At 73.5% G+C, this 55499-nt stretch carries 50 protein-coding genes, 3 tRNA genes and 3 pseudogenes (2 of these 56 running past the window's edge); 17 read left to right on the top strand and 39 right to left on the bottom strand.

From position 1 onward, the window contains the following. Nucleotides 1-196: the 5' portion of a hypothetical protein gene (locus tag KSNIM_RS36715; RefSeq protein WP_263107515.1), read on the bottom strand. Its footprint begins 89 nt before the window's first position; the window shows 196 of its 285 coding nt (coding positions 1-196); its start codon is at nucleotides 194-196; the stop codon falls past the left edge of the window. 442 nt (nucleotides 197-638) lie between these two features. Between KSNIM_RS36715 and KSNIM_RS36710 the strand changes: the two genes are divergently transcribed. Next, complete coding sequence (locus KSNIM_RS36710) at nucleotides 639-989, top strand: hypothetical protein (protein ID WP_263107514.1); 351 nt, start codon at nucleotides 639-641, stop codon at nucleotides 987-989. A 426-nt stretch (nucleotides 990-1415) separates the two neighbouring features. Beyond that, on the top strand, nucleotides 1416-1850 hold the full coding sequence (locus KSNIM_RS36705; RefSeq protein WP_263107513.1) for a hypothetical protein: 435 nt from the start codon (nucleotides 1416-1418) through the stop codon (nucleotides 1848-1850). 418 nt (nucleotides 1851-2268) lie between these two features. Here the strand turns inward: KSNIM_RS36705 and KSNIM_RS36700 are convergent, their stop codons facing one another. The 5 genes from KSNIM_RS36700 to KSNIM_RS36680 form a co-directional block, all read right to left on the bottom strand. After that, complete coding sequence (locus tag KSNIM_RS36700) at nucleotides 2269-3189, bottom strand: phosphatidylinositol-specific phospholipase C (RefSeq protein WP_263107512.1); 921 nt, start codon at nucleotides 3187-3189, stop codon at nucleotides 2269-2271. A 659-nt stretch (nucleotides 3190-3848) separates the two neighbouring features. Next, nucleotides 3849-4349, bottom strand: a complete 501-nt coding sequence (locus KSNIM_RS36695; RefSeq protein ID WP_263107511.1) for a DUF3291 domain-containing protein — start codon at nucleotides 4347-4349, stop codon at nucleotides 3849-3851. Nucleotides 4350-4381: 32 nt separating this feature from the next. Further along, complete coding sequence (locus tag KSNIM_RS36690) at nucleotides 4382-5104, bottom strand: helix-turn-helix transcriptional regulator (protein ID WP_263107510.1); 723 nt, start codon at nucleotides 5102-5104, stop codon at nucleotides 4382-4384. A 71-nt stretch (nucleotides 5105-5175) separates the two neighbouring features. Continuing rightward, nucleotides 5176-5769 (bottom strand): TetR/AcrR family transcriptional regulator, encoded by a 594-nt coding sequence (locus KSNIM_RS36685; RefSeq protein WP_263107509.1) that lies wholly within the window; start codon nucleotides 5767-5769, stop codon nucleotides 5176-5178. Further along, complete coding sequence (locus KSNIM_RS36680) at nucleotides 5766-7298, bottom strand: MFS transporter (protein WP_263107508.1); 1533 nt, start codon at nucleotides 7296-7298, stop codon at nucleotides 5766-5768. Before KSNIM_RS36680 ends, KSNIM_RS36685 begins: the two co-directional genes overlap by 4 nt. Nucleotides 7299-7657: 359 nt before the next feature. Here KSNIM_RS36680 and KSNIM_RS36675 point away from each other — a divergent pair, with 359 nt between their 5' ends. Further along, nucleotides 7658-8038 (top strand): hypothetical protein, encoded by a 381-nt coding sequence (locus KSNIM_RS36675; protein WP_263107507.1) that lies wholly within the window; start codon nucleotides 7658-7660, stop codon nucleotides 8036-8038. Between the two features lie 259 nt (nucleotides 8039-8297). Here KSNIM_RS36675 and KSNIM_RS36670 read toward each other — a convergent pair whose 3' ends face one another. After that, nucleotides 8298-8939, bottom strand: a complete 642-nt coding sequence (locus KSNIM_RS36670) for a DedA family protein (protein ID WP_263107506.1) — start codon at nucleotides 8937-8939, stop codon at nucleotides 8298-8300. A 551-nt stretch (nucleotides 8940-9490) separates the two neighbouring features. Here KSNIM_RS36670 and KSNIM_RS36665 point away from each other — a divergent pair. Next, nucleotides 9491-9628 (top strand): hypothetical protein, encoded by a 138-nt coding sequence (locus KSNIM_RS36665; protein WP_263107505.1) that lies wholly within the window; start codon nucleotides 9491-9493, stop codon nucleotides 9626-9628. Nucleotides 9629-10753: 1125 nt separating this feature from the next. Then, nucleotides 10754-11413: an HU family DNA-binding protein gene (locus KSNIM_RS36660; protein ID WP_263107504.1), complete on the top strand. Its 660-nt coding sequence runs from the start codon at nucleotides 10754-10756 to the stop codon at nucleotides 11411-11413. A gap of 1193 nt (nucleotides 11414-12606) precedes the next feature. Here KSNIM_RS36660 and KSNIM_RS36655 read toward each other — a convergent pair. Continuing rightward, complete coding sequence (locus KSNIM_RS36655; RefSeq protein ID WP_263107503.1) at nucleotides 12607-12837, bottom strand: hypothetical protein; 231 nt, start codon at nucleotides 12835-12837, stop codon at nucleotides 12607-12609. A 90-nt stretch (nucleotides 12838-12927) separates the two neighbouring features. On the opposite strand from KSNIM_RS36655, the gene KSNIM_RS36650 reads away from it, so the two are divergent. Further along, nucleotides 12928-13524: a hypothetical protein gene (locus KSNIM_RS36650; protein ID WP_263107502.1), complete on the top strand. Its 597-nt coding sequence runs from the start codon at nucleotides 12928-12930 to the stop codon at nucleotides 13522-13524. On the opposite strand, the gene KSNIM_RS36645 is transcribed toward KSNIM_RS36650, so the two are convergent. Continuing rightward, nucleotides 13505-14242, bottom strand: a complete 738-nt coding sequence (locus KSNIM_RS36645; RefSeq protein ID WP_263107501.1) for a TetR/AcrR family transcriptional regulator — start codon at nucleotides 14240-14242, stop codon at nucleotides 13505-13507. The genes KSNIM_RS36650 and KSNIM_RS36645 overlap by 20 nt on opposite strands. A 112-nt stretch (nucleotides 14243-14354) precedes the next feature. On the opposite strand from KSNIM_RS36645, the gene KSNIM_RS36640 reads away from it, so the two are divergent. After that, complete coding sequence (locus KSNIM_RS36640; RefSeq protein WP_263107500.1) at nucleotides 14355-15443, top strand: alpha/beta hydrolase; 1089 nt, start codon at nucleotides 14355-14357, stop codon at nucleotides 15441-15443. Between the two features lie 28 nt (nucleotides 15444-15471). Here the strand turns inward: KSNIM_RS36640 and KSNIM_RS36635 are convergent, their stop codons facing one another. Continuing rightward, nucleotides 15472-16275, bottom strand: a complete 804-nt coding sequence (locus tag KSNIM_RS36635) for a class I SAM-dependent methyltransferase (RefSeq protein WP_263107499.1) — start codon at nucleotides 16273-16275, stop codon at nucleotides 15472-15474. Nucleotides 16276-16488: 213 nt separating this feature from the next. On the opposite strand from KSNIM_RS36635, the gene KSNIM_RS36630 reads away from it, so the two are divergent. Next, nucleotides 16489-16836 carry a hypothetical protein gene (locus KSNIM_RS36630; protein ID WP_263107498.1) on the top strand — a complete coding sequence of 116 codons (348 nt, stop codon included), beginning with the start codon at nucleotides 16489-16491 and terminating at the stop codon, nucleotides 16834-16836. 192 nt (nucleotides 16837-17028) lie between these two features. After that, a complete protein-coding gene (gene paaI, locus KSNIM_RS36625; RefSeq protein WP_263107497.1) occupies nucleotides 17029-17466 on the top strand; it encodes a hydroxyphenylacetyl-CoA thioesterase PaaI in 438 nt (145 codons plus the stop codon). 45 nt (nucleotides 17467-17511) lie between these two features. Here the strand turns inward: paaI and KSNIM_RS36620 are convergent, their stop codons facing one another. The 15 genes from KSNIM_RS36620 to KSNIM_RS36550 form a co-directional block, all read right to left on the bottom strand. Further along, on the bottom strand, nucleotides 17512-18768 hold the full coding sequence (locus tag KSNIM_RS36620) for a phenylacetate--CoA ligase family protein (RefSeq protein ID WP_263107496.1): 1257 nt from the start codon (nucleotides 18766-18768) through the stop codon (nucleotides 17512-17514). Between the two features lie 234 nt (nucleotides 18769-19002). After that, the gene (locus KSNIM_RS36615) at nucleotides 19003-19872 is read right to left on the bottom strand and encodes an SDR family NAD(P)-dependent oxidoreductase (protein ID WP_263107495.1); all 870 of its coding nucleotides are present in this window, start codon (nucleotides 19870-19872) and stop codon (nucleotides 19003-19005) included. After that, the gene (locus KSNIM_RS36610) at nucleotides 19869-21173 is read right to left on the bottom strand and encodes an MFS transporter (RefSeq protein WP_263107494.1); all 1305 of its coding nucleotides are present in this window, start codon (nucleotides 21171-21173) and stop codon (nucleotides 19869-19871) included. Before KSNIM_RS36610 ends, KSNIM_RS36615 begins: the two co-directional genes overlap by 4 nt. Beyond that, complete coding sequence (locus tag KSNIM_RS36605) at nucleotides 21170-22387, bottom strand: phenylacetate--CoA ligase family protein (RefSeq protein WP_263107493.1); 1218 nt, start codon at nucleotides 22385-22387, stop codon at nucleotides 21170-21172. Before KSNIM_RS36605 ends, KSNIM_RS36610 begins: the two co-directional genes overlap by 4 nt. Nucleotides 22388-22392: 5 nt before the next feature. After that, nucleotides 22393-23469, bottom strand: a complete 1077-nt coding sequence (locus tag KSNIM_RS36600) for a RimK family alpha-L-glutamate ligase (protein ID WP_263107492.1) — start codon at nucleotides 23467-23469, stop codon at nucleotides 22393-22395. Between the two features lie 57 nt (nucleotides 23470-23526). Continuing rightward, complete coding sequence (locus KSNIM_RS36595; RefSeq protein WP_263107491.1) at nucleotides 23527-24921, bottom strand: KamA family radical SAM protein; 1395 nt, start codon at nucleotides 24919-24921, stop codon at nucleotides 23527-23529. 6 nt (nucleotides 24922-24927) lie between these two features. Further along, complete coding sequence (locus KSNIM_RS36590) at nucleotides 24928-26634, bottom strand: class I adenylate-forming enzyme family protein (RefSeq protein WP_263107490.1); 1707 nt, start codon at nucleotides 26632-26634, stop codon at nucleotides 24928-24930. A gap of 165 nt (nucleotides 26635-26799) precedes the next feature. After that, nucleotides 26800-28176: a flavin monoamine oxidase family protein gene (locus tag KSNIM_RS36585; protein WP_263107489.1), complete on the bottom strand. Its 1377-nt coding sequence runs from the start codon at nucleotides 28174-28176 to the stop codon at nucleotides 26800-26802. Beyond that, on the bottom strand, nucleotides 28173-28457 hold the full coding sequence (locus tag KSNIM_RS36580; RefSeq protein WP_263107488.1) for an acyl carrier protein: 285 nt from the start codon (nucleotides 28455-28457) through the stop codon (nucleotides 28173-28175). Before KSNIM_RS36580 ends, KSNIM_RS36585 begins: the two co-directional genes overlap by 4 nt. A gap of 398 nt (nucleotides 28458-28855) precedes the next feature. After that, complete coding sequence (locus KSNIM_RS36575) at nucleotides 28856-30496, bottom strand: amino acid adenylation domain-containing protein (protein ID WP_263107487.1); 1641 nt, start codon at nucleotides 30494-30496, stop codon at nucleotides 28856-28858. Between the two features lie 539 nt (nucleotides 30497-31035). Beyond that, a tRNA-Tyr gene (locus KSNIM_RS36570) sits at nucleotides 31036-31115 on the bottom strand. Nucleotides 31116-31142: 27 nt separating this feature from the next. After that, nucleotides 31143-31227 (bottom strand) — tRNA-Ser (locus tag KSNIM_RS36565). Between the two features lie 10 nt (nucleotides 31228-31237). Next, a tRNA-Gln gene (locus KSNIM_RS36560) sits at nucleotides 31238-31310 on the bottom strand. A gap of 385 nt (nucleotides 31311-31695) precedes the next feature. Beyond that, complete coding sequence (locus tag KSNIM_RS36555) at nucleotides 31696-32913, bottom strand: hypothetical protein (RefSeq protein ID WP_263107486.1); 1218 nt, start codon at nucleotides 32911-32913, stop codon at nucleotides 31696-31698. Between the two features lie 233 nt (nucleotides 32914-33146). Continuing rightward, nucleotides 33147-34415, bottom strand: coding sequence for an SUKH-4 family immunity protein (locus KSNIM_RS36550; protein WP_263107485.1), 1269 nt, complete (start codon nucleotides 34413-34415; stop codon nucleotides 33147-33149). Nucleotides 34416-35482: 1067 nt separating this feature from the next. On the opposite strand from KSNIM_RS36550, the gene KSNIM_RS36545 reads away from it, so the two are divergent. Continuing rightward, entirely contained in the window at nucleotides 35483-35692 is a 210-nt protein-coding gene (locus KSNIM_RS36545; protein ID WP_263107484.1) for a hypothetical protein, read from the top strand. Further along, entirely contained in the window at nucleotides 35689-36060 is a 372-nt protein-coding gene (locus KSNIM_RS36540; protein WP_263107483.1) for a fic family toxin-antitoxin system, toxin component, read from the top strand. Before KSNIM_RS36545 ends, KSNIM_RS36540 begins: the two co-directional genes overlap by 4 nt. Nucleotides 36061-36508: 448 nt before the next feature. On the opposite strand, the gene KSNIM_RS36535 is transcribed toward KSNIM_RS36540, so the two are convergent. Together KSNIM_RS36535 and KSNIM_RS36530 are read right to left on the bottom strand one after the other, a co-directional pair. Further along, the gene (locus KSNIM_RS36535) at nucleotides 36509-36727 is read right to left on the bottom strand and encodes a hypothetical protein (RefSeq protein WP_263107482.1); all 219 of its coding nucleotides are present in this window, start codon (nucleotides 36725-36727) and stop codon (nucleotides 36509-36511) included. Nucleotides 36728-37001: 274 nt separating this feature from the next. After that, the gene (locus tag KSNIM_RS36530; RefSeq protein ID WP_263107481.1) at nucleotides 37002-38039 is read right to left on the bottom strand and encodes a substrate-binding domain-containing protein; all 1038 of its coding nucleotides are present in this window, start codon (nucleotides 38037-38039) and stop codon (nucleotides 37002-37004) included. A gap of 252 nt (nucleotides 38040-38291) precedes the next feature. Here KSNIM_RS36530 and KSNIM_RS36525 point away from each other — a divergent pair, with 252 nt between their 5' ends. The 3 genes from KSNIM_RS36525 (at nucleotide 38292) to KSNIM_RS36515 (ending at nucleotide 42442) form a co-directional block, all read left to right on the top strand. Next, nucleotides 38292-39212, top strand: coding sequence for an Lrp/AsnC family transcriptional regulator (locus KSNIM_RS36525; protein ID WP_263107480.1), 921 nt, complete (start codon nucleotides 38292-38294; stop codon nucleotides 39210-39212). Between the two features lie 156 nt (nucleotides 39213-39368). Then, nucleotides 39369-40799, top strand: a complete 1431-nt coding sequence (locus KSNIM_RS36520) for an APC family permease (protein WP_263107479.1) — start codon at nucleotides 39369-39371, stop codon at nucleotides 40797-40799. Beyond that, nucleotides 40796-42442 (top strand): amidohydrolase, encoded by a 1647-nt coding sequence (locus KSNIM_RS36515; protein ID WP_263107478.1) that lies wholly within the window; start codon nucleotides 40796-40798, stop codon nucleotides 42440-42442. Before KSNIM_RS36520 ends, KSNIM_RS36515 begins: the two co-directional genes overlap by 4 nt. Nucleotides 42443-42820: 378 nt before the next feature. On the opposite strand, the gene KSNIM_RS36510 is transcribed toward KSNIM_RS36515, so the two are convergent. The 5 genes and pseudogenes from KSNIM_RS36510 to KSNIM_RS39550 form a co-directional block, all read right to left on the bottom strand. Then, nucleotides 42821-43858, bottom strand: a complete 1038-nt coding sequence (locus KSNIM_RS36510) for an ABC transporter permease (protein ID WP_263107477.1) — start codon at nucleotides 43856-43858, stop codon at nucleotides 42821-42823. Beyond that, nucleotides 43855-45426: a sugar ABC transporter ATP-binding protein gene (locus KSNIM_RS36505; RefSeq protein ID WP_263107476.1), complete on the bottom strand. Its 1572-nt coding sequence runs from the start codon at nucleotides 45424-45426 to the stop codon at nucleotides 43855-43857. The genes KSNIM_RS36510 and KSNIM_RS36505 overlap by 4 nt, the downstream gene beginning before the upstream one ends. Nucleotides 45427-45575: 149 nt before the next feature. Beyond that, nucleotides 45576-46622: a substrate-binding domain-containing protein gene (locus KSNIM_RS36500; protein WP_263107475.1), complete on the bottom strand. Its 1047-nt coding sequence runs from the start codon at nucleotides 46620-46622 to the stop codon at nucleotides 45576-45578. A gap of 307 nt (nucleotides 46623-46929) precedes the next feature. Continuing rightward, a complete protein-coding gene (locus tag KSNIM_RS36495) occupies nucleotides 46930-47139 on the bottom strand; it encodes a hypothetical protein (RefSeq protein ID WP_263107474.1) in 210 nt (69 codons plus the stop codon). Between the two features lie 160 nt (nucleotides 47140-47299). Further along, nucleotides 47300-47611: pseudogene (locus KSNIM_RS39550) on the bottom strand (hypothetical protein); the annotation flags it as partial. A 46-nt stretch (nucleotides 47612-47657) separates the two neighbouring features. On the opposite strand from KSNIM_RS39550, the gene KSNIM_RS36490 reads away from it, so the two are divergent. Continuing rightward, nucleotides 47658-48011, top strand: a complete 354-nt coding sequence (locus tag KSNIM_RS36490) for a VOC family protein (RefSeq protein ID WP_263107473.1) — start codon at nucleotides 47658-47660, stop codon at nucleotides 48009-48011. Nucleotides 48012-48221: 210 nt separating this feature from the next. On the opposite strand, the pseudogene KSNIM_RS39545 reads toward KSNIM_RS36490, so the two are convergent. Both KSNIM_RS39545 and KSNIM_RS36480 read right to left on the bottom strand, forming a co-directional pair. Beyond that, nucleotides 48222-48644, bottom strand: a pseudogene (locus KSNIM_RS39545) (NPCBM/NEW2 domain-containing protein); the annotation flags it as partial. A 33-nt stretch (nucleotides 48645-48677) separates the two neighbouring features. Beyond that, nucleotides 48678-50384, bottom strand: a pseudogene (locus KSNIM_RS36480) (NPCBM/NEW2 domain-containing protein); the annotation flags it as partial. Between the two features lie 628 nt (nucleotides 50385-51012). Here KSNIM_RS36480 and KSNIM_RS36475 point away from each other — a divergent pair. Then, complete coding sequence (locus KSNIM_RS36475) at nucleotides 51013-51642, top strand: hypothetical protein (RefSeq protein ID WP_263107472.1); 630 nt, start codon at nucleotides 51013-51015, stop codon at nucleotides 51640-51642. A gap of 39 nt (nucleotides 51643-51681) precedes the next feature. Here KSNIM_RS36475 and KSNIM_RS36470 read toward each other — a convergent pair whose 3' ends face one another. The 4 genes from KSNIM_RS36470 to KSNIM_RS36455 all read right to left on the bottom strand — a co-directional run bounded on the left by KSNIM_RS36470 (nucleotide 51682) and on the right by KSNIM_RS36455 (nucleotide 54428). Then, a complete protein-coding gene (locus KSNIM_RS36470) occupies nucleotides 51682-52104 on the bottom strand; it encodes a carboxymuconolactone decarboxylase family protein (RefSeq protein ID WP_263107471.1) in 423 nt (140 codons plus the stop codon). Between the two features lie 60 nt (nucleotides 52105-52164). Continuing rightward, on the bottom strand, nucleotides 52165-52728 hold the full coding sequence (locus KSNIM_RS36465; RefSeq protein WP_263107470.1) for a hypothetical protein: 564 nt from the start codon (nucleotides 52726-52728) through the stop codon (nucleotides 52165-52167). 367 nt (nucleotides 52729-53095) lie between these two features. Next, nucleotides 53096-53398, bottom strand: a complete 303-nt coding sequence (locus tag KSNIM_RS36460) for a hypothetical protein (RefSeq protein ID WP_263107469.1) — start codon at nucleotides 53396-53398, stop codon at nucleotides 53096-53098. A 193-nt stretch (nucleotides 53399-53591) separates the two neighbouring features. Beyond that, nucleotides 53592-54428: an EamA family transporter gene (locus KSNIM_RS36455; protein ID WP_263107468.1), complete on the bottom strand. Its 837-nt coding sequence runs from the start codon at nucleotides 54426-54428 to the stop codon at nucleotides 53592-53594. Between the two features lie 129 nt (nucleotides 54429-54557). On the opposite strand from KSNIM_RS36455, the gene KSNIM_RS36450 reads away from it, so the two are divergent. Then, nucleotides 54558-55142, top strand: a complete 585-nt coding sequence (locus tag KSNIM_RS36450) for a helix-turn-helix domain-containing protein (RefSeq protein ID WP_263107467.1) — start codon at nucleotides 54558-54560, stop codon at nucleotides 55140-55142. A 303-nt stretch (nucleotides 55143-55445) separates the two neighbouring features. On the opposite strand, the gene KSNIM_RS36445 is transcribed toward KSNIM_RS36450, so the two are convergent. Then, nucleotides 55446-55499: the 3' portion of a GNAT family N-acetyltransferase gene (locus KSNIM_RS36445; protein WP_263108243.1), read on the bottom strand. Its footprint extends 489 nt past the window's final position; the window shows 54 of its 543 coding nt (coding positions 490-543); its start codon lies beyond the right edge, outside the window — the gene reads right to left on this strand; it ends in the stop codon at nucleotides 55446-55448.

Genomic DNA, 55499 nt, shown 5'->3' with positions numbered 1-55499 from the left:
GGATCGGCCCGCAGACGTGCCACTCGTCGCCGCCTTCGGCGGCATGGTGGTCGACGTCGGCGCACCACCGGAGCACCAGGTCCTGCCCGTGGATGCCTTCGCCGGTGGCCTGGGTCAGGATCCGGTCGTCCTGCGCCGTCCCCCGCCGCCCCCACAGGTCCTCCGCGCCGTGGTAGGCGAGCACCGGCGCGTCCATCCGTGCGCATCCGTCGGCGACACCGTCGAACGGGAATCCGGCGGATTGTCGCCTTGATATGTGTGACAGATTGTCACGGTTCGGCGCACCGCGGACGGAACCGTCGGGAATCCTCGCGCCAGGACTCACCGAGCGTCGCTCGTCGGGCTTTGTGCCTCTCGGAAACGGGACGGTCGACCGACCTTGCCGCAGCGCGGGACGCTGCCCGGTCCGCCAGGCACCGACCGCGGGCGGGGCGAACGCGGGGCTCCCTCAGCCGTCCGCCCGCTGCTCCCGCTGCGTCCGCCGGCAACCTCCAACGCTGCAGGCGTTCCGGTCCGGCACGCCGCCGCCGAGCAGGCCGGGCCGGCCGAGGACACTTGCGCTACGGCGGACACTGCGGGATCGTCTGGCGGGGCGCAGCCCCGAGCTGTCACGCGCCGATTCCCGGGGGGGGAGCACCATGCGGGACCAGGTCGACCCGAGCAGACGGCTGCGGACGGTGCTCGAGGCACTGATCACCGCGGTTTCCGCCGTGGTCGTCGGCGGAGGCGGGTTCCTCGGCTTCGTGCTCGTCGTCGCCGGAGGAATGTCGGATCCTGCGCCGGACGCCACTCCGGACCAGTACGGCCCGTACTGGCCCGAGGTGCTGACGGGGTTGACGGTGATGGCCCTCTCGCTCGGCGCCGCGGTCTGGTTCTCGGCGCTGGCGGCCCGGGGCCGTCGACGCCTGGGTCTGATCGGTCTCGGGTCCGTCGCGCTGCTCTTCGTCCTCGGTCTGTTGATCTTCGGGGTGCTCGTCCGGTTCGGCTGACGGCCCGCCGCCCTGTCCGGGCGGGTCGCCACCGAGGGCGGGCCGACGCCCTTGGCCGCAGGACTGCACTGACCTGCGGCCGGGGATTTCGCGAATGAGGCAGGGAACGAGAGAACGGAGCCCGGACGCGAATGATGACGAGGCCCCGCCAGGTTGTGGGTAAATGCGCTCCCGAAGACGGATCACATCTTCATGACGATCGATCGATGATCGGACCTATCGGACTCGTTTGTGCACTTTTCTATCATCTGTGGCGCGTAGCGTACGACCGCTGAGCGGGGCGTGGCGTCATCGGCGACGAGCCGGCCTGTGAGGCCGCCGAGGTGCGGGGGTTCCTCGGGAGGAGTCCGTCCCATCTGTGCCCGCACCCGAGGCGCCCGGCGTCCCCGGTTCGGTGCGCGACTTCGAAGGTTGGCTGCGTATGCCGTGAGCACCGCTCGTCCGCGCATTTCTGACGACCCGTCCGGGGAATTCGCCCGACACGGAGCCGTCTGGTCCTTCGGCTTCGTCCTGATCCTGCTGAAAGCCGCACCGAACTGGCAGGAGTGGCCGCTGGCGCTGCGACGCTGGAGCGGCTGGATCACTCTGCTGAACTCGCGCGCCCTCACCGTCTACCTCTGGCACAACCTGGCGGTCACCGAGGAGATCGGCCTGATCGGCCTCACCTCGGGGGTGCCGCTGCTCGCCGAGAACGTGCCGTGGCTGCTCGACAGCGAATGGCTGGCGATGGCGCTCGCCTGGCCGCTGATCGGTCTGTGCATCGTGGCCTTCGGCTGGATCGAGGACCTCGCCGCCAAGCGCCGGCCCCGGCTGTTCCCCTGTCCGAGGCAGCCGCGGGTGCCCCAGCAAGGATGTCGATGACCATCAGCGGGGTGGCGCCGCGCACGAGAGTCCCGCGGGCAGGCCGACCCGGCCGCCGAGGAGCCGGTACAGGTGGACCAGGGAGAAGGCGGCGGCCCAGGCGGCGGCAGCCCAGGCGGCCGCCCGGTGGATCGTGAGGATGGGCCTGCGGTGCGAGGGGCGCCGGGGAGGCTCTGCGGGTTCATGCGGTTCACCTTGCCGGGTCGCGGACGTGGACACATCGTCCGTCCGGTTCGTTTCCGAGCATCCGTCAGGAGGACCAGGGGATCCGCCGCGTGGACGACGGCTCGGCCGGGTCGCCGCTGGGGCCACGGCCGTGCCGAAACGGTGTCCGGCCGCATGGCGGGCCGCACGCCCGGGCCCGCGGCGGGTGTCCGCCCCGGTCGCCGACCTGCGGCCGGGGCGGACACGCTCGCTGTCAGCCGCCGAAGTTCAACGCGTACAGGCTGCGCGCGGAGTCGGCCGTCACGAAGTCCGTCGGGACGGTGCCGAGGACCGGGCGCGAGGCGTGGTCGAGTCCGCCGAGGTAGCCGCGGAGCTTCGAGGCGGCGGCGTCGGCGGCCTGACGCGGCCACAGGCCCCAGCCGGAGCTGGAGGTGAAGGTGAGGAACAGCCGGTTCGGGTCGCCGGCGGCCCGGGCGGCGTCCAGGTGCGAGGAGATCTCCGGCCACTTGCGGTTGTAGAAGTCGAAGATCGTGCCGATGTCGTAGTCGTCCTCGATGTCGGTGCGCGACCCGCCCCAGCGGATGCCCGGGAGGGCGCCGTTGTCGGCGAGCAGCACGATCCGGCCGCGGACGTCGCCGAGCCGCGGTATGCGGTCCTCGCTCCACATGAGGCCCGGCCAGCGGCGCTGGTAGTCGGCGAAGATCGCCCCGAAGTCGGCGTCGGAGACGCTGGAGTACTCCTGCTTGACCCGCATGACCACGGTCTCGCCGGGATGGGCGGCGAGGAACGCACCGACCTGGTTGAGCACGTCGCCGAAGAAGATCTTCTGGAAGAACTGCGAGTGGTGGATCGCGAAGACCCCGTCGATCGCCCGGCACCGGATGTCCAGGAACCTCACGCCTGCGGCCAGTTGGTCCGGGACGCCGAGTGTCTGGGTCTGCACCAGCGCGCCGCCGTACAGGGCGCAGGTGTCGTGGGTGCCGGGGAGGGTGAGCCGGGACAGCACGGCGTCCGGGCCGAGTGCACCGAGCCAGTCGGCGCCGCCGGGAACGCTCGCGGCCCGGGCGGCGGAGGCCTGCGGCGCACCGAGCGCGAGCCCGGCGCCGGCCAGGGTGGCGGCGAACGCGGAGCGGGCGAAGGTGCGTCTGGTGATCGGAGTACCGGTCAGGGACAAGGGTTCAACCTCCTGGTGACGGTCCGACAGATCATGGGCATGCCCATTATTGGCGGCCGTCCCGCCTCCCGGCCATACCCGCGCAACTGTCCTGCGGCGCCCCTGTCGCCCGCGCAGCTGCCCTGCAGCGTCCGTGTCGCCCGCGCAGCTGCCCTGCAGCGCCGACGACCGCCACCAGCCGCCGTCCACCGATTCCGTCCCCGGCCGGCGACATCCGCGGACGGCGAGGGTCGTCCGCGCCGACGGATACGCCGACCTCATCGGCTCCTACGGCCGCCACCGGCAACCTGGCGGAGCTCGAACGCGGCCACGGTGAGGACGACGGGGGCCCGAAGGGGGACGGCGATGTGATCCGCTGCCCGCGGCAATGGCGCTCCGCCCCTTCCGCCCCTGGGTGCCGTGGCCGGCCCTGCCCGCCGACACGGAGGTCGTCGCCCACCGCCGACACCGGTGCGGCGCTGTCCCGTGTGGCGTTGCGCGGGACTGTGGCCGGGTTTGCCCTCGGCGCACATGTGCTGTTCTGAAGGGCCCAGGCAGGAGAGCAGCATGCGTACCGTCACCGTGGAGAAGCAGCCGCTGCGGACCGGCGTGTTGATGCCCGCCGGGGCTCTGGCCGTGGCGTGGGGCCTGGTCTCGGCACCGGGACGGCCGGTGGCCGGTCAGGGCTGCGAGGTCGCCCCGGCCTCGAGGTGCCGGGCGGCCTCCGCCGCCGTGGGGGCGGAGGCGAAGGTGAAGGCGCGGGGGGACGGCCCGTTCGCCTGCAGGTCCGCCAGCCGTTCCAGGGCCTCGGCGGCGGTCGGCCGGTGGCCGGCGGGGACCCACCAGAGCACCAGGTGCGCCTTGACGTGCCGCGCGAACCAGTCGCGGCGGCGCCGCATGACGTCCAGGTGCCCGCTGCGGTAGGTGAAGTCCCAGAGCGCTTCCTGGGTCTCCCACACCGACAGGTTGACGATGACGTCCTCGCCCGCCGGGCGCAGGCCGGTGGCGTCGGCCGCGCCGTCGCCCACGAGCCGCCAGACGAAGCCGGGCGCAGCGTCCGCGGCCGCGTTCACCGGGTCGAGCATCTCGACGAACGGCGCGGTGCGCGGGTCGTCGAGGGGGTGCAGGAGCGTGGCGATGTTGAGCTGGGCGAGGTGGGCGGCGCGCTGGGATGCGGTCATGGTCTCATCCCAGCACGGCCGTTCTCTCTATGTCAATCATCGTTATTTTTAGAATCCTCGACCACCACGCAGCACTCCCCCGGCCGGGCGTCCATACGGGCGCGGACGCGACCGCCCGCACCGAGCAGGCCCTCCAACAGCGCGAGGTTCATCCCGCACACCAGTGGCGGGTAGCGCTCCGCGAGGGCGTGGAAGGGGCAGTTGCGCATCCGGACGACGCGCGCGGCGGTCCCGCCACCCCCTCCGTTCTCGCCACCCCCTCCGACCTCGCCGCCCTCGCCACCCTCGTCGCACTCCAGGTGGGGTTCGTAGCCGCGGGCCGCCAGCACGTCCATCGCCTCGTCCAGGCCGGCGCAGGGCGCCGCCGGGCCACGCAGCGCCTCGCCCCGACGGCGGGCCGCCTCGCACAGTCCGGCGTCCAGCCCGGCCTGCTCGGCCGCCTCGGCGAGCAGTTCGGCGGCGGTGCGGTAGTCGCGGGCGGGCAGCGACACCGAACGCTCGGCCCGCGAGCGCGTGTAGACCTTGGCGGGTCGGCCCGCTCCCGGCCCCGAACGTCCCGTCAGGCGGCGGCTGCCGGTCTCCAGCAGCCCGGCCTCCGCCAGCTTGTCGAGGTGGTGCGCGGCGAGCGTGCGCGCCACCCCCGCCGCCTCGGCGGCCTCGTTGCGGCCGACCTCGCGTCCCTGCGCCGCCACGTACTCGTACAGCCGCCGCCGCACCGGGTCCTGCAGCACGGCGATCGCGTCGATGTCCTCCATCCGGCCATTCTAGGAACAACGCAGGTAGGAGATAGAAGGCCGCAGCCCCGGCGCCACGGACGGTCGCGGCCTCAGGAGGGAGTTCCGGTGTCCGGGGCCCGGCCGGCGGCGGCGGCGAGGAGGTCGTGCAGGAGGGTGCGGACCTCGGCCGGGTCCGCGGCGGCCAGGTGGGGCATCCCGGCGCTGCTGCGGGCGAGGAGGACGCCGGTGAAGGCCGCGACGGCCAGTTCGGCGCGCAACTGCGGGCGGTCGACGCCCTCGCGTTCGAGGCGTTCCCGCAGCGGGTCGACCAGTCGGCGGTGCAGGTGGGCGCGGACGGCGTCCTGGACGGCCGAGTCGTCGGAGGGCAGGACGACGGTCTGCAAGCCCGGCCCGGGTCCGCGCTGTTCGAAGCGGTCCAGCAGTCCGGCGAGGCGCTCCTCGTCGAGGAGGTCGGCCGGTGTGGCGTCGCCGTGCTCGGCCTGGACAGTGGCCAGGTACAGCTGGGTCTTGCCCCCGAAGTAGCGGGCGATCAGTGCCGGGTCGACGCCGGCCCGTTCGCCGATCTCACGGATGGTGGTGCGGTCGAAGCCGCGCTCGGCGAAGAGTTCGACGGCCGCCCGCAGCAGCAGCTCCCGGCTGCGGGCCGCATCCCGCCGCCGCTCCCCGCCGGTCCCGTCGCTCACGCGGGTGCTCCCTCCTCCCGGACGCCGTCGCCCTCGCCGCCCGTGGCGCGGACACCCGTCCGCGGCCGTTCTCCGGTGAACGCCGCGCCGGCGGCGTCCGGGCCCGCGGGCCGGCCGGACGGGCCCGCCGCCACCGCGGAACCCCGCCGTGGCAGCACGATGGTAGCCGCACCGACCACCGCCCACACCGCGCAGCCGATCAGCGCGGCGGCCCCGTAGGCGTCCCCCGTCGGCAGGGTGTGGCCGGCGGGCGTGTGAGCCTGCAGCACCGCTCCGCTCAGCGCACTGCCCGTGGAGTAGCCGACGTAGCGGAGCACCTGGTTGAAACTGATCGCGCTGCCGGTCTCGTGGGCGGGCACCGCGCCGACGATCAGCCCGGGCATGACGGCGAAGGTCAGGCCGACGCCCAGACCGGCGAGGCCCATCACGATGAACAGCTCCCACAGGCGGTCGCGGCCGAACAGGAAGGCGAGCGTCGCGACCAGCGAGACCGCACAGCCGGTCGGCAGGATCGCCGCGGTGCCGGTGCGGCGGGCGAGGTGCGGTGCGATCCGGCTGGTCATGATGCTGGCCACGGAGAACGGCAGCAGCGCCAGACCGGCCACCGTGACCGAGGCACCGAATCCGTAACCCGCAGCGGGGGGCGTCTGCACGAACCTGGTCACCAGTGACATCAGCAGGTACATCCCGACGCCGGCGACCAGCCCGGCCACGTCGGCGGTGAGCACCACGCGGTTGCGCAGCGAGCGGAGGTCGATCAGCGGGTGCGCGGTGCGCAGTTCGTGCCGAGCCCACCACAGGAGCAGGAGCACCGAGCCGGTCGCGAGCAGGACCAGCCCGGGGGACGTCCAGCCCCAGGCCTCGCCCTCGCTGAGGGTGAGCAGCAGTCCGCCGAGGCCGAGGCCGAGCAGGCAGGCGCCGAGCAGGTCCAGCGGCCGCGCGGGTCGGTGCGCGGTCGGCGGCAGGACGAGGATGCCGGCCGTGAGTGCCGCGGCACTGATGGCAGCGCCGAACCAGAAGGCGGCGTGCACGCCGAGGGACTGGGCGATCAGTCCGGTGAGCGGGTAGCCGAGGCCGACGCCCGCAACCGTGGTGAGGGAGAGGATGGAAAGGGCGGAGCGCGACCGCTCGCCGGGCACGCTGTTGCGGGCGGTCGCGATGGCGAGCGGGGTGAGGCCGAGTCCGACGCCTTGCAGAGCCCGGCCGGTCACCAGGGCGCCGAAGCCCAGCGGAAGGGCGGCGAGGACGCTGCCGGCGAGGACGGTCGCGGCGGCGGCCAGCATGACGGTGCGGCGGTGCGGGCCGTCGCCGAGCCGCCCCATGACGGGGGTGGCCACCGCGCCGACCAGCATCGTGACGGTCAGCGACCACTGGGCGTCCGAGAGGGAGACGTGGTCGACGGCCGCGATCGTCGGGATCATCGGCGCCCCGAGACTGCTGATCACGGCCACCACCGTGCCGAGGAACACCAGCACCGGCACCAGGGCCCGCTGCCGTCCCGACGCGTCCGTCACCGCGCTCGCCCGCATGGCCGGTCCACCTCTCGGCTCGTTCGTCATCATGCGATGTCTTCACATGATGACATGCGCTCCCGGCGTCACGGGAGAGTGGACCGGACGGTCCTCGGCACGGCGGAACACCGTTGGCCGGGAGCCGCTGCCCGGGGCCCGCCGGAGGGTGCCGCGTCCACCGCGGGCACGGGTGGACGCGGGGCATCGCGTGGCCGAGGAGAAGATCGTCGAACGGCTCGTCAGGGCCGCGACCTCGAGGTCGTCCGCGAACCCGACCCGGAACCGACGTCCTTCGCCATCTGGCCCTCCGCCCACGCCGACCGGCTGCGCGGCACCCGGACCTCACCCCGGGCGGCCGGCTGCACAGGATGCCGCGCATGCACGAGCTTGCGCGGTTCCGTTCCCTGGTCCGGTCCCTGTCCTGGGTCGAGATCGAGTTCGCACGTCCCGACGTCCGCAACGAGCACGTCGAGGGTCTCGTGCAGCTCTACTGGACGCTGGAGGACTGGCCGCAGCGGGTCGCCCTGGTGCAGCTGGTGCAGGACCGGCGGACCCACCCGGCTCTCGAGCCGGTCATGCTCGACGTGCTGCGCGCCCGATCACCCAGGACACGGAGAAACGTGGAGCTCACCAAGGCGGCCGCCCTGCGCCTGACCGACTCGCGCTACGACCCGTTCATGACGTTCTACGAGGACCGGACGGCCCTGCCCGCGGCAGTCCGCGAGGTGCTCGCGGCCCGCGGGTCGAGCGAGGAGTAGCAGCGACGCGCCACGCGGTCGGGAACGCCACCCGGGTCCGGCCGGCCGGCCCGTGCCGCCGTGGAACCGCTCCGGAGTGACCCCCGCGGAGTCCCTCGGCCGGCACGGCCACCACCACTGGACGAGAGCGAGCGGCGCGGCCCCCAACTCCGCTGTCGTCGCGGCCTCTTGGCGACCCGGGCGACGGCCGCTCCGGGACGCCATCGGCGCGGGCGCCAGCCCCGGGACCGGTCCGGGCGCACACCGCGGACCACCGAGGTCAGGGCCTCTCGTCGCGGCCGCCACGGCTCGGCGTACCGGACTCGCTCCTGCGGCGACGCAGGTGCCAGACGGTCAGGGCCACCACCACGACGACGGCGAGCGCGATGGCGAGGGCCCGGCCGACGAGGCCCTCGACCCGGGTGTACGCGGCCCCGGCGAAGTAGCCGAGGAGGGTGAACCCGACGCCCCAGGCCATGCCGCCGAGGGCGTTGAAGAGGAGGAAACGGCGGTAGGGCATGTGGGAGATGCCGGCCAGGGCGGGCATCATCGCGCGGAAGAACGCGATGAACCGGCCGAGGAAGACGGCGGCCGGGCCGCGCCGGCGGATCAGGTCCTGGGCCTTGGCGATGCGCGCCCCGTGGCGCCGCATGGGGCGGGTGCCGAGGATCGCCGGGCCCGCCCGGTGGCCGACCTCATAACCGACGGAGTCGCCCAGGATCGCCGCGCCGACCACGACCAGGATCATCAGGCCGAGGGAGACCTTGCCCTGGTGGGCGAGGACACCGCCGAGGACGGCGGCCGTCTCTCCGGGGATCACGAAGCCGAAGAACAGCGCGTCCTCGGCGAAGACCAGGGCACCGACGACCGCGTACACGACCGGGCCGGACAGGCCGGCGAGCCAGTCGGTGATCGAGTGCATCAGCCACCTCGTCCGATCGGCGCCCTTTTCCTCCCCAATGTAACGGTTGCCACTTTCGGCAATGTGACGACGCATCCCCGTGCACGGCGGGCGATCTCCTCCCGCGGTGCCGGTCCCGGCCGGAACGCGGAGCGAGGGCCGAGCCGCGTGGCGGGAGCTGCGGCCGCTGTACGCGGCCGGGTTCACCGTCCTGGCCGGCAGTCGGCGCACTGCGCGCGCTCCACGACGGGGCCGAGGTCCTCCTCAGCCGGCGTTCGCCACACTGGCCGACCGGATCGGCCCGCGGCCGGTACCGCTCGGCAGGCTGGCCGCGTTCGCCGCCGCCTCGGCGTGGTTCGCGCCGTCCGACAGCACGGGCTGCTGTGGCCGGCGCGGCTCGGGCAGGTCGTTGCCGCCTCCCCGGCCTCCCCGGCCGCGCCGACGCCGGCTGCGCGCCTCAACCCGCGCTCCGGGAACGGGTGCGCCCTCGGCGGCCACGGCCTCTGGAAGGGCACCGGCCACACCGCGGGCCGCTGCTCGGCGGCGCACTGGTGTGACCGGGCGGACTGCCGTTGCTGTTCGCGGTGACCGCCCTCCTCGCCGGGGCGGTCGGCGTCCTGGCCGCCGTCGCGGTCCCGGTGGTGGCGCCGCTCCCGCGCGCCGGCCGGACCGTCCTCGATCCCGCCGCCGGCTCGCCGACGCCTCCTTGATGCAGCCGCCGCCGGCCCCGGACCGGTCGCCACCGGTTCGGCGGCATCCCTGTCGACGCTCTGCTCCACCGGCCGTCCAGCCCCGCGCGGGCCGGGCGTTGGACGAGAAGAGGACCGGTACGGCGGCACCTGCCGCTCACCGCGGCCGGCCCGGCGGTGGCTGTGCTTCCCGGCCTCGCCGGTCTGCCGCCCGCGGCCGTGCCCGACCGGGCCGCCACGGATCTCGTCACCCCCCGCCCGCCCTCGCTCCACTCCCGGCCGCGGCGCCCGGCGAGCGGCCCGTGCGGACCATGGGCGCCGCCGAACCCGGCCGCGAACTCGGCGACGCCGGAGGCCCGCTGATCGCGGCATCGGCAGCCGCCGCGACCACGCCCCGCGGTGGTTTGGCAGCGCCGGCCCGCCTGGTCGCGCTCGCCGTACCGGCCGTCGCGCGGCGCCCAGCGGATGCGTCGGCCCAGGTCCGTGGGCCGAGCAGGGGCCTCTGACCTGCGAGGCGGAGACGGGCGCCGCCTCCGACCTCCCTGTGGAACTCCTGGCCGGCCGCGGGCTACTGGCGGCCTCCGCGACCGGTGGGCCCGAGCACCCTCTCGTGCGGGGCCGTGCGGCTGTCGGACGCCGGGCAGCCGGTCCACCCGGCCGTGCACATCGCCCGGCATCCGGGCCGGGGTCCGCGCACCGCGGCACCCGCCACGGTGTGGACGCCCGCGCGGCGCGGGCGGCGGGATGCGTGTCAGGCGGGCCGCCGAGGAGCGGCCGCCCCACGCGCCCGGCCCGCGACACCCCCTCGCCCGGTCCGCCGCGTCCGGCAGTTGGGATCCGGTGGAGCAGCTGCCGCCTGCCCGTGCCCCGGCTCGGCAGCCGGTCGACCCGGGCGTCGGCCCCCACCCGGGCGTGCGGCCGGGACCGGCGGAGACCGGTGCGGAACCGGCCGATCGAAGGTCCCCACCAGCCCTGTTGACGCAGGTGACGCGGCCGCGAGGGCACGGATCGCCGTCCCAGGGCCCGGATTCCGACGGCACGATGTGCCCGCGACACCCCCGCTGGGCGGGCGGGAGGCCTGAATGGCCTCTATGTTGAGGATGAAACAGGACAAACCATCCCCGATGTGGTTGTGGAGATGTCGTCATGAACAAGGGACAACTCGTCGAAGCGGTGGCCGGGCAGCTCGGCAGCCGCACCGCCGCAGAGGACGCCGTGGACGCGGTCCTCGACGCCATGGTCCGTGCCGTGGTGGCCGGGGAGCGCGTGCAGGTCACCGGCTTCGGCACGCTGGAGAAGGTGGAGCGCGCCGGCCGCTACGCCCGCAACCCTCAGACCGGCGAGCGCGTGCGGGTCAAGAAGACCAACGTGCCGCGCTTCCGCCCCGGCCAGGGCTTCAAGGACCTGGTCTCCGGCGCGAAGAAGCTGCCCAAGTCCGGTCCGGCCACGGCCAAGGCCCCCAAGGGCTCGCTCACCGCGGGCAAGTCCGCCGCTGCCGCACCCGCCCGCAAGCGGGCTACCGCGAAGCGCACCGCAGCCGCTGCCGCCACCGCGCCGGCCGCGGCCAAGAAGACCACCGCACGGAAGACCACCACCGCCAAGACGGCCACCACGGCCAAGAAGACCACCGCCGCGGTGAAGAAGACCGCGACGCCCGCCAAGAAGACGACGACACGGAAGACCACGGCGACGGCGAAGAAGTCGACGGCGCCCGCGAAGAAGACCGCCACGGCGCAGAAGACCGCGCCGCGCACCGCCAAGAAGGCGACACCGGCCAAGCGGACCACCCGCCGCACCACCGCGTGAGCAGGACGGGCCGGCCCCCGGTAATCGGCGCCGGGGCCGGCCCGTTCCCGTGCGCCGTCGGCACCGAGCGGCACCCTCGACGGCCGATCCGCACCGCGGCCACAGATCGCCGGCGGTCCGCCGTCGCGCCGGAACGGGGCGGGCGGACGGTACGCCGAGCCCGGGGTCGGTGGCCGAGCCGGACGTTCCACACCTTCAGGTCGGCGTCCAGCTCGCCGTAGCCGCCCTGGTCGCAGTGGGCCGCGGTGACGGTCAGCACGCCGATCGGCGCACTCTCGTTGACCCCGCAGACCCGGTCGCCCTCGGCCACGTCGACCTGCCGGCGCGCCGGCGTCTGCAGGAGCTCCCGACCCCGCTCCGCCGTGGGCTCTCCCGCCTCCCTCCCAGGGTGCGACCTGGCCCTTGATCATCATCCCGCTGCTTCCGCTGCGCCGTGGGCTCGGATAGTTGACGACACCCGTTCCCTTGCGGGGCGGCAACGCCGACAGGTCGTTGGCCTCCATGCCGATGAGGAACTTCCCCGACCAGCGCACCGCGGCCCCTGTGCCGGCGCCCGCCGGCGCCGGGGAGGCGACCGTCGCGGCACCGCCCGTGGCTACGGCCGAGCCCTGCCCGGCCACCGTGACGGTCACCTGCGGCGCCGGCTCGGGCGCAGCGGACGACCCGAACCGCCGCCCGTGAACGCTGCGATCGCGCTGGCCACACCCGCCGCCGCGCTGACCACCGCGGCGACCACGCCCCAGGTCTTCGCGGATGGGCGGTGCGGCGCCACCGGGTGACCGACCGTCGGAGGTCCGGTCGGCGGAGTCTGCGGCGGCGGGTCCCTGCATCGAACACCCCATCAAGTCCCCTGATCGGTACGGGAATCGCCGCGTCTGAGCGGCGGTGATCTGCCGGAACGACAGCCGAACCGGCCGCCGGTCCGCTCGTCCCGCAGGCCCGGTGCCCCACCCCGTTCGCGGCACGGGGGGCGCGGCCGCGAACGGGATGCCGTCACGCAGCGAGCCCGTACTCTCCCGATGCGTCGGCGCACAGCCGCGAGCAGCGCCCGAGTCGCGGAGTCGGGCCCCCGGGTGACGGGCCTCGCCGTCGCTGATCACGCCGGGAGGACGCCACCGACGCCACTCGGGCGCCCGGCAGGCCGGACCGGCCACACCGGTGTCGTCTCCGCGTCGGCGCAGCACGTTGTGTCCTCACCGTCGACGATCCGCAGGCAGCTTTCGCATCCAGTCGGGTTCGCCGAGGTCGGGTTCGACCGTGGTGACGGTGTTGTCCCGGACGACGAGCCGCCATGCGTCGCCCGGTTCCTCGCCCACCGCTTCGATGGTGCCGTTGAGGACGTGGTCGAAGGTGAAGTGCTCGAACCCGGGGTGGCCCTGGGCGGCTGCGCCGGGCTTGAGGAAGTGGTCGACGAGGTAGGTCATCCACTCCGTGGCGTCGTAGAACTTCTCCGTCCCGCCGTCGGCCGGCGCGAATCAGCCCTCTTCGACCTCGCGGCACCCGAGGACGGCGCCGTGCTCGAACTCCTCATGGCCCCGACGGGTGCGGCGACGCTGAGCGACGGACCGGCGGCGGTGCGGCCGCTGACCGAGGCGCGGGCTCTGTCCGATCCGACCTCGGCACGCACCATGCGTCCGGGGCTGCCGCAGTGGGTCGTCGACGTCCACCACCGGCGGCCGGAGGCGACCGACCGGCTGGCCCGGATGCTCGACGTCTACCGCCGGCTGGCGATCGCGCCGGCCCGGTCGTACGTGGAGCACGCCGTCCAAACCGCCTTCGACACCACGGCGGTCGGGCCCGGGGCCGTGCTGAGCGGTCTGCACCCGTCCATCGGCTGGGAGTTCCCCGTCCTGACCGTCCAGTGCCACCTCCCGCACGACGTGGACCTCCACCTCGGCGGGCGGGCCCTCCTGCTGGTGCCGGCGTTCTTCCTGCGCATCCCCACGGCACGCCTCGACAACCACGACGAGCAGGCGCCCGTCGAGGTCTACTTCCCGGTGCACCCCCGTCGCACCGTCCTCGCGGAGGACGAGACCCGCATCGAACCCGGCTCGGCCGCGTGGGCCGCGATCTGCAGCAGGCCGGCAGGATTCAGTGACCCCGGTCGATGAGGAGCTGGACGCCGTCGAGGATGCGGTCGAGGCCGAAACGGAGGGAGTCGGCGGCGTCCGGGTCGGCCGTCTCGGGGGCGAACGCGCCGGCTTCCAGGGCGGCCGTGAGGGCGGGGAAGCGCTCGGCGTGGCGGGCGAGGAGCTCGGCGGTGAGCAGGCCCCATTCACGGCTGTGCTCCTCGTCGAAGTCGACGAGCTGCTGGACGTGGGTGCGCACGAACCCGGCGACGAGGACGAAGACGCGGTGCTGCTGGGCGGCCGTCAGGCCGGTGGGGGCGAGCGCGGTGAGCGCCGCCTCCAGCCAGCCGAGCTGGTGGGGGCCCATGAGCTGGCGGCGCATGGCGGTGGCGGCGAGGAGCCAGGGGTGGGCCCGGTGGACCCGCTCGGAACAGCGGGCCCACTCGACCGTCTGCCGGCGCCACCCCGGCCCGGCGGTCGACAGGTCGGGGGCCTCGGCGAGGACGGACTCCACCATCAGTTCGACGAGTTCGGCCTTGCCGGGCACGTAGCGGTAGAGCGCCATGGCGGACACCCCGAACTCGGCGCCGACCTTGCTCATGGAGACGGCGTCCAGCCCCTCGGCGTCCGCGAGGGCGACCGCGGCCTCGGCGATCCGTCCAGGGGTGAGGCTCGGCTTGGGCCCGCGGGTGGGCCGGTCCTGCTCGCCCCACAGCAGTGCGACGCCCGCGCGCAGGTCACGCGCCTTCTCCTTGGCCATGCAGCCCTCCACAACGGTTCTGCGCGCCGGGCCGGTTGACACCCGGCGACAACTGTTTATACCTTAAAGCCGCAGCAACTGCTGATGACGTAAACAGTTTGGGGGATCCATCGTGCTCGTCACCGTCCTCACCGCCTCGGCCGCCGCACTCGCCGCTCCGGCCGCCGGCCTGCTCGGCCACCGCGCGCTCAGGCGCCGCGCCAACGCCGCACTCCTGCGCATCACCGGCGCCGCCGGGATCGACGAGGCCGGATTCGTCCGCGTCGGCGGCATCGACCAGTGGGTCTCGATCCGCGGCGACGACCTCGCCAACCCCGTGATCCTGGAGATCCACGGCGGGCCCGGCGCCTCCAACCTCGCGTTCCTCCCCCGCACCCGCAGCTGGGAGCGGCACTTCACCGTCGTGCGCTGGGACGTCCGCGGCGGCGGCAGGACCTTCGGCCGCGGCGGCCCGTCCGGACAGGGCGAGATGACGCTGGACCGGCTCCACCGCGACGCCCTGGAGGTCACCGAGTACGTCCGCGGCAGGCTCGGCGTCCCGAAGGTGCTGCTGGTCGCCAACTCCATCGGTACGGTCCTCGGCCTGCGCCTGGCCCGCAGCCACCCGGACCTGTACTCCGCGTACGTGGGGACCGACCAGAACATCCTGTCCGGCGGCCACGTCCACCCCGCGTACGAGGCCCTCATGGCCCGGCTGCGCGCGGCCGGCAAGCGCAGGGAGCTGGCCGAGGTCACCGCGACGGGCCCGGCGGCAGGCACCTGGACGACCCACCAGTGGTCGCGGTTCAACAAGTTCGTCGTCACCAGCGACCCGCTGACCTACGACACCATGAAGACCGTGGTCGTCCGCTCGCTCTGGTTCTCCCCGCTGCACACGCTGCGCGAGCTGCGGACCTACCTCAAGGGCATGACCTTCTCCGAGCAGCTCGGGCCGCAGGCCATGGCGGTCGACGAGTGGGCCGAGGGCACCGACTTCGCGATCCCGTTCTTCGTCTTCCAGGGCGAGGGCGACGTCCTCACCCCGCCCGCGCCGGCACGCGCGTTCTTCGACGCGGTCACCGCCCCGGTCAAGGACTTCGCCCTGATCCGGGGGGCCTCGCACTTCGCGTCGTTCCGCGAGCCCGAGCAGTTCCTTGAGCTCATGCTCACCAAGGTCCGCCCCGCCGTCACCGGCGGGCCGTCGGCACCCCGGACCTGCTGAAGCGGTGCCCGCGCGCCGGCCGTGGGCGCTACCGCGGCCGCTCCGCCGTGACGAGGTAGTAGTCGAGGATTCCCCGCTCGTAGGCCCGCAGGAAGTTCCGCGGCCAGGTCTCCGGAGCCCACCAGCGGCTCAGCCACAGGTCCCAGCCCGGCCAGACGTGACGTCCGATCGATTCGACGTGCACGCCGGCGAGACCGGCCCCGGTGAATGCGTCCGCGAGCCGCTGAACCGGGCGGGCGATGTCCAGACCGTTGGCGAAGGTGTCCAGCAGGCCGGCGAGTTCCTCGGACCGGCCGGGCGCGTCGTCGACGGTGAAGAAGCTGGCGACGGCCGCCCGGCCACCTGGCCGCAGGACCCTCGACACCTCCCCGGCGAAGGCATGGACGTCCGGGAAGTGCTGGGCGGCCTCCACGCTGATCACGGCGTCGAACCCGCCGCCCTCCAACGGCATGCGCTCGGCCGCGCCCCGGACGAACCGCAGCCGCTCCGGCTCCCGGCGCAGCAGGTCGGCATGGGTGTCGCGCGCCCGCTGCAGCTGCTCGGGGTGGATGTCCATGCCGGTGACGGTGGCGCGGCCGTACTCGCCCAGAACGAGGGCGCAGCCCACGCCGAGCCCGCAGCCGACTTCGAGGATCTCCGGCTCGTCCGGCGGGGCGGCGGCCCGGAGGACCTGTCGGTAGAGGTCCTGCTGGCTGCGGATCCGGTCGGACTCGTCCAGCGGCCGCGTGAGGTCGATCGCCTGCCAGTGGCCGAAGTTGATGAACCCTCCGGCGAACACGGGGTTCCGGCTCAGGTCCGCCGGGCCGTACGTGTCGCGCACCGCGGGATTCATCGCGGGTTCCGCCCGCCGGGTACCGTCTGCCACCGTGCCACCCCTGCCTGGAGAGTGATCGTCGTCGTGCGTGCGGCTCCTTGGCGGACGTCCGCCGTCAGTGTGCCGCACTCCCGCACAACGCCGCACGGGGTCGTCGGTGACGGGCGGTGCCCGAGGTTCACCCGCCTTCGGTGGGCCGGGCGCGTCCGGTCGGCTGGTAGGTTCACGATCATGAAGCTGAGGGGGGTCGTGTGTCTGGCGGTGGCCGCCGCCGTCGTGCTCGGCGGCCTGTGGGTGCGGGGCGGGGCCGCCGCGGGGTTCCTACCGGAAGCCAGTTGGGAGGCCTGGCGGTCGGTGGACGTGGAGCACTGGTCCGTCCATGTCCGGGTGAACGCCTGGGCGAACGCGGCCGAGGCCGACCTGCACTACGGCAAGGCGGAGGACCTGACGCTCAGGGCCTACGGCGCGACTGACACCCGTACCGCCGACGTGGAGCCCGTCCGGTTCACGCTCCGCCCGGACGGCACGATCACGGTTGCCCACGTCACCACGGACGACGGCGGCACCGGGAGTTCGTGAACGACCCCGGAGGCCGGGGCCGCTCCGCGTTCACCACGGCGGGGTGGCCGGCTCGCCGGGAATTCACCGGCACGTGGCGCGGGCCTGATGGGCGAACATGTCACCGTTGACAGGTGATGGTGCGGCTCGATGTAATTCCCGGGAGCGGATCAACGGGCGTTTCGGGCCGGTCCCGGGGGAGGCAGGGGGAATATGGGCGAGAATGCCGGGCCGGGCGTTGCCGGGAATTCCCGGATCGCCGCGCTCTTCGAGCGCGACCGGACGTGCCGATCACTGGGAATCACCCTCGAGGACGTGTCCGCGGGGCATGCGCGCATGGGCATGAAGGTGACCGCCGACATGGTGAACGGCCATGGCATCGCGCACGGCGGCTTCATTTTCCTGCTCGCCGACGCGGCGTTCTCGTACGCGTGCAACAGCTACGGCCCGGTCACCGTCGCGCAGGCCGCCCAGGTGACGTTCCTCGCTCCGGCGGCGGTCGGCGACGAGTTGCTGGCGGAGGCGGCGGAACGGTCGCGATCGGGGCGGAACGGAATCTACGACGTCACCGTGCGGCAATCCACCGGCAAGGTGGTCGCCGAATTCCGCGGGCAGAGCGTCACGCTCTCCGGAAAGCCGCTCAGCGGCTGAGGTATTCCGGGGAGCGGGACGGTCCACCCGCGATGCGGCGGTGCGTCAGTCCTTCGGCCGCTCGTCCACGACCTGGCGCAGTTTGCCCGTCCGTGGGTTGGTGACCAGCTCGGAGCGCGGCACCCACTCGATCGCGAGGGGGTGGATCGCGCCGGCCGCGACCTCCTCCGGGTAGGTGGGGCGGGCCGCGTACACGGCGGCGATCAGCCGTTCGGCGAGATCGGCGGGGGGCTGCTCGGTGCAGCCGAGGCGCAGGACGATGCCGTCCCGCCCGTCCCAGCGGCGCTGCACCATCTGCATGCCGGCGATGTGCCGTCCGGGGTCGGCGGCGACGAGGACGGCGCGGACGTCCTCGCTCGGCATGGAGACGATGCCGACCCGGCCGCCCTCATCGGAGCGGCCGAGCAGCCGGAAGCGGCGGCACTCCCCGTCGAGCCACTCGGCGCGGTCGCCGGCCGGGTAGCGCAGGATCGGCATCAGGGTGCGGAACAGGTTGGTGACGACGACGCGTCCGGGGACGCCGGGGGTGGTGATCGGCTCGCCGGTCGCGCTGTCGACGATCTCGACCAGCGTGCGGTCGGGGAAGGCCTCGTGGACCCGGACGTCCTCACCGGGGACGGGCGAGGCGACCAGGCCGGCGTCCACGGAGGCGTAGCCGATCGAGGAGATCGCCGCCTTGGGGAAGGCCCGGGCGAGCAGCGGCCGCAGGTCGGTGAAGAGCAGGTCGCCGCCGAACATCAGGAGTTCGACCGATTCGGCACTCTCGCCGCGCCGGACGAGGTGTTCGGCGACGGCGGTGAGCTTCATCGGTTCGCCGGCCAGGACGTGCACGCCGAAGCCGTTGACCAGGTCGGCGATGTACTCGTTGGGCGCGGCGCCGCCGACCGGCAGGCGGACGTTGTCGACCGGTGCGTGGTGCAGGGCGCCCTCGATGAAGAGGAAGCCGCTGTAGAGCTCGCCGGCGCGGAACAGGTTGGCGACCCGGTGGCCGGGCTTGAGGCCGGCCCGGACCATGCCCGCGCCGAAGGCGGTGAGTGCCTCGGCGTGCTCGGTGCGCGTCCACGGCGACAGTTTGGGGGCGCCGGTGGTGCCGCCGGACTTGTAGACGCCGGCGTCGGTCAGCGGGCCGGTGAGCAGGCGGTTGCCGGCGGCACGGTTCGCGGCCCAGAAGGCGTCCTGGTCGACGATGGGCAGCTGGGTGATGTGGGAGATCGTCCGCGGGACGTCGCGGTAGGCGTCGGCGTAGAACGGCGACCGGGTGCGGGCGTGGTCGACGAGTTCCTGCAGGGATTTGGCGGGCACGGGTCCTCCGGGCGGGGGTCGGGGCGGCTGGCGCGTGTACTCGAGGCGCACGGGTGCTTGCAGGGGCGCGGGGGAACGCTCAGTCCGGGCGTGGTGTTCCTCGCGGATCCGGCCCACCCCCTGGTCCACACGGTGGCCCGCATCCGAATTGCGCAGTTCTCCCCCGGCCTTCGGCCGGGAGATGCCCTCACGCGCCCCTGAACCGACCACCCGAGCGCCGGTTGAGGGCGGTTCCTAGGGCAGGCCGGGGCGGCCGATCCAGGTGCGGGCGAGGGTCTGGACGCGCCTGCCGTCCCGGTCGGTGAGTTTCTGGTCGAGGTAGTCGGCGGCCCACCGGCCGGCCGGGATCCGGAAGGGCGGTGCGGCGGCGCCGAGGGTGTCGACCACGACCGCGGCGACGTCCTGCGGTTGCTGTCCGGCGCCCTCCCAGCCCTTGGTGCGGACCCAGTCGACGTAGTCGGCGAAGGTGTCTGCGTACGGGCCGGAGGCGGCCTGGACTGTGGTGCGGTTGACGTCCGGGAAGATGCCGAAATTGGTGCCGCGGACGAAGCCGGGCACCACCAGGGACACCCGCACGCCGTGCGCCGCGGCGACCGGGGCGAGGCTCTCCATGAAGCCCTCGACGGCGAACTTGGCTGCGCAGTAGGCCTCGTTGAACGGCTGGCCGACGACGCCGTGCACGCTGCCGATGGTGATCAGGCTGCCGCGGGCGGCCCGCAGCAGCGGCATCGCGGCCCGGCTGACGGCGATCACCCCGAAGAAGTTGACCTCCAGGTTGGTCCGCAGCGCGGCCGTGGTCGACATCTCCAGGGTGGGGTCGAAGTTGGAGATGCCCGCGTTGTTGACGACCGCGTCCAGCCGTCCGTGGTCCCCCGCGACGGCGTCGAGGCAGGCGGTGACGGAGTCGGCGTCGGTGACGTCGAGCCGGCGGACCTCGACCTCGGCGCCGGCCTGCGCGGCGGCCTCGCGCAGCGCCCCGGCGCGGTCCGGTTCGCGCATGGTCGCGACCACGGCGTACCCGGCCCGTGCGGCGGCGACGGCGGTGGCCAGGCCGATACCGGAGGAGGTTCCGGTGATCAGCACGGTCTTGCGCGTGGTGGTCATGAGGTGCGCTCCGCGAGGGCCGCGTCGGCCGCCCCGTCCTCGGCCGCCGCCCGGGCCTTCTCGCGTTCGGCGGTGTCCAGCAAGGGCTGGATCCGGATCGCGGGCAGGAAGGAGAAGGCGGCGAGCAGAGTGCCGCCGGCCATGACGACGCGGGCGGCGTCGAGGATGCCGAGGGAGCCGGTCAGCAGGCTGACGGCCCAACCGCCGACCAGGGCGGCCAGCGGGATGACACCCCAGGTGACGGTGCGGTAGGCGGCGTGCATGACGCCCTGGTTCTGCGCGGACATCCGGGACTGGCGGGCGGGTGCGCTGCACACGTTGATGCAGGACATGAAGAAGCCGTAGCAGCCCATCGTCACGGCGATCACCGGGCCGGTCGGCAGCGCCGGGGCGGCGAGCACGCCGAGGCCGACCAGGCAGTGCAGCAGGAGGCCGTACGCCATCGTCCGGCCGGTGCCGAACCGCTCGCTGATCTTGGGTGCGACCACGGCGCCGAGCAGTGCGCCGACCGCCGCGACGGACATGGCCGCGCCGAACACCGCGACGGAGACACCGAGTCCGCGGTAGGCGAGGACGGGCAGTACGGTGACGAAGACGGGGCCGCCGCAGTTCAGCGTGATGGCGGCGACGACGACCCGGCGCAGCACCGGGTCGGACCAGTTGAGCCGGAAGCCGAGGGTGAGGCGCTCCCAGACCGAGCCGGAGACGGGCGTCCGGTCGCCCCAGGAGGGCATCGAGCGCAGGCAGAGCGCCGAGACGAGGTAGCTGGCGGCGTCGACGAGCAGGGCGGCGACGCCGAGTGCGCTGTAGAGGGCTGCGGCGATGGACGGACCGGAGACCTCGGAGACGGAGCGGCTGCCCTCCAGGCGGGAGTAGGCCCGGACGAGGTCGTCCTTGGGCACCACGGCGGGCACGGCGATCAGGTAGCCGACGGTGAAGAAGATGGTCGCGCCGCTGATCGCTGCGACGCAGCCGAAGATCAGCGGGGTGGAGAGCCAGCCGAGCCAGTAGGCGAGCGGGATGATGCCGACGGCGACGAGCCGCACGAGGTCGCAGGCGAGCATGGTCCACCGCTTGTCCCAGCGGTCGACGAGCACGCCGGCGATCGGCCCGAGCAGCGGGATGCCGAGGTACTGGGCCATCGCCACGATGCCGACCTGCAGGGCGGAGGCGTGCAGCACGAAGATCATCAGGGTGGGCACGACGAAGACGGTGACGCGGTCGCCCACCGTGCTGATGGTCTGGCCGGTCCAGAACAGGTTGAAGCCCCGTCCGAGCGAGACGGGCAGGCGCGGTTTCACGAGTCCTCCCGGACGACGAGGTCGGACGTCTTGCCGGTGCGGCCGTTGCTGATGAGTGCGTCGACGGCGCGTACCCGGAAGGACTGCGGGTCGTGCTGGAAGGCGGTGCTGAGGGTGAAGGTCGCGGAGAGGATCTCCTTGCGCAGCCGCTCGGTGTCGACCTCCGTGCCGGGGGCGGTCAGCAGCAGGACCTCGACGGCACAGGCTCGGCCGCCCTGTTCGGTGACCAGGACCTGGGCCTGCGCGACGCCGGGTTCCCGCTCGGCCCGGGCGACGACCTCCTCGACGTGCAGGCCGAGACCGCGGACCTGGACGACGCTGTCGCGGCGGCCGAGCACCTGCATCGCCGGGCCGGGCCGTCCGCAGGGGCAGGCGACCAGGCGGCCGGCGTCGCCGGTGCGGTAGCGGAGCACGGGGTTGAGCATCTCGGGGTTGAGGGTGGTGAAGTCGAGCAGGTCGTCGGGGCCGACGTGCACCAGCTGTTCGGGCAGGGTGTGGAAGGTGTCGGCCGGGCACTCGGGGCCGTTGGTGCCGACCACCCAGGTCTCGGTGCTGCCGAACATGCCGTGCCGGCGGGCCTGCGGGGCGACGGCGGCCAGGTCCTCCGCGAGCTGCGGCTGCCAGGCCTCGCCGAGCCAGAGCGCCTTGCGCAGGTCGGGCAGGGTGATGCCGGCGGCGCGGGCGCGCGCGAACCAGAGCCGCAGCACGCTCGGGGTGCCGCCGATGGCGGTGACCCCGCGGGCGGCGAAGAACGACAGCCAGTCGGGGTACTCGTCGGCGGCGACCGATCCGACCGCGATGATCTGGCAGCCGGAGAGGTCGGCGAGCGCGGCGGCGAGGAAGTGGGCGCCCCACATCCGGCCGGCGCCCCAGGCGTTGACGAACACGTCGTCGGGGCCGAGCGGCTGCCAGTGGGCGTGCACGCCGGCCATGTAGAAGCCGGTGGGTGCGTAGCCGATCTTGGGGGCACCGGTGCTGCCGCCGCTCTGGAAGAGCCAGGTCGCGCCGTGTTCGGCCTTCGGTGCCAGGTGGGCGAGCGCGGTGTTGAGGTCGTCCTTGGCGAGCGGCGGCAGCGCGGCCAGGTCGGGGAGGCTGTGCGGTTCGGTGTGCCCGGCATAGCGGGGTGCCAGCTCGGGGACGGTCCGCAGCCGTTCGAGGGTGCGTCGGGCGACGTGCAGCCGCGGTTCGACGGCGTCGGGGGTGAGGGAGAACATCGGTGTCAGCTCGCTTCCGGCCGGCTCGTGGCGGCGTCCGTGTCGGCGGGGGCCTCGCCGCGGTCGGCGAGCCACTTCGCGTGGGCGTCCCGGTAGGCGGCGAAGCGGGCGCGGGTGACGTCCCGCTGGATCGAGCGGTTCGGGTCCTCGAAGTCGGGGGCGATCACGCCGTCCGGTTCGAGTTCGGAGAACCAGAACCGTTCGCCGTCGTGCAGGAAGTCGATACAGAAGAACGGGATCGGCAGCCGCTCGGCGAACCAGGTGGTGGCGACGGCGAGTTCGTCCGGGATGTCGGCGAACTGCATGGTGCCGCCGCGGCTGGCGTTGGCGACCGGCGAGCCGGCCTCGGGGATGCGCTTGAGCATCGCGTACGGCTTGCCGTCGACGACGTAGATCCGGTGGTCGACGGTGCCGTCGCCGAGGTAGGGCTGGACGACGAGGGTGGTGTCGCCGCCCTGGGCGAGGCTGGCGAGGCCGCGGACGTCCTCGGCGCTGCGCGCCAGGTTGATCCCGCCGCCGCCGCACCAGCCGGCCGGCTTGACGATCGCCGGGTAGCTCATGCCACCGAGCGCGACCTCGTACAGGTGCTTGCCGACGTCGCGGCCGGAGCCGATCCGCACCGACGGGATCGGCGGCACGGGTGCGTCGGCGAGGTACAGCAGGCTGGCCAGCTTGTCGTTGCCGATGAGCGACGTCTGCGGCGGGAACGGCAGGTAGAAGCCGGCCTGCTCCAGCACGGCGTACAGCGCGTACTGGTTGAAGATGTCCATCGACTGGTAGGGCAGCGAGTAGAGCGCGGTGACAAAGAGGGTGTCCTGCGGGCTGACCTCCTGGTCGTCGACGTACACGCGGGGCCGGCGGAGGTCGGTGCCGTCGACGGTGACGGCGTCGGGCGAGTGCCGCGTCCAGCTCATCCCCATGGCCCCGGCGATCTCGGCGTACATGTCCCAGAAGTAGTGCTTCCACATGGCGCCGGTGCGGGTCGACTCGCGGTCGGGGAAGATCCAGCACATCCGGCGCAGCGGGCCGCCGGGGCCGGTGTCGGATCCGGTGTCCGGCTGCTGCGGTACGGGTGGGGTCATCGTCGTCCTCACAGGGGTGTCGCAGGCGGGGTGCGGGGCGGGTGGTCCTGCAGCGGCTCAGCCGCCGGGCGGTGCGGACTGCTCGGACCACCAGCGGCGGCCGGTCTCCGGCAGGGTGTCGACCGGGTCGTAGTAGGGGTGGCGCTGCTCCAGCGGGTCCTCGGGTGCCGTGCCGTCGGGGGCGCGGAGTTCCAGGGCGGTGCGGTAGTTCTTCGTCCAGTACGAGATGCCGCGTTCGCGGTCGTAGGCCACGGCCTGGTGCACCCAGCGCTTGCCGACGTGCGGGACGTCGCAGACCAGCCGCGGTGTGGCGTAGCCCGGCAGGTAGCCCATGATCGCCTCCTGGAGGCGCTGGGCCTCGTGGAGCGGGGTCCGCCAGTGCTCGGCGCCGGGGATCAGGTCGCAGAGGTAGAAGTAGTAGGGCAGGATGTTCGCCTCGCCCTGGAGGGCGAAGCAGAGGTCGAGCAGGTCCTCGGGGGTGTCGTTGACGCCGCGCATCAGCACGCCCTGGTTGCGGACGTCGCGGACGCCCGCGTCGAGCATGGCCCGGGCGGCCTCGGCGACCAACGGGGTCACCGACCGCACGTGGTTGGCGTGGGTGTGCACCGCGAGGTTGACCGAGCGGCGGGCGGCGAGCGCCGCCACCCGGCCGAGGCCGGCCAGGACGTGCGGCTGCAGCCAGTGCTGCGGCAGGCCGACGACGGCCTTGCTGGCGAGCCGGATGTCGCGCACCGATCCGAGGTCGAGCAGCCGGAGGAGGAACGACTCCAGTTGCGGCCAGGGCACGTTGGCGAGGTCGCCGCCGGAGACCACCACGTCGCGCACGGCCGGGGTGCGTTTGAGGTAGTCGAGCATCTGCTCCTGCCGGTCGACGGGCCGCAGCACCAGCCGGGTCTTGGCGACCTGGGGGGTGGAGGTGCCGACCAGGTCCATCCGGGTGCAGTGGCCGCAGTACTGCGGGCAGGTGGCGACCAGTTCGGCCAGCACCTTGGTCGGGTAGCGGTGGGTGAGGCCCTCCGCGACCCACATGTCGGCCTCGTGCAGCGAGTCCCGTTCGGCCTTGGGGTGGCTCGGCCACTGCGGGTGCCGGTCGGCGCGCACGGGCAGCATGTAGCGCCGCACCGGGTCGGCGAGGAACGCCGCGGTGAACGCCGCGGGGTCGTCCGGGGCGTGCGGCGCCATCGTGTTGAGCATCTGCGGCGGCAGCAGCATCGGCATCGTCGCGGACTCGGCCTGGTCGGCGGCGAGTTCCTCGTAGAACCGGTCGGTGAGCAGGGCGCCTGCGACATCGCGCAGCTGTCGGGGGTTCTTGACGCAGTGTGCGCGCTGCCACTGGGCGTCGCGCCACTGGGCCTCGGTGACGCCGCGCCAGCCCGGCAGCCGGCGCCAGTCCGGCTCGGCCAGGGCGGTCCGTACGTACTGGTACGGCTGCCGGATAGCGTGGTGGTCCATCAGGGGCTACTGGCCGGTGAAGAGGGTGGCGAAGCGGGTGCGGAGTTCGCGCTTGAGCACCTTGCCGGTGGGCCCGAGCGGGAAGTCCTCCGGGGTCCGGGCGATGCTGACGGCCGCGAGCGCGGCGAGCCCGGTGTCGGCGAGCGCCTTGTTGGCCGCGAGCAGCACGTCCTCGGCGCCGGCGTGCGCGGCACCGGCCTGCAGGCGGACGACGGCGACGGGCCGCTGGCCCTCCCCTGCGGCGCCGGGGACGCCGACCACCGAGCAGTCCTGCACCAGGTCGTCGCAGTCGGCGAGCAGGACCTCCTCGATCGGCAGGCTGTAGACGGGGCCGTCGGCGGTGTCGATGACGTCGACGGTGCGGTCGAGGTGGTAGAAGGCGCCGTCGGCGTCGCGGCGGGCGACGTCGCCGGTGAGCCAGTACCCGGACAGTTCGAAGGTGGCGGTCAGCCGCGGGTTGTTCCAGTAGCCGGGCGTCCGGGACGGGGTGACGACGCCGAGCATGCCGACGGTGCCGTCGGGCACCTCCTCGCCGCTCTCGTCGAGCACGGCGGCCCGGGTCACCACCTCCAGCGGCTTGCCGACGCAGCGGTCGTTGCGGACGGACTCGGGTGTGGTGACCTGGCCGAACAGGGCCATGCCCATCTCGGAGGAGCCGAGGCCGTCGATGAACTGCGAGCCGGGCAGGGCGGGCTGCTCGGCCTGCTCCTGCGGCAGCAGCCAGGGCTTGATCAGCCCGGCCGGGCGCTCGCCGAGCTGGACGAGGCGCCGGATGTGCCCGTGGTGGGCGCTGTCGCCGGTGTTGAACCAGGAGTGCACCTTCGCCGCGCCGGCCACGGGCAGCTCGCCGGTGGCCAGTTCGACGAAGGTCCGCGGGAAGGAGGCGACCATGGTCGGCCGGAATGCCTCCATGACCGGCTCCACGACGGCGCGCCGCCAGTCGGACAGCACCACGGTCGGCAGGCCGAGCAGGGTGGCGGTGAGGAAGTAGCTGAGGCCGCCCGCGTGGGTGTGCGGCATCAGCGACATCAGCCGGTCGTACGGCTCCGCGGGGAAGCGCACCATCCGCGGCTGCTTGCCGTCCCAGAACTGGCGGTGCGCCAGCATGGTCGACTTCGGTGTGCCGGTGGTGCCCGAGGAGTGGATCAGCGCGACGACGTCCTCGGCGGCGTGGCGGTACGGGTACTGCTCGGGCAGCTGCACCTTGGAGGCGTCGAAGGCCTGGATCTCGGCGGCCATCGCGATGAACCGCGGGCGGCGCTGCGGGTCCTCGCGGTAGGCGGCGGCCAGCCGGGTCGGGTCGTCCGCGACGACGCCGACCACGCCGACGTGGTCGAGGTAGCGCACCATCACGTCGTGCCGCATGGCGTCGTTGATCAGCGCGGGGACGGCGCCCAGCGCGGTGAGGGCGAGGAAGTGCAGCAGCGGTTCCATGCCCTCGCCGACGACGATGCCGACCGGCTCGCCCGGGCGGACCCCGTTCGCCAGGTACCAGGCGGCGTACCGGTCGCGGAGCGCGGCGACGTCCAGCAGGCTGTGGCCGCGCAGCACGACGGCACCGCGGTGGTCGGTGCGGTGGGTGTAGAGGTACGGCACCGCCCGGTTGGGGTTGGCGGCGATGGCGTGGTCGAGGAAGTTCCCGGCGCCGAGCTCGGGCTCGGTCATCAGTTGCTGCCGGGCGGCGAGGGGGGCGATGGACGTCTGCTCGCTCATGTCGCTCTCCTGGAGTGGGCGAATGATCTGACGTTTCGTCAGATTCGTTGACGGATGGCGCCGACGGAGGTGCAGGTGGGCCGATCGGCGCGGGTGGGGGCGGTGGTGGCGCCCGGTCTGCGAGTGGTCCGGAGGCGCCGCCGCGGCCTGCGGGTCGGACAAGCCCTAGCGGGCGGTGATCTCCGCGACGACCCGGTGGCCGGATCGGACGGCGCCCTCCATCAGGCCGAAGAACTCGGTGCTGGTCTCGGTGCCGGCCCAGTGGACACGGCCGTGCGGCGCGGTCAGGCTCGGCCCGTTGCGCAGCCAGTCCCCCGGTCCGAACAGGGCCGCGTAGCAGCCGCGGCTGTACGGCTCGTTCACCCAGTCCGTCACATGGAAGCCGATCGGTTCCGGGAGCATCGGGAACAGTCGGGCGGCCTGCGCGACCGCCGCCGAGCGCCGGCGCACCGGGTCGAGCGCGGCGAAGCGGTGCGCTTCGCTGCCGGTGACGAAGCCGGTCAGCACGCCGACCCCGCCCTCGGCCGGCGAGTCGTCGACGGTCGACAGCAGCGGGCCCTCGGCGTTCACCGACCAGCCGGAGAGCCCGTGCTCCCGCCAGAGCGGCGCAGGGTAGACCAGGTTGACCTTGACCGCGCAGCCGCGGGCCGTCCGCTCGCCGGCGCGGCCCACGGGCGGCGCCGGGCGGAACTCGACGGCGTCCGCCAGCAGCGGCGGCACGGCGATCACCGCGACGTCGGCGCGGTACGGACCGCCGGTGGCGTGCACGGTGACCCCGCCCTCGTCCTGGTGGACGGCGGTGACCTGCGCGCCGAGCCGCACCCGCGGGCCCAGCCGTTCGGCCAGTCGCTCGCACACCAGGTGGGCGCCGCCGGCGACCCGGTCCTGCTGGGCGCCGCCCTCGAAGGCGTTGAGGTAGCGGATGCCGCCGCCGGAGCGCAGGTAGAACGCCATGTGCAGGACGGAGACGTCGGCCGGGTCGGCGGCCATCATCTCGCCCAGGAAGAGCGGGAAGAACAGCCGGGCGTCCGGGTGCGTCAGGTGCCGGTCCGCCCATGCGGCGGCGGTCGTGGTGTCGAGCCGCACGGCGTCCGGGGTCAGCCAGGGCGCGTCCGGCCGCACGGAGGCGGTGAGTTCGTCCAGCAGCTCGAACATGTCGCCGAGCGCGACGGCGTTCAGCGGCGGGAAACGGCCGTCGCGGGTGGCGTCCTCGGCCCCGAGCGCGAAGCGGCTGGCGCCGAGCATCGTCGTGGGCGTGGTCTTGAGGCCCAGGTCGGCCATCAGGGCGAGGAGTCCGGTGTGGCGTTCGCCCAGGTAGGCGGCGCCGGCGTCGACCCAGCCGCCGGGTGCGACCTGGAGGCCGTGCATGCGTCCGCCGACCCGGTCGCGGGCTTCCAGCACGGTGACCTCGACGCCGTGCGCCGTCAGTCCGGCCGCGGCGGTGAGCCCGGCGAGCCCGGCGCCGACGACGACCGCGCTGGTCGTGCGCGGGGCTCCGGACCGGTCCGGGTGGTCGCCGGCGAGGTGGTCGGTGCCGCTCATCGGGCGGCCTCGATCGCCCGGGCCAGGCCCGCGGGGGTGGGGGCGAGCAGGAAGTCCTCGAACGAGAGCTCCACCCCGTGGTGGCGGGCGATCGCGCTCAGCACCCGGGTGGCGATCAGCGAGTCGCCGCCGAGTTGGAAGAAGTCGGAGTCGGCCGTGACGTCGGAGGTCTCCAGCACGCGTCGGAAGATCGCCGCCACTCCGTCGGTCCCGTTGCCGGTACCGGCCGGGGCGCCGGGGTCGGCGGGTGCGCCGGCGGCGTCGGTGGTGTCAACGCTCATGGGAGGTCTCCTTTGACCTGGTCGTGCGCCGCGGTGCCGGGTTACGGGCACGGCGGTGCTGTGCGTCGGTGCCGCGTTCCGGGGTGTCGGACGGCGGCGGTGCGGTGCGTCGGGGTGCCGTGTGCGGGTGGCGCAGGTGGTGTGCCGGTGGAGCCGGCAATTGCGCGGGTGGCCTTCGTGAGGTGCGGGTGGCGCGGTGACAGACGGTGGCGCGATGGCAGACGGTGGCGCGATGGCGTGCGGGTAACGCGGTGACGCGAGGGCGTGCGGGTGGCACAGCGACGTGCGGGTGCGCGATGGCGTGCGGGTGCGCGGTGTCGTGCGGGCCGGACGGTGCGGGCAGTGCGGTTGGTGCGGGTGGGCGCCCGGCGGGTGGGGCCCGGTGTGCGGGTGCCGGGTCAGGTGCGGGCGGCGACCGGGGTGGTGCGCGCCGCGCCCGCGGGCGAGGAGTGCCGCCGGTGCGAGGCGGCCCGGTCCACCTTGCCGCTCGCGGTGTGCACGAGGGCGGGCACGACGGTGATCCGGCTGGGTACCAGGTGCGCGGGAACCTTGCCGCGGAGGTACGACAGGACGTCGGCGTCCAGGGTGCGGCCCTCGGCGGCGGCGCGGGGCACCACGTAGGCGACCAGCACCGAGCGACCTGCGAGGGTCGCCCCGGCCACCGCGACGGCGGCCACGCCGGGGTGGCCGGCGATGTGCGCCTCCACCTCGGCGGGGTCGACGCGGATGCCCCGCACCTTGATCTCGCCGTCCAGCCGCCCGTGGTGGGTGAGCGTGCCGTCCGCCGAGGCGGCGACCCGGTCACCCGTCCGGAAGTACCGTTCGCCGTCGATGACGGTGAACCGGGCCTCGGTGACCTCCGGCAGCCCGACGTAGCCGAGCGCGACCGCGGGTCCGCCGATGAGCAGTTCTCCCTGCTCCCCGATGAGTTGTACGACATGCGGCAGTGGGCGGCCGAGCGGTGCCCGCGCCGTGCCGTCCCAGACGGGCCCGTCCGCCGGCGCCTCGGGGCCGTGCAGGTCGACCGCATGGGTGATCATGGTCGTCTCGGTGCAGCCGTAGGTGTTGACCAGGCGGATCCGGCCGGTGTCGAGCCGGCTCCAGTCGGCCAGCCGGGCGGGACCGGCCGCCTCGCCGCCGATGACGAGGGTGCGCAGGCAGGTGGGCAGCGCGAGCCCGTCCTCGGCGAGGTGCAGCACGAGTTCGTGCCAGAAGGCGGTGGGCAGGTCGAGGACGGTGATCCGCTCGCGTTCGACCATCCGCAGGAAGCGGGGGAAGGACCCCGAGTGCGCCTCGTCGTCGAGGACGAGGGCCGCTCCGGTGGTGAGCGTCGGCAGGATCTCCTCGAGGCTGGTGTCCCAGTTCAGCGAGGCGAACTGCAGGACCCGGTCCTCGGGGGCCAGGCCGAAGAGTCCGCGCAGTGAGTGCACGGTGGCGGACACGGCCCGGCGGGGTGTGGCAACGGGCTTCGGCTGCCCGGTGGACCCCGAGGTGAAGAGGACATAGGCGGGTGCGTCGGCCCGGTGGACGCCTCGGACCGCGTGCGGGGCCGGCGCCCCGGGCCCGTTCGGCACGGACGGATCGCCGTCGGCCGGGGAATCCGACGGGTCGGCCCCCGGGTTTCTCCGCGGGTCCGCCGCGAAGTCGTCGAGTGGGCCTAACTCCACTAATTCCAGGCCGAGTCGGGCTGCGGAGCCGCCGTCCGGTGCCACCATTGTGCGGCATCCCGCCGCGTTCGCCATCGCCTGCCGGCGCTCGATCGGGAAGGCCGGATCGACGGGGCAGTAGGCACCGCCCGCCGCCAGAACCCCCAACAGCGCCACGACCGTTCCCGGCGTGTGGGTGGCCTCCACGGCGACCACCCCCGGCTCCGGTCCCAGGCGCGCTGCCAGGGCGTTCGCCAGTTCTTGCAGCCGGCGGTAGCTCACGGCGTGGCGGCCGTGCACGATCGCCGGACGTTCGGGAAATCGCCCCGCGATTTCCGTGAACGCGTCAAACAGGTCGAGGGCGACCCCATTGACGCCTCGAATCTTTGACATGCCCGCCCCAAATTGAATGCTCACGAGCAGCTTCGCGCTCGGCGAACCGGGACTCTACCTTCGAACATGCGTAGCCACAATGGTTGTTGAGTTGATTCATGCGAGAGCTTGTGCTTGAAACGTGAACGGAGGTGGTCACCCGCCGCCCGTTCCCGCCCATTTGCGGGATCCACCTCCCTTGGCCAACCGTTTGGGGTAGTGAGGGCCGGAGTTGACGTTCCATCAGACGCCACCGGGGTCGCCCGCGGATGCCGACCGCCTCCCCCGGCTCCCGGCGCAGTCGGCGCCGGCGCGGACGTCTCCGGCCCGAGCCCGTTCGCCGCGCGCGACGGCGCAGGCTTCCCGGCAGGGTCCCGGGCACGAGCCGCCGACCGCCGCGGACATCCGGATCGACCCGGTCGTCGAGGTCCGCCGACACCGTTCTCGGCATGCGCCGGCCTGCCGGCCCGTGAACGGCACCGACCACCACGCAGGGCACAGCCGGTCCACCGTCTGCCGTCCACGGAGCGGGGACGGACCGTCAGCGGCGTGATCCGGAGTGGGCGAGGACGGATTCGAACCGTCACAGCCGAAGCGGGGGCTTTACAGGCCCTTGGGCTCTCCTTTGCCCAGCTCGCCCTTGGTGGAGAAAGTGCCGTCATGTACGCGGAGAGTGCGCGGATCGAACGCGCGCGGGTGTGACCCCGACCACGGCTTAGCAAGCCGCTGCCTTACCACTCGGCCAACTCTCCCGGTGCTGCGCCGCCGGACGAGGATTCGAACCTCGAACCTCCTGATCCAGAGTCAGGTGTGCTGCCAGTTGCACCATCCGGCAGTGCGGGCGCACGGAAAAGGGCCGCCCGGCGGGGGACGATCCCCGTGGGCGACCCGGCACATCGCCGGTCAGCGCACTACGAGGGCGTCCCGCTGGTCCGGGAACTCGAGGAGCGCTGATACGACTGGACACGGACGACGGCGTTCATGTTCGCGCTCCTTCCTTGGCCTGTGCGGCGCGATGTGCCCACTCTGCCGCACGGCCGTCACGGCGGGCAATCGCTTTTCCGCCCCCCGCCCTCGGTACCGTTGTGTGTCCCGCCGGTGCCGGTTTCTCGAGAACCGGCCACGGGCCGCCCGCGGCATTTCGCGCGGCCGGATCGGGAACGCCGGCGGCGCGCCCGCTCAAGGACGGGCGCGCCTTTCGGTCCGAGGTGTGGGGCGGGTCAGTCCGGCAGGCGGTCCAGGAGCCACTCGCAGAGTTCGCTCGTGACGGCGGTGTGCTCGGTGGTGGTGCTGGAACAGAGGAAGTCGTCGAGGTCGCTCTCGGTCGGGTCGAGGGCGTCGATGTTGGCGTACAGGTCCTTGTTGTCGTCGATGTCGCGGATGGAGACCGCGCTGACGGAGGGGACGAAGCAGACGTTCTCGTGACGCAGGTCGACCTGGGCCCCGAACTTCCGGAGCATGTCGGCGAGGATGCCGTAGGACCGCAGCGTGCCGCCGGGGGCGCCGTCGAGCTCGGGGAAGCCGCTGGTGGTGATGGTCTTCTCGGCCTTGGGGAAGCGGCGCTTGAGTTCGGCGACGACGATGTTCTCGCCCTGCGCCTGGGCGTAGAAGGTGGTGCCGGGGTAGATCCGGTTGACGGTGAGGGTGATGTCGCCGGGCTCGACGGCCAGGCCCGTGCCGTCGCCGCGGCCGTTGGCGACGCCGATCAGGCGCGGGATGCGCGGCCAGCCGCCGACCCGTTCCAACTGCTTCAGGAAGTCGATGCGCTCCGGGGCCACCCCGATCGTCCCGGTGGCCGGGTCGTAGTGGCGCCAGAGCATCTGCCGCGCGGCCGGGCTGTCCATCTGCCGCGCGAAGTCGTTGGGTACGGGGATGAAGTGCGAGAACGCCTGGAGTCCGATCGGCACGACGCCGCCGCGGTGCGGGCTGTCGTACGAGAAGTACAGCCGCGCGCGGTGGTCCATCCGCTGCATCTCCATCCGCGCCAAGGCGTAGCGGGTGATGATGCCGCCCATGCTGAAGCCGCCCACCGTCAGCGCGGCCGAGCCCAGCTGCTGGGCGTTGGTCCGCATGATGCAGGCTGTCGCGGCCTCGGCGTTGGCCAGGATCGAGGCGGAGCGCTCCTCGAAGCCGAGGAGCACCACGTCCCGCCTGCGCCGGCGGAGTTCGCTCAGGAAGGGGTGGTCGCGGTCGAGACCGGCGTAGAGCCACTTCAGGTCGCTGCGGCCGAGGTTGAAGCCGTCGGCGATGATCACGGGGCGGGTGATGCCCTGGTTGCCCTCGCCGTAGAAGACGTGGGCGAAGCCGTTCGGCAGCTGCCACTCCTCGTCGGGCGTGGGTACCGGATACGGGAGCGGGGTGGGGGCGGTGGAGTCCAGCGGGGCCGTGAGGGTGAACGCGCCGACGCCCTGCTCCGCCTTCTCGTCCTGGTCGGACAAGGGATGCCTCCTTCGAGTACGCACGGGCCGCGGCAGCCGCGGGACGGGACTGGGGACCGCAGACCCGTGCGGGTGACGGCAGCATCATCGAACGGCACCGTGCGAACCGGCTGGTTCCCACGCGAACCGTTCCCCCTGGCGGACGATTCATCAGCTGATCGCACGGAACGCCGCGTCCAGGTGCGGGAGCACCGCTCCGCGTCCGGTCCCGCTCGGCACGCGCCGGGGCGGCGTCAGGCCTCCAGCGAGTAGCAGTGGTCCTCCGTCTGGCCCCGCCACCACCACTCGTCGTCCTCCGCCGCGGCGGCTGCGGCCGGATCGATCCGGGCGAGCGAGGCTCGCACGTAAGCGAGGAAGGCGTAGTGCTCGCGGAACTCGTCGTCGCCCCGGACGGTGCGGCCCACCGACAGGCTGAGCGCCCAGTCACTCATCGCGAGGCAGGCGGCGAAGGCCGTGAGCGAGGTGTTGACGGTGTCGCCGGAGGAGTCGAGGACCCGGCCGGTGGGGAGGTCGACCCAGAGGGCCGGCTCGCCGTGGACGTGGGCGATCACCAGGCGGCCGTCCGTGACGGCGAGTTCCGCCATGGCGCGGTCGGTGTCCAGCCAGCCCAGCGCCGAGATCCTGGGCAGTCCCAACGTTGCCAGTGCCCGCGCCGTGTCCGCGCCGCCGGTCGCCTCGGCGAGCTGCACGGGGTCGGCGAGGACCAGGCCCCGGTAGTACGGCTGCACGTCCTCCGGCGTGAGTCGTGCGATGTCCCACCAGGCGTCCCGGGGCAGCAGGTTGGGCGCGGTCTCCCGGTGGTGCGAGCCGCCGTCCGGGTCCTGCCCGGTGCCCGTGCCCGCGACCTCGCCCGCGGCTGCGGCTGCGGCTGCGGCTGCGGCTGCGGGGCCGAAGTCGATCAGTGCGGCGCCGCTGTAGCCCGCGAGCAGCACCCGCTCCCCGGGCAGCACGTGGATCTCCTCGTCGTGGGCCACCGGGTAGATCGCGTGGACGGAGGTCGCTCCGGCCCGGGTGACGGTGATCTCGGCCATCGCGTAGAACGGTTCGCCGGCGTCCAGCGGCGACTCCTCCACGGCCGGCGGCTCCACGTGCGCCGGTTCGTCCGGCGACGGCCCGCCGAGCGGGGCGCCGCTCTCCAGGTCGTACCACCGGTAGGTGTGGTCGTAGCGCGACTGCAGGCACACCTCGCTCCCGCCGGCCCGGAAGCCGTGCAGCTCCACCGGACCGGTCCAGCCGGGCGCGATGCCGCGGGTGTCCCACATCTCGATCGGCCGCCAGTGCGCCCACACCACCCGCCAGGGCATCGCGAGGCCGAGGCCGTCCAGCCACCGGGCGAGCGACCGGTCGCCCCGCATCAGGGCCGCGAACCGCAGCCTCGCCGCCCACTCCTCCGGCCCCGCGCCGTCCTCCGTCCCGTACACCCGGGCGACCTCGGTGAGCACGTCCTGATGCTCCGCCAGCCGCGCCGGGAACCCGGCCGGCTGCCACGCGCTCGTCCCCATGTCCTGCTCCCCCGTCCGCACCGATGATCTTCGGCCGTGAGCGTACGGCAGCACGCCGACAGCCCCCGGGCCCGGCCCTGCGAGGCGCCGCAGGCAACCGGGCCGTCGTCAGCGAGGCACGGCGGCGGAGGCGTTCGGGGAGGTCGCGGCGGTGACGAGCCGGTGGATCTGGGCGTCCACCGGGTCGGTGCGCAGGGCGGGCGCGTTCGCGGCGTCGTCGACGGTGAGGAAGAGGGCGCGGTTGTCGCCGACGGCCGCGTAGAGGTGGACCCGGGTGACTCCCCGACGGATGTCTGCGCGCCCGCGTCGGAGATGATCCGGAAGCCGACCGCCGGCGCCTCCAGCCCGTCGGACCCGACCGCCTCGACCCGTGCATGCGGACCGCTCGCCAGCCGGAAGCCGGTGCAACGCCCGCCGTTCACGGCGGAGGCGAGGGCCTCGAAGCGTTCCCTGCCCCGGGCGACGCCGGCCAGGCCCACCAGCGTGCGGCCCCCGAGGACGTTGTTCCCGTGACGGCGTACGTCCGCGAAACCGATGCGGACGACTCCTTGAACAGGGCGGCGAGGACGGGCGCGCACACCGGATCCTGACGTGCCGCCTCGGCCGTCGCCTCGTCCTCCGCCTCGGAGGGACTGCGGACGGGCTCGGCGGTGATGCCCGGCGGCAGGTCCTCGACCGACAGCGGAAGGCCCGTCGACTGTTCGCGGGACAGCGGTGCGAGGGTCCGCCACGGCGCGGTGGGCCGTGCGGACGGCAGTGCCGTGGCCGCGGCGGCGGTGCTCGTACCGGCCGAGGCCGGCGTGGGCGGAGCTGCGGGCGAGGATGTGGGGGGAGGAGCAGCCGGCCGCGAGGAGCAGCGTGATCAGTACCGGGGCCGTGCGGGCGGCGGGGCGTGTCAAGATCTCTCCTGTCTCCTGTCCACCGGAGACGAACCGTCGACTGGCGCCGACCATTGTGGCCGGTCAGCGGGTCGGCCCGGACCGGGATTTCCGTCGCGGGACCACCGGGCCGGCAGGTGCCCGGCCGCCCCCTGCACACCGCTGCTATCACCTGCTATCTTCGACGGTATGGCGAAGACCCAGGTGAACCTCCGCATGGACGAGACCGTCGCCGAGATGGCCAGGCACGCGGCCGAGACCCGCCGGATGCCCGTGAACGACTACGTGGCGCAGCTGATCCGGGACGACAACGAGAAGCTGCGCGAGGTCTTCATGGCCGGGGCTCAGGAGGTGCTGGACGAGTACGGCGACCTGCTCGACGGGATCGAGGCGGCGTGATCCTCCACGTCGATCTCGCCTGGATCCTGGAGGTCGCCGAGCGCGCCGGGGTGGGCGATCCGGCACCGGTGGACTACGGGGTGGCGATCTCCGCCGTCGAACGGCACCGGGCCGTGATCGCCGGGCAGGACGTCTACGACGGCCCGTTCGCCCGGGCTGCGGCGCTCGCCCACACCCTCGGCCGGCTGCCGTGGCTGGAGCGTTCGAACCTCCGGGTGGCGGTGGCCGTCGCGCACGGCTACCTGCTGGCCAGCGGGATCTCGGTGAAGCTTGACCAGGATCGGGTGTCCGTGGTGGCCGAGGAACTGAAGCGGCCCGGGTCCTCCGCGGCCGACCTCGCCGCGGTGCTCAGGGCCTGGCTGGCCTGAGGGCCGCGGTTCACCCGGCGGCAACCCGCCCCCGCCCCGGAGCCGGGCTTTCGCGGCCGGTGCCTTCCGCCCCGCGTCCGTGCCGCCGGAGTGCGGACCCGGGACCGACCGATGCGTTCCGAACGGCCTCGGGCCCCGTACGCGCCCGAGCGGTCGTCGGGACACGCCAGGGCCAGTTCGACCAGTCCCCGCAGGTCCTGGTCGCGGAGGACGACCGGGTATCCACTCCCGACGGACAGGCGGCGGTCCGGCGACTGCTCGTCCGCGTGCCGGCCGGGTGAACCCGCCCGCCGAACGGCGAGCCTGAGCCGGTCCGGCCGTCGGCCGCGTACCGTCGGTGGCGGAGGGGTCACACCCCTCCTGCGCCGGCCCGGCCGCCCTGCCCCCTACTCAGGTAGCGGCCCGGGCCGCGCCTCGATCCGGGCGCCGCGCGCCGGCGGACGGCCGGTCATGGTGCGGTGGCCGTACGCGGTTCGCGGGCCACCAGGAGCGCCTGCGGGGTCCTCTCCGGGAAGGGCCCGTCCTCGTCGCACTCGCGCAGCGTGCGGGAGATCACCGGCAGGCCGGCGGCGACCAGCAGTTCGGCGACTTGCTCGGGCCCGCGGCGGTGGAAGACCGGGTCGCTCCCGAACACCGGCAGCCCGAGCCCGGCGAGGTACGCCGTCACCCGGCCGTCCCGAAGCCGACGTCGGCGACCGACCCCGGGGAGTCAGGAGGCCGTCACACGGCCGGCGAATCCGGTGAGCTGCGCCCGGTGAGCGGCTTGGCCGCGAGCCCGGTGCCGGAACTCGGTGAGAGGCGCGTACGGCGTGCTGCGGCCCTGCACCGAGCCGGCCGGCCGGTCCGGTCCGGTCGGACGAGGTCGGGGCCGCCCGGTGGGAGCACGGACCGACTGTCGTCCGTACGGGCCGGCGATCGGTCCACCGTCGAGGAGCGACCGGTCAGCCGCAGGTGGCGCCCGACGCCTGCCAGGTCTCCGGATCGACCATGGCGGTGGGCGCGAACGCCTCTGCCGGGAAGGGCCTGCCGCTCCTCAGCTTGTCGTACATCGTCTGGACGGCGAGAGCGCCGACCTCGCGGCCGCTGATCGACAGGGCCGCGCGCATGGCGAAGCGCTGCCCGTGCTCCCCGCCCTGCCAGTCCCGGCAGGCGAGGTAGCCGCCCAGCCCCACCCCGATGAGGTCGGCCTCGGGCACTCCGGCGGCCCGCAGCGCGGCGAGGCCGCCCTCGACGTTCTCGTCGTTGCAGCCCCACACCACCCAGTGCTCGGGGTTCCCCGACTCCGCGGCCGTGGTGGCGGCGACGGCGCTGCGGGCGCCGTCCGGGGTGTTGTCGGTGGAGACGTTCAGGGTGCGGACCTGGCCGGCGTCCTGCAGGAAGGCCAGCTTTGCGGCGTCGATGCGCTCGCGGCAGACGCTGAGGTCCATCCTGGCCGCGGCGACGATCCGGGTGTCCGCGGCCTTCCACCCGGCCTTGCGGTACTCCACTGCGGCGCGCCGGCCGACCGCCTCGCCCATCTGGCTGCCGCTGAAGCCGACCCGCGGCACGAGCTTCTGCCGGGCGCAGACGGCGGGGTCGCCGAGGTCGGCGCAGATCTGGTCGTCGGAGGCCAGCAGGTCGATCCGGGCGTCGTGCGCGAGCCGCACCAGCTGCGGCCCGAGCGCCGGGTCGGGCACCGCCACGACGACGCCGCGCGCACCCCGGGCGGCGGCTGTGCGGACGGCGTCGATCGTGCGGGCCGCGTCCGTGCCGACGTCGACCACCTCCAGGTCGATGCCGAGTTCGGCGGCCCGTGCGCGCGCCCCGGCCGCCTCGTCCCGGAAGTACTGCTGGTCGCCCTGCTTCTGGATGTAGGCGACGGAGATCCTCCCCGTCCGGCCGGTCTCGGGGCCCTGGGTGGTGCAGGCGCCGAGGGTCGCGATCGCGGCGAGGACGGCGACGGCGCCCGACGGCTTCGAGGGGAGGGGGAGACGGGACATGGCGACCTCGGCGCAGGCTCTGGGCCCGGCGCCGCCGACCGGGTACGGCGGCGGCACGCGAGCGGGTGGAACGCGGGAAGACGGAACACAGGAAGAACGCGGCAGGGGCCCGCGAGGGAACGCGCGCAGGGGGCGCGGGCACCGCGCCGGCCCGACGGCTGCTCGGGGACCGCCCCGGGGACGGGGCTACGCTCGGCGGGGCGGTTGCGGGCGCGATCGCCGGGGCCGGTCGGTGGGAAGGGTGTGGCGGCGGTGCTGGACGGGCTGGATGCGGCGCTGGTCCGCGAGCTGCAGCGGGACGGACGGGTCAGCTACCAGCGCCTGGCCGAGCTGCTCGGCGTCTCCCGGGAGGCGGCGCGGGCACGGGTGCACCGGCTGACCGCGTCCGGTGCGGTGCGGGTGGTGGGGATCGTCCGTCCGTCGGTGGTCGGGATCACGGCGGTCGCCCATGTGTCGCTGGCGGTCGAGGGCCCGGCGAGGCCGGTCGCCGTCGCCGCGGCGGCCCGGGCCGCCACGTCGTTCGTGTCGTGCACGGCCGGTGGCGGCGCGGTGGTGGCCGAGGTCCGGGTCGCCGACGACCGTGCCCTGGAGCGCGAGTTCACCGCGTTGCGCGGCGTCCCGGGGGTGCACGGCATCGAGGTGTTCCGCTGCGCGGAGCTGCTGCGCGACGCCTACTCGCCGCTGCCGGGCGGGGCGGTGACGCCGCGTCCGGCCGAGGGACCGCCACCACCGGTCGACGAGACGGACCGGGTGCTGCTCGGTCTGCTGCAGGTGGACGGGCGGGCCTCGTTCGCGGCACTGGCCGAACGGGTGGGGCTGTCGCAGCCGGCGACCCGCGCCCGGGTGCTGCGGCTGCTGGAGTCGGGGGCCGTGCACGTGACCGGGCTGGTCGCCTCGCAGGCGCTCGGGGTGCGGGAGGCGGTCGGTGTGGGGCTCGGGGTGCGGGGCGGTGCGCGGGACGCGGCCGCGCTGGCCGTCGGGCTGCCCGGTGTGAACTACGTGGCGGCGGGCCACGGCCGCTTCGACGTGGTCTGCGGGGTGGACGCGGCCGACCGGGCGGCCCTGCTCGGCACCCTGGATGGGCTGCGCGCGCTGCCGGGCGTGGTCCGTGCCGAGTCCTGGTACCACCTCGACATAGTGAAGGAGACGTACAGCTACGATCTCCCGGCCTGACCGGCGGATCCGTCGCAGCTCGCAGTGTGGGATTAGGAATCGCAGGATCAGGCGGAAATTCCCTGCGGAAATGCATCCGGAGGCCATTGACGCGGTGTTTTCACCGGGACTTGAATGACCGGCGTCCCCCTCCCCCTCATCCTGCCGGGACGGCTGATGTCCAGATCCCCCCAGAGCGGCGTCGCCGCGCTCCCCCGCTCGCTCGGCGTCTTCGGCGGCGTCCTGCTGACCCTCTCCTGCGTGACCCCGGCCTCCTCACTGTTCATCGTGGTGCCGCCGCTGCTTCAGACCCAGGGCAGCGGCGCGGTCGCCACACTGCTGATCGCCGCGCTGCTCTCGCTCGGGGTCGGGTTCTGCTACGCCGAGCTCGGCACGCTCGTCCCGAGCGCCGGCGGCGAGTACTCGATCGTCGGGCACCTGCTCGGCCGGCTCGCCGGCTGGCTGGTCTTCGTGATCTCCGTGGTGTCGCTGCTGGTGATCCCGCCGATCATCGCGCTCGGCACGGCCGGCTACCTGTCGTCCGTGGTCTCCCTCGACCCGGCGGTCACGGGCGCCGTGGTCATGGCCCTCGCAGTCGCCGTCGGTGTCCTGGACATCAAGTCCAATGCGCTGATCACCGGCCTCTTCCTCGGCCTGGAGGTGCTCGCCGCGGCCGTGGTCAGCGTGCTCGGGCTCACCCACGTCCACCAGCCGCTGGGCAGCCTGGTGCACGCGGTCGTCCCGGACGGCCACGGCGGCACCGGCCCGTTCACCGCGGGCCTGCTGATCTCCGGCCTGGCCGTCGCGCTGTTCACCTACAACGGCTTCGGCACCGCGGTGTACCTCTCCGAGGACCTGCGCGACCCGCGCCGCACCGTCGCCCGGACGGTGCTGTGGTCGCTGCTGGCCGGTGTCGTGCTGATCACCGTGCCGGTCGCCGCGATCTGCCTGGGCGTCGATTCGCCGGACCGGCTCGCCGAGGGCGACCTGGTGGCGATCGTCGACTCCTGGGCCGGCAGCACCGTCGGCACCTTCGTCAGCCTGTGCATCGCCGCCGCCGTCCTGAACGCGGTGATCGTCATGGTGCTGCAGAACGGCCGGGTGCTGTACGCCTCGGCCCGCGACCGCACCTGGCCCGACCCGGTCAACCGGGTGCTCGGCTCGCTGCACCCCCGGTGGGGTTCGCCGTGGGCCGCGACCCTGGCGATCGGCCTGCCCGGCGTGGTGCTCGCCCTCGCGGTGCCGATCGACGCGCTGCTGGGATTCACCGGCGTCGTCGTCGCGGTGATCTACCTGCTGCTGGGCTGGGCGGCGCTGACCGCCCGCCGCGCCCGGCACCGCGCCGTGCCCGCCTGGCGGATGCCGCTGTGGCCGGCCGTCCCGGTCGTCACCATCGCCGTCCTCGGCTACGCGCTCACCCAGCAGACCGTCCGCGACCTGCTGATCACCGGCGGCGTGCTGCTCGCCGGCACCTGCTACTGGTTCGCCTACCTGCGTCCGCGCAGCGCCACCCACTGGGTGCTCAGCCTGCCCGCCGACATGGCCGGCGGCCCCGACCCCGACGGCGCCGTGGGCGTCGACGCCCCGCTGAACGGAGCCCGGCCGTGACCCGCCCCGCCGACCTCGTCCTCTACAACGCCCACGTGCACACCGTGGACGACGCCCGTCCGCGCGCCGAGGCGGTCGCCGTCCGCGACGGCCGGATCGCCTGGGTCGGCGACGGCGACGGCTGGCGCGCGTTCGCCGGCCCGGACACCGAGACGGTGGACGCCCGCGGCCGGCTGGTGCTGCCCGGCTTCGTCGACAGCCACAACCACGTCCGGCTGGGCTCCGACGCCGACTGCGTCCAGCTCGCCGGCGCCGGCAGCATCGACGAGATCGGCGCACGGATCGCCGACCGGCTGCTCAGCCACCAGGACGCCGAATGGATCGAGGGCGAGGCCTTCGACTACTCGGCGATCCCCGGCGGCCGGATGCCGACCGCCGCCGACCTGGACCGCTTCACCGGGGACCGGCCCGCGTTCGTGCTCAGCTACGACGTGCACACCGCCTGGCTGAACACGGCCGCGCTGCGCCGCCTCGGCATCGACCGGGACACCGTGCGGACCGCCTACGGCACCGTGCAGAAGGACCCGGCGACGGGCGAGCCGACCGGATTCCTCACCGACTTCGCGGTGCGCGGGCTCTCCCGGGACGGCCACCGGGCGCTGCGCGCGGCCGGCGTGCCGTGGGCGGACCCGGACCGGCAGTACCGGCGGCTGGCCGGCAGCCTCGACATGGCCGCCCGGTACGGGATCACCACGGTCGTGGAGCCGCAGAACTCCCTCGACGACCTGCCGCTGTTCGAGCGGGCGCTCGCCGACGGCCGGCTGCGGTCCCGGCTGGTCGCCGGGCTGTTCCACCCGCGCGGCACGACCGCGGAGGACCTGGCCGCGTTCGCCGCTGCCGCCCGCCGCCACGGCTCCGAGCGGTTCCGGGTCGGACCGCTGAAGCTGTACATCGACGACGTGGTGGAGCCGCACACCGCGGCGCTGCTGGAGCCGTACGCGGGTCACCACAGCCACCGCGGCGAGACCTTCTATCCGCCGGAGGAGTTCGCCGAGGTGCTGGCCGGGCTGGACGCGGCCGGCTTCCAGGCCTTCGTGCACGCCACCGGGGACCGCGGGATCCGCACCGTTCTGGACGCGGTGGCGCACGCCCGGGCGGTCAACGGGCCGAACGACGCCCGGCACCAGGTCGTCCACGTCGAGTGCCTGGACCCGGCCGACGTGCCGCGCTTCGCCGAACTCGGCGTCGTCGCCTGCATGCAGCCCCGGCACTGTTCGCCGGACATCGCCGGCCCCGGCCGGGACTGGGCCGAGGCGGTCGGCGAGCACCGCTGGAACAAGGCCTGGCCGATGCGCAGCCTGCACCAGGCTGGCGCCGTGCTCGCCCTGTCCAGCGACTGGAACGTCGCGGAGATGGATCCGCTGGTCGGTCTGTACACCGCGGTGACCCGGCGCGGCCTGGCCGGCGGCGACCCGTGGATGCCCGAGGAGACGCTCGACCTGGCGACGGCGCTGCGCGGCTACACCCTGGGCAGCGCGTACGCCGTCCATCTGGAGCACGAGCTCGGCAGCCTCACGCCCGGCAAGCTCGCCGACCTGGTCGTGGTCTCCGACGACCTGTTCGAACTGGAGCCCGAGGCGTTCCTGGACGCCCGGGTGGAGCTCGGCGTGCTCGGCGGCGAGGTCGTCCACCGGGCCGCCTGACGGAGCGTCGGCACGCGGCGTGCGCCGCGGGTCCGCACCCCGTCCACCACGGGGGTGCGGACCCGCGGCCGGCCGGCCCAGGACTCCGGGTCGAGCCTGGAGAACTCCGGCCGGAGCATCAGCTCCCGCAGCTGGGCGCGGCCGACGGGTGCCTCCGGCAGCGGTGTGGCGCCCGGGTAGCCCGTGGCCGAGATCGAGCGCCTCTCGAGGATCCGCCCGTCCGGGAAGTACCGCAGGGCCATTCAGTACGGCGCGTTGATCGGCGGGTCGGATCCGCCGGACTTCGCCACGTCTGATGCGGTGGGGTCCCGCCGGGCTGCAGTGATCTCCGCCGGGCGCGCGGCGGCGGCACGGAGATCGACGTCCGGTCGGCCGGTGTCAGGCGGGCAGGCCGATGGCGCGTTCGCCGCTGCGGCGCTGCTGGATGACGACGGCGACGACCAGCAGGGCGCCCTGGGCGACGTTCTGCCAGAAGGAGTTGATGCCTTCGACGGTCAGTCCGTTCTCCAGGCAGCCGAGCAGGGCGACGGCGAGCAGGGTACCGCCTATGCCACCCTTGCCGCCCTTGAGCGCACAGCCGCCGAGCGCGGCGGCGGTGATGGCCTTGAGTTCCAGGCCCTCGCTGCCGGAGGTGGGCTGGCCGCTGCCGGTGCGGGCGGTGAGCAGGATGCCGGCGACGGCGGCGACGACACCGATCAGGGCGTACACGGCCACCAGGTACTTGTTGATGTCGATGCCGGCGAGCCGGGCGGCGGTGTCGTTGCCGCCGATGGCGTAGATGTTGCGGCCGATATCGGTGTACTTGAGCAGCAGGTGGACGGCGAGGGCGGTGACGATGAGGATCCACACCATGACGGGCAGGCCGGCGATCTTTCCGCGGCCGAGGAAGACGAAGACGTCGTTGTTGAGGACGTAGCCCTGGGCCCGGCCGTTGGAGATCAGCTGGGCGAGTCCCTTGTAGGCGGCGAGGCCGGCCAGCGTGGCGATGGTGGGGTTGACCCGGCCGTAGACGATGACCACTCCGTTGAGGATGCCGATGACGACGCCGACGCCGACGGCGGCCGCCATCCCGGCCAGGGCGTTGGAGCCCGCCCCGGTGAAGGCCATCGCGCTGACGACCGAGGCGACGCCGGCCTGGGAGCCGACGGAGATGTCGAGGCCGCCGCAGATGATGACGACGGTCTGCACGACGGCGAGCAGGCCGGTGATGGTGGCGGCCTCGGCGATCACCTGGATGTTGGAGATGCTGAGGTAGTTGTCGTTCAGGGCACCGAAGAGAGCCAGGACGACGACCAGCGCGCCGATCAGGCTGAGGTTCTGTCCGCCGACGGAGAAGAGGAGCGCGGCGGGGCCGGCGCCCTTGCGCGCCTCGGTGCTGCCGGTGGTGGCCGGTGGCGTGTTGGTGGTGGTGCTCATGCGGCGGCTCCGGGGGTGGCAGGGGCGATGTCGTCGGCCATGGCGAGGTTGAGGACGGCTTCCTCTGTGGCGTCGGCCCGGTCGAGTTCGCCGGTGATACGGCCGTTCTGCATGACGAGGATGCGGTCGGCGAGGCCGAGGACCTCGGGGAGTTCGGAGGAGATGACGAGGATCGCGACGCCCTCGGCGGCGAGGTCGGCGATGATCCGGTAGATCTCGGCCTTGGCGCCGACGTCGATGCCGCGGGTCGGCTCGTCCAGGATGAGGACCTTGGGCTTGCGGGCGAGCCAGCGGGCGAGGACGACCTTCTGCTGGTTGCCGCCCGAGAGCTTGCGGACCTCCTGCTCGATCGAGGGGGTGCGCACCTGCAGCCGGTCGGCGTACTCCTGCGCGAGCTCCCGCTCCGCCGAGCGGCGGACGAAGCGGAAGCGGCGCAGGCGTTCGAGGACGACGGTGGAGGTGTTGTCGCGGATCGACCGGTGCAGGAAGAGGGCCTGGGCCTTGCGTTCCTCGGGAGCAAGGCCGAGTCCGGCGCGGATCACGGCGCCGGGATTTCCGGAGGGCAGTCGACCCCCGTCGAGGGTGACGGTGCCGGCGCGGACGGGCAGGTCACCGGCGAGGGCGAGGGCGAGTTCGGAGCGTCCGGCGCCGATGAGTCCGGCGAGGCCGACGACCTCTCCGGCGTGGATCTGCAGGTCGATGTCGCGGACGTCGTCGGTGGTGAGGCCCCGGACGTCGAGCACCAGGCGGTCGGTGGCGACGTGCGGGCGGGAGAGCATCGCGGACAGGTCGCGGCCGACCATGAGCCGGACGAGTTCGCCCTCGCTCGTGGTGGCGGCGTCCTGGACGCCGGCGAGCGCGCCGTCGCGCAGCACGGCGATGCGGTCGGCGAGTTGGAAGATCTCCTGCATGCGGTGGGAGACGTAGACGACCGCCACGCCGTCCTCGCGGAGCCTGCGGATCAGGGCGAACAGCGCGTCGACCTCGTGCTCGGAGAGCGAGGAGGTGGGCTCGTCGAAGGCGATGACCTTGGCCTCGCCGGTGAGGGCCCGCATGATCTCGACCAACTGGCGCTGGGCGGGAGTGAGTTGCGAGCCGAGGAGGTCGGGGTCGAGGACCTTGTCGAAGCCGAGTCGCTTCAGGTCGGCGGTGATCCGGCGGCGCAGCTCGGCGCGGTCGAGACGGCGTCCGGCGGCGCGGGGCAGCGAGCCGGCGTAGACGTTCTCGGCGACCGAGACGTGCGGGATGATCTCGGGTTCCTGCGGGATGATCCGGATGCCGGTGCGGCGGGCGTCGGTCGGCGAGGCGAGCTGGACGGGCCTGCCGTCGACGACGACGCTGCCCTCGGTGGGCTGGTGGTCGCCGGCGAGGATCTTCAGCAGCGTGGACTTGCCGGCGCCGTTCTCGCCCATCAGCGCGGTGATCCGGCCGGCAGGGAAGTCCAGGGTGACGCCCGCCAGGGCCTGCACGGCACCGAACCGCTTGGAGACCCCCTGTACGCCGGCGCCGCCCGGGGCCGGGGCAGCGGGCGGACGGGGGTTCGGCTTCTCGTCGTGGGCTCGGCTCATGTGGTCACCTTCGATTCGTGCGGGCAGGGTCGGCGGAGCTGCGCGGACGGGAGGGTGGAGGCCGACGGCTCTCCGGGCAAGGGCGCGGGCCGGGGCGGCAGGAGGCCGGCCGCCGCCAGGGGGACGAACGCGGCCGGCCCGGTGGGGCGTCAGCTGCAGCCGACGCCGGCGGTCTTCCAGGTGGTCGGGTCGACCATGGTGGTGGGCGCGAAGGCCTCCTTCGGGAAGTCCTTGCCGTTCTTGAGCCTGTCGTACATGGTCTGGACGGCGAGGGCGCCCACGTCCTTGCCGTTGATGAACAGGGCGGCCTTCATCCCGGAGGGCTTGCTGCCGCTCCAGTCCTTGCAGGCGAGGTAGGCGCCGAGGCCGACACCGATGACGTCGTCCGCTCCGATGCCGGCGTTCTCCATGGCGGTGACGCCGCCCTGGACGTTCTCGTCGTTGCAGCCCCAGACGACCCAGTGCTTGACGTTCGCGTTGGCGGTGACGGTGGCGGCGATCTTGTCCTGGGCGCCGGTGGGGGTGTTGTCGGTGGCGACGTCGATGTTCTGCACCTGGGCTCCGATCCCGGTGGTGAAGGCCTGCTTGGCGGCCTTCACCCGGTCGCCGCAGACGGTGACGTCCTGCTTCCAGGCGGAGACGGTGCGGGTGTCCGCCGGGTTCCAGCCCGCCTTCTTGAACTCCTCGGCGGCCCGCTTGCCGACCTCGGTACCCATCTGCTGCCCGGAGAAGCCGATGCGGGCGACGAGGTCGTCCTTGGTGCAGGCCGCCGGGTCCGGGCCGGTGGCACAGATCTGGTCGTCGGAGGTCAGCAGTGCCACCTTGGCGTCCCGGGCGGTCTGGACGACCTGCGGGCCGACGGCCGGGTCGGGCACGACGATGATGACGCCGTTGGTCTTCTGCGCGATCGCGGACTGCACCTCGCTGACGGTCTTGTTGGCGTCGTTGCCGAGGTTCACCACCTTCAGGTCGATCCCGAGTTCGGCGGCCTTGGCCTTGGCGCCCGCGGCCTCGCCCACGAAGTACTCCTGGTCGCCCTGCTTCTGCAGGTAGGTCAGCGAGATCCTGCCGTTCACCGGCGCCACGGCGCCGTCCCCGCCCTTCACGGACTCCTGGCCGGTGGAACAGGCGGTGGCCAGACCGAGGGTGAGCAACAGGCCCGCCACGGCGGCGGTTCGGGTGGTGGTCCGAGACATGGGAGCCCCTTCGAGCGTGCGCCGGAGGCGGCGCGTGAACAGGTGCGGGGAAGCGCCGGTCATCGAACGCCGATGGCCGACGGTGGCGCTGGAGGTGCGCTCGGACTGCCGACGCCGACACTCCGAGATCCATCAAGAACCAACATGTTCAAACGCTATGCGACATATGACACCCGTGTTGCATGGCAGCGTCAAGGGGGCGGGAGGGCCGATACCAGCTTGTGACCACGGACCGGCGGTGGCCGCCCGCGCCGCTGACCGCCCCGTCACATGCCGTACGAACGACGGAAGTTGAGGTCCGCCGAGGTCAGCGCCCGAAGGCCGACCGGCACGGCACGGCCGTGCCGCGGACCGACCACGGGGCTGACAGCAGAGCGGGCATCGGGGACCACGCGGCAAGCTGCTCGATCGGCAGGGAATTCGTGACGCGGGTCAGATCGGGAATGTTCAGCAGGCGCTCGGCGACCGCGTTCGTCGTCGTGCCGGCGCCGACGCCGACCACGCTGCCGGACTTCACCAGGGTCGCCGCGGCGTCGGCATGGCGGGCTCGGCCGCGGACTCCAGGGTGGACCCGGCGTCGAAGCCGGGGTCCTCACCGCTCCCTGCCGTGGCCACGGCCCACCGTGGACCTTCTCCACCGTGCCGCGGCGCTCCGGCGCGTCGAGGTCGCGGCGGACGGTCATGTCCGGTACCCCGCGACTGGCCAGGTCCGAGACGCGTACCGCTCCGTCGCGGCGGACGGCGTGGAGGATCAGAGCGCGCCGCTGATCCGCCAGCAGTCCTTGATCCACCACGGCCACCCCGACCCGTCGCGGTACGCCCGATCGACGGCGCCGAGTGCAGCGCGGCAGATGTTCCGTATCGCCGGCCGCTGCGGGCCCGGAGGACGGTATGCCCGTTCGGCGGGGCGGCCGCCTCCACGGAAAAGCCCGTGCCGCCCGCAGCCATGTCGGACCGCCCCGCGGCACCGACCGCCGGGAGCGTGTCATGGTGCGTTGCGGAGACTCCCGATCGCCGTCCTGGCAGGATGGCGGCATGGAACATGTGCTTGGAATCGGCGGGTACTTCCTGCGGGCCGCCGACCCGGCGGCCATGAGTGCGTGGTACCGCGACTGCCTGGGGCTGGACGCGGACGAGCACGGCCTGTGGAGCCAGGAGGCCGGGCCGACGGTCTTCGCGGCGTTCGAGTCCGGGACCGACTACTTCGGGTCCCGTACCCAGCAGACCATGCTCAACTTCCGTGTCCGCGACCTGGATGCGATGCTCGCGCAACTGCGGGCCAAGGGCGCGGACGTGTCCGAGGAGACGCAGGAGATGGAGGGGGTCGGCCGGTTCGGCTGGGTCACCGACCCGGAGGGCCGCCGGATCGAGCTGTGGCAGCCGGCCTGACCGCCCCTCACGCGGCCAATGGCGTGGCGGCGGGTTGTCCGGATGTTCCGGGGGTGCGCGGCCGCCGCCGACACCCGAGTGGGGATGCCACGCACATCAGCAGGGCCGGTCCGTCGGCCGACTCCAGGACGCGCCGTCCCACGGCGCGCCTTCCCTCGGGCATGCCGGAGCCGGTCCCGCCGCGGACGACGGGACCGGCCGGGCGCCGGGTCAGGCGCAGGTCAGCTGCGGTGCGGCCCAGTCCGCGTGGTCGTAGGTGTTGCCGCCGTCGGCCGGCCCGACCTGCAGGGTCAGCTCGAAGGCACCGGTGAGCGGGGCGTCGAGGTGGACGGCGCCCCCGGCGCCGGTGACCGTCCCGCTCTCGGCGACCTTCACCCCGTCCGCAAGGACCTGGAAGGTGACCGAGCCGTTGGAGCCGACCTCGTCGTCCACGCCGGCGTCGGTGCTCAGTGCGGTGCACCGACCGCCGAGGTAGTAGGTGACGGTCGAGGGGGCGTGGGCGCCGAGGCCCTTGGCATAGGTCGTGCCGCCGATGGTGAGGGTCCGTCCGTCACCGGCCGCGCTCTCGCCGTTGCTGCGGTCGCGCTCGACCGGGCCCCAGCCGTTGAGCGAGGCCGTCCACGACAGGTCGCTCAGGGCGTGGGTGCCCGCCGACGGCGCCGTTCCGCAGCCGATGCGGGCCCCCGCCCAGTCCGCGTGGTCGTAGTCCTTGCCGTCGCCGGCGTCGGTGACGACCAGCCGCAGGTCGCTGCCGCCGGTGAGGTCCGCGGTCAGGCGCAGGGCGGGGTCGGTACCGCGGCGGACGCCGCTGTCGGCCACCAGGGTGTTGTCTCGGTAGACCTGGAAGACCGCCGAACCCTTGGTGCCGACCTCGTCGTCGATGCCGACGTCGACCACCAGACCGGTGCAGGTGCCGCCGAGGTGGTAGCGGACGTCCGAGCCGGCGTGGGTGCCGAGGCCCTTGGCATAGGTCGTGCCGCCGATGGTGAGGGTCCGTCCGTCACCGGCCGCGCTCTCGCCGTTGCTGTGGTTCCGCTCGACCGGGCCCCAGCCGTTGGCGGGCGTGCCCGTACCGGTGCCGGTGCCGGACCAGGCCAGGTCGCCGAGCCAGTGGAGACCGGTGGGCAGCGCGGTCGGAGCGCTCGGCGTCACCCGGAACATCACCGTGCCGTGCGGGGGGACGGAGGCACTGATCCCACCGGTCGTGGTGGTCGTCTGCTTCGACCACAGGTCCTTCAGGGTGTAAGAGCCGGCGCCGCCGATGCCGGCGGCCGCGGCGGTCGTGGCGACCGTCCTGGTGACGGCGGTCTCGTTGGTCAGGGTGACGGCGCGGCCGCCGTCGGCGAGCGGCTTGCTCATGACGACCAGTCCGTCACCGGAGGAGATCACGGCGCCCTGCCGGCCGAGCGGGTCCTGGTCGACGGCGATCACATCACCGTTGGTGAGGACGGCCATCGTCGCGGCGCTCGCGGTGCGCAGGTCGGAGCCGATCAGCAGCGGCGCGGCCATCTCCGCCCAGAGGCTGAAGTGGGTGCGGTACTCGGTGTCCGTCATCCCGCCGTTGCCGACCTCCAGCATGTCCGGGTCGTTCCAGGCGTTCGGGCCGGCGTAGGGGGCGAGGGCCTGGTTCTCGTGCGCGATGGAGATCATGCTCGACCAGGAGTCGGAGATGTCGCCGGTGGTCCGCCAGGAGTTGCCGGTCTCCTGGGCCCAGGTCCACGGCTGGCTGCTGCCCCACTCGCAGATGCTGTAGAGGATGGGGCGGCCGGTGGCCCGCAGGGCGTCGCCCATCGCCTTGTACCGCTGCCTGGCGTCGACGCCCTGGTTGTTGCAGTTGTCGTACTTCAGGTAGTCGACGCCCCAGGACGCCCAGAGGTTGGCGTCCTGCTGCTCGTGGCCGAGGCCCCCGGGGAAGCCGAGCCCGTCGCAGGTCCTGGTGCCGGCGCTGGAGTACAGGCCGAACTTCAGCCCCTTGGCGTGCACGTAGTCGGCGACCGCCTTGATGCCGTTCGGGAAGCGCACCGGGTCCGGCACGAGGTTGCCGGCGGCGTCGCGGGTCGGCATCGCCCAGCAGTCGTCGAGGTTGACGTAGCTGTAGCCGGCATCCTTCAGTCCCTTGGTGACGAAGATGTCCGCGATGCCCTTCACCATCGCCTCGTTGAACTCGGCCCGGCAGTGCGTGGAGTTCCAGTTGTTGAACCCCATCTGCGGGGTGACGGCCTGGGAGTTCTGCAGCGCGGCGGCCGGGGCGGCGGTCGCCACCTCCAGGCCGACCAGCGCGGCGGCACCCAGCGTGCCGCCGCCGCACAGCACGGCCAGGGTGGTGGCCAAGCCGACGGCCCTCTGTCGGATCTTGTGCGGGATCGTGGTCATGCACGGCCTCCGGGACGCAATCAGCACACAAAGACACTGAATCCAACGGAACTGAGCAGTGGAGAGCCTCGGCCCGTTGAGTGCCGGTTGTCAAGAGAACCGGCAGCGGTCGACACGCCACCTCGGTCTCCCCACCACCCCGGCAGCACAAGGAAGTTGGCCGGATCTCGCCCGGGGGCCCGGCTACGCACGCCGCCCGTGGGCTGCCGGGGGCGGCGAGTAGGGCCATCGCAGTTCTCCGCAGCTACGGGCGTCCGCCGGCCGGGAGTTCCACGGGCTCGCGAGCGTCCGGGACGACCCAAACCCCGACTTCTGGCGAGTCTTCGGCATCCAGCCGGTGACTGGCGCGGTCCACCCCGTCCGGTGGACCGGCGAAGCCCGGTCACCAACAGCTCCGCCGGGCCCTGGCTCCAGTCCCTCCACCACGTCGGCCGTCCTCTCAGCCGATCGCAGGTGCTCGGAGATCCGTTCGAGGACGAAGACGTCGCACTGGACGAGTTGAAGGCCCTGGCCGACGACCTCAAACGGGGACCACGCGTACCGCGGGCCGGGGATCGCGTGCGACCTGACGGCAGGTCGGGGCGTCTTGAGAAGTGCCGACTCGGCACAGTTCTTCTCAGGGGGATCCATGAACGACTTCGTATCCGTGCGCCGCGCCTCGCTGCTCGCCGCAGCGGCCGCCTCGGCCCTGTTCGCGCTCGCGGCCTGCGACTCGCCCGACCCTGTCGCCGCCGGGGCGAGCGCCTCGGCGGCAGGCCCGACGGCGGGTGCGTCCGCGGTGACGCCCACCGCTCCGTCCGGCCCCGCGCCCGCCAACGCTCCCGGCCCCGCGTCCGGTTCTCCGTCTGCGAGTGCGGCCGCCGCGTGCGGTGCGCCGGCCGGCGCGGCGTGGGTGTTCGTGTCCTCGGCCGCGAAGACCGCGGACGGCGGCGCCGACCTCGCCGTCTCGGACACCAAGGTGACCTGCAGCCCCGACGGGCTCGACCCCGTGGTGGAGGGCGCAGGGGGCGCCGGCGCCCGGACGCTGCACCTCGCCGCCGGTGCCGCCGTCCATCTGCTCTCCCCCGACAACTGGCCAGCCGATGCCACCCCCGCGGACCTGGCCGGCCTGTTCGCCGCCCACGCCGCGGGCCGCCCCGGCACGGGTGCCCTCGGCTGGAAGGGCAGCGTCTTCACCGTTCGCCTCGACGGGACCGGCCGGATCGACTTCCTCGGTCAGGGCCCCTGGTCGGCCCTGAGCACCGCACCGCCGAAGTGACCCCCGGCCCGGCGGGCGGCGAGCGGACGGCGCCGCCTGTCAGGCGCCGTGAACGGGCAGCAGGCCGCGCTCGGCGAAGACCCGTTTCGCGGCGAGGGTGGCGTTGATCGCCTTCGGGAACCCGCAGTAGGCGGCCGCGTGGAGCAGGGCCTCGACGATCTGCTGGGGTGTCAGGCCGACGTTGAGGGCGGCGTGGACGTGCACCTCGACCTGGGGCTCGCAGCCGCCGAGAGCGGTGAGCATGCCGAGGGTGACGAGTTGGCGGTCGCGGGGCGGCAGTGCCGGGCGGGAGTAGATCTCGCCGAATCCCCAGGCCGCGATCTGGTGGGCCATCTCCGGGGAGACGTCCGAGAGCGCGGCCACCACCCTCTCGCCGGCCTCGCCGTCGATCCGCGAGAGCACCTCCATGCCCCGCTCGAAGCGGGCCTGCCGGGTGCGCGCGGTCGTGCCGTCAGCGGTCATGGCGTGCTCCGTTCCCTCCGGTGGTCCTTCACGTGGTCGCTTGTCTCACGGGATGCCCGTTCACGCGGCCTCGGGCGCCGCCCTGCGCGTCCGGGCCCGTCCTCCCCACCACCACGAGGCCGCGCCGACCAGCAGCGCCGTTCCCAGGGCGTAGGCCGGCAGCCAGCGGGTCGTCGTCGCCGCGAGGCAGTCGTCGACGGCCTCCTGACTCTGCTTCTGCTGTGCGTGGGCGAGCGCGTCGGCGTCCCGGCCGGCGAGGTCGCCGAGCGCGGCCTCGGTCTGCAGGCTCTGGTAGCGGCCGGAGTCGACGCAGGTCTGCCGGGTCTGCGGCATGGGGAAGAGCCAGTCCCAGCGCTGCAGCGCGGGGGCGAGCGCCAGAGCGACGCAGAGCCCGATCACCATCGAGTACGCGGCCAGGCTCCAGCCGTAGGCGGCCGGCCGGCCCGACGTCCGCTCAGGCACCCGGCCGAAGGAGAAGACCACGGCGAGCAGCGTCACCCCGAGGTAGGTGGAGAACCACTGCCAGGACCCCTGCGCGAGCGAGAACGCCAGCACCACGCCGAGCGCCGTCCCCAGCACACCGGCGTCACCGCCCGAACGCTCCTTGCCCGTGGTTCCGTCCACGGCCCCGGTGTCCCGGGCGCCCCGTCGGCTGCGCACGCTCACACGCTCTCTCCTGCCTGCCTCCGCATGACCAGCCTGCTACGGCCGCCCGCCATGCCTCCGACACCGCGCCAGGACCACCCCGACCCCCACCCGCCCGGACCAGCCGTCCGCCCCGGGTCGGAACCGGCTACGGGCGCCGTCGACCGACCCACCGTCCCAGGCGCGGATCGTGGAGGTACGGAGCTCGGCGGAGGGGGACCTGCCGGGGACGTCGGCCGCTTCCCAGGTCGGGGCCATGGGTCGGCGAGCGCGGGTCGGGACGGCCGCCGCACCTGTGCGGTGGCCGTCCCGCACGACGGGCCGGGCTGCCCGGCCTCGAGCCGGTTCAGCCCTCGAAGCCCCGCTCGTTCATCACCTCGAGGTTGCGGAACACCGGAGGTCCGTCGCACAGCGCCGCGGCCTGGGACGCGAACTCGGCGGTCTCCGGGCGCCGGGAGTTCTCCATGGCCTGCTCGTAGGAGGGGAACTCCACGATGTTCAGGTACGTGTTGTCGGCGTCGCGGTCCCGGGTCTGCAGGGCTCTGGTGGCCACGCGGTTGCCCTCGTTCTTCTCCACCCAGCTGTCCAGCAGGGCGTTGAATTCGTCGATCCGACTCGTCTTGTACTCGATGATCTGAATGAACGTCACGTACGGCCTCCTCGACTCGGCGGACGGCGGCCGTCCGCCCGTCCAGCGTCCCCCCGTCCTCGGCGTGCCGCAAAGGCAGGCGGGCCTGTGGCCGGTGTGCGCCCGCGCCCGGCACCGGCGGGCGCACGGTGGACGCGCCGGAGTCGTCGCGGCGGCGTTCGGCGGCCTTCCCGCCTCAGGCGAGACTCCCTCCTCAGGCGAGGGCGAGCAGGCTGACGGCGAGGGCGGCGACGCCCAGGCCGGCGAGCTGGCCGCGGTGGATGCGTTCGCCGAGCACGGCGCGGGCCAGGAGGACCGTCCCGGCCGGGTACAGGGCGGTGATCACGGCGACGACGGTGAGGTCCCCGCTGCGGACGGCGAGCAGGAACAGCAGGTTCGCCACGGAGTCCAGCACTCCCGCGCCCGCGGACATCGCGTACGCGGGCCGCTCGGAGCCCAGCCGGCGGCGCAGCAGGCCCGCCGCGGCCAGGGCGACCGCCGAGGAGACCGCGCGTCCCACGATCAGCGGGGCGACGCCGCTGTCGTTCGGCGCCTGGTGCAGGAAGACCAGCTGCAGGGCGATGGCGGCGCCGGCGCCGAAGGCCAGCAGCAGCGCGGCTCGGGAGGGTCGGGCCGATCCGGTGCCGGGTCCGGCGCTGACCAGCACCACCGCCGGCAGGGCGAGCGGCAGGCCGGCGAGTCCGGCTGCGGTCAGCTGCTCGCCCTGCAGCAGGCCGACCGCGACGGGCAGCGCGGCGGACACCAGCGCGGTCACCGGAGACAGCACGTTCATGGGGCCGATCGCCAGGGTGCGGTAGAGCAGGGCGAAGGCGGCGGCCGAGGCGACGCCGGAGGCGGCCCCCCAGCCGATGGCGCCGGGGCTGAACGTGGCACCCAGCACCGGCCAGAGCAGCAGTTCGACGGCGAGGGAGGCGGGTGCCGCGATCAGCACGGTGCGCAGGACGTGGGCCTTGCGGGAGCCGAGGCCGCCCAGGAAGTCGGCGCAGCCGTAGGCGAGGGAACTGCCGAGGGCGAGGAGCAGAGCGAGCACGGTTCTTCCCCTACGATGTCATTGGAACGACTGAAACGTACATCGGATCGACCGATCTGGTCCAATGGAATGACCGCACGGTGCATTCCATTGACCTCGCGCGGGGACCTACGAGGGGATGGTGACCAGGTGGCGGAGGCAGCCGCGGCCCTGCGGACGGTGGCGTACAACGTCCGGGCGGCCCGCACGCGGGCGGGTCTGTCGCTGGACGAGCTCGGCCGGCGGGCCCAGGTCAGCAAGGGCGCCCTGGTCGCACTCGAGAAGGCCCAGGGCAACCCGAACCTGGCCACCCTCGTCCGCCTCGCCGACACTCTCGGCGTCTCGGTGTCGGCCCTGATGCAGGGGCCGTCCGAGGGCAGGGTGCGCATCGTCTCCGCCGACGACGTCGCCCCGCTGTGGACGGGCGAGCACGGCGGTGAGGCCCGGCTCGTCCTGACGACCTCGGGTCCGGCTCCGGTCGAGGTGTGGCGCTGGCGCCTGGAACCGGGCGAGGAGTACCCCAGCCACCCCCACCAGGCGGGCGTCGTGGAGACGGTCAGCGTCACCGGCGGCCGGATGACCCTGGTCGTCGACGGCACCGAGCACACCGTCGAAGAGGGACAGACCGCCACCTTCGACGGCGACACCGCCCACACCTACCGCGGCGCGGGCACCGGCCCCTGCACCCTGATCATGACCGTCCACCTGCCACCGGGCCCCGCATCCACGGCCTGACCCGACGCCGGAGCCACGACCACCGCGCCCACCGCCCCCGTGCCGACCGGCGCCGGCTCGCCCGATGACCGGATGCGGCGGCCTTCCCGCGCGCGAGGCTGCAGGACGGCTGGAGTCACGCCCGTGGTGCGACGACGGACAGCGGCCATGGGCGGGCCGAACGGACCGTCATCATCCTGGGCAACGGCGCCGAGATCGCGGACGTCTTTGGTCTTCCTGCCGGGGCGCCGTCCGGGCGGGCCGCGCGGATCGACCTGGGTGCGGCCAGGGTCCGCCACGGGGCTGCCGTCCTCGTAGCCGCCGTCAACGAGTGGCCGTGGCGTACTGCTCCGACGACAACTCGAACACCCGCACTCG

It is taken from the genome of Kitasatospora sp. DSM 101779, assembly GCF_025655475.1.
Taxonomy (GTDB): Bacteria; Actinomycetota; Actinomycetes; order Streptomycetales; family Streptomycetaceae; genus Kitasatospora.
Note: the sequence above shows the minus strand (reverse complement) of the source record. Positions and strands in the feature narration are given on the sequence as shown.

Excerpts from the sequence above, each read along its gene's own strand:
- KSNIM_RS36710 (WP_263107514.1), top strand. The coding sequence starts at position 639 with ATGCGGGACCAGGTCGACCCGAGCAGACGGCTGCGGACGGTGCTCGAG.
- KSNIM_RS36695 (WP_263107511.1), bottom strand. The coding sequence starts at position 4,349 with ATGACCGCATCCCAGCGCGCCGCCCACCTCGCCCAGCTCAACATCGCC.
- KSNIM_RS36690 (WP_263107510.1), bottom strand. The coding sequence starts at position 5,104 with ATGGAGGACATCGACGCGATCGCCGTGCTGCAGGACCCGGTGCGGCGG.
- KSNIM_RS36680 (WP_263107508.1), bottom strand. The coding sequence starts at position 7,298 with ATGCGGGCGAGCGCGGTGACGGACGCGTCGGGACGGCAGCGGGCCCTG.
- KSNIM_RS36675 (WP_263107507.1), top strand. The coding sequence starts at position 7,658 with ATGCACGAGCTTGCGCGGTTCCGTTCCCTGGTCCGGTCCCTGTCCTGG.
- KSNIM_RS36670 (WP_263107506.1), bottom strand. The coding sequence starts at position 8,939 with ATGCACTCGATCACCGACTGGCTCGCCGGCCTGTCCGGCCCGGTCGTG.
- KSNIM_RS36660 (WP_263107504.1), top strand. The coding sequence starts at position 10,754 with ATGAACAAGGGACAACTCGTCGAAGCGGTGGCCGGGCAGCTCGGCAGC.
- KSNIM_RS36655 (WP_263107503.1), bottom strand. The coding sequence starts at position 12,837 with ATGACCTACCTCGTCGACCACTTCCTCAAGCCCGGCGCAGCCGCCCAG.
- KSNIM_RS36645 (WP_263107501.1), bottom strand. The coding sequence starts at position 14,242 with ATGGCCAAGGAGAAGGCGCGTGACCTGCGCGCGGGCGTCGCACTGCTG.
- KSNIM_RS36635 (WP_263107499.1), bottom strand. The coding sequence starts at position 16,275 with ATGAATCCCGCGGTGCGCGACACGTACGGCCCGGCGGACCTGAGCCGG.
- KSNIM_RS36630 (WP_263107498.1), top strand. The coding sequence starts at position 16,489 with ATGAAGCTGAGGGGGGTCGTGTGTCTGGCGGTGGCCGCCGCCGTCGTG.
- paaI (WP_263107497.1), top strand. The coding sequence starts at position 17,029 with ATGGGCGAGAATGCCGGGCCGGGCGTTGCCGGGAATTCCCGGATCGCC.
- KSNIM_RS36615 (WP_263107495.1), bottom strand. The coding sequence starts at position 19,872 with ATGACCACCACGCGCAAGACCGTGCTGATCACCGGAACCTCCTCCGGT.
- KSNIM_RS36605 (WP_263107493.1), bottom strand. The coding sequence starts at position 22,387 with ATGTTCTCCCTCACCCCCGACGCCGTCGAACCGCGGCTGCACGTCGCC.
- KSNIM_RS36600 (WP_263107492.1), bottom strand. The coding sequence starts at position 23,469 with ATGACCCCACCCGTACCGCAGCAGCCGGACACCGGATCCGACACCGGC.
- KSNIM_RS36595 (WP_263107491.1), bottom strand. The coding sequence starts at position 24,921 with ATGGACCACCACGCTATCCGGCAGCCGTACCAGTACGTACGGACCGCC.
- KSNIM_RS36590 (WP_263107490.1), bottom strand. The coding sequence starts at position 26,634 with ATGAGCGAGCAGACGTCCATCGCCCCCCTCGCCGCCCGGCAGCAACTG.
- KSNIM_RS36585 (WP_263107489.1), bottom strand. The coding sequence starts at position 28,176 with ATGAGCGGCACCGACCACCTCGCCGGCGACCACCCGGACCGGTCCGGA.
- KSNIM_RS36580 (WP_263107488.1), bottom strand. The coding sequence starts at position 28,457 with ATGAGCGTTGACACCACCGACGCCGCCGGCGCACCCGCCGACCCCGGC.
- KSNIM_RS36575 (WP_263107487.1), bottom strand. The coding sequence starts at position 30,496 with ATGTCAAAGATTCGAGGCGTCAATGGGGTCGCCCTCGACCTGTTTGAC.
- KSNIM_RS36550 (WP_263107485.1), bottom strand. The coding sequence starts at position 34,415 with ATGGGGACGAGCGCGTGGCAGCCGGCCGGGTTCCCGGCGCGGCTGGCG.
- KSNIM_RS36545 (WP_263107484.1), top strand. The coding sequence starts at position 35,483 with ATGGCGAAGACCCAGGTGAACCTCCGCATGGACGAGACCGTCGCCGAG.
- KSNIM_RS36530 (WP_263107481.1), bottom strand. The coding sequence starts at position 38,039 with ATGTCCCGTCTCCCCCTCCCCTCGAAGCCGTCGGGCGCCGTCGCCGTC.
- KSNIM_RS36520 (WP_263107479.1), top strand. The coding sequence starts at position 39,369 with ATGTCCAGATCCCCCCAGAGCGGCGTCGCCGCGCTCCCCCGCTCGCTC.
- KSNIM_RS36510 (WP_263107477.1), bottom strand. The coding sequence starts at position 43,858 with ATGAGCACCACCACCAACACGCCACCGGCCACCACCGGCAGCACCGAG.
- KSNIM_RS36505 (WP_263107476.1), bottom strand. The coding sequence starts at position 45,426 with ATGAGCCGAGCCCACGACGAGAAGCCGAACCCCCGTCCGCCCGCTGCC.
- KSNIM_RS36500 (WP_263107475.1), bottom strand. The coding sequence starts at position 46,622 with ATGTCTCGGACCACCACCCGAACCGCCGCCGTGGCGGGCCTGTTGCTC.
- KSNIM_RS36490 (WP_263107473.1), top strand. The coding sequence starts at position 47,658 with ATGGAACATGTGCTTGGAATCGGCGGGTACTTCCTGCGGGCCGCCGAC.
- KSNIM_RS36475 (WP_263107472.1), top strand. The coding sequence starts at position 51,013 with ATGAACGACTTCGTATCCGTGCGCCGCGCCTCGCTGCTCGCCGCAGCG.
- KSNIM_RS36470 (WP_263107471.1), bottom strand. The coding sequence starts at position 52,104 with ATGACCGCTGACGGCACGACCGCGCGCACCCGGCAGGCCCGCTTCGAG.